The organism is Aeromonas sp. ASNIH1, assembly GCF_002934285.1.
GTDB lineage: Bacteria > Pseudomonadota > Gammaproteobacteria > Enterobacterales > Aeromonadaceae > Aeromonas > Aeromonas caviae.
Genome location: NZ_CP026228.1, coordinates 1499144 through 1556616 on the forward strand (window position 1 = coordinate 1499144; position 57473 = coordinate 1556616).

Genomic DNA, 57473 nt, shown 5'->3' on the forward strand with positions numbered 1-57473 from the left:
GGCCCTGGGACAAGCCGGAAGCAGAGCAAACCTGCACACTGGCATTATTGAAAGAAGAGCTGGCGCAAGCGCCGCGGGAATCCTGGCAGTTGCCGCTGCCGTCAGACGGGCGTCTGATCGGCTGGCTGCAGGAGATAAAGCGGGGTGACACCCTGCCCGATCGGCTCAACCGGCTGGCCGAGCGGGTGGGTGCCAGCGACAAGACCATAGGCCGCATCTTCATGCGGGAGACCGGTATGAGCTACCAGGCCTGGCGCCAGCAGTGGCGACTGCTTCGGGCCATGGAACTGCTGGCCGAAGCCGAGCCCATCAGCCGGGTGGCCGCTGCGCTGGAGTTCGCCAGCGACAGCGCCTTCATCGCCTTCTTCAGGCAGCACACGGGGCAGACCCCCTTGCGCTACCTCAACTCTCGGGGTGAGTCGCATCGGCCGAACTCGCCTCCACCACCAGGGTCTCCAGGGCCAGCGGCTTGAGGTTGTGGATGGCCTCTGCCACCACGTCATGGGAGGCCTGCTGCTGCAAGGCCAGCATCTCCTGTTGCAGGGCGGCGCTGTCCAGCTCGGGTCTGGGGTTCTCGGCGGCCATGGCATTCAGGCTCAGGCTGCTGGCAATCAGGGTAGCGATCAGGATCTTCATCTGGCGTGCTCCGGTGTGGTTGAGATGACCAGATAGCTATTCCAATAGTTGTGCCAGATTTATAACAGCATGATTTTATTGATATAAATAATTTTTTGATGCTGCCACCCCCCTTCCTGAATCGAATATTGGTTATTTTAAAACCTATAAATGGTTTTTTTTACCACCTCCATCATGGCAACCCTGTTCCACGTGAAACGCCCCGTTTTTTTGATCGACACCCGCTTTTGAAGTGAGCTATGGTGCTAGCTCCCCCCTTAACTGACTCTGGATTTGCCACCGAATGGAATTCTCCTTGTTCGGCGAGAAGTTCACTCGCCACGCCGGTATTACCCAACTCATGGACGACCTCAATCAAGGGCTGCTGAATCCCGACGCCATCATGCTGGGAGGCGGCAATCCGGCCCCCATCCCCGCCATGCTGGAACGCTTTCAGGCCGAGGCCAATACCCTGCTCGGCAACGGCGAACTGATCAAGGCCATGGCCAACTACGATGGCCCCCAAGGCAAGGACAGGTTTACCAGGGCGCTGGCCGCCCTGCTCAGCAAGGAGCTGGGCTGGGAGATCTCCGCCCGCAACATCGCCCTGACCAACGGCAGCCAGAACGCCTTCTTCTATCTGTTCAACCTGCTGGCCGGCGAGTTCGCCGACGGTCGCAAGAAGAAGGTGCTGTTCCCCCTGGCCCCCGAATACATCGGCTATGCCGACTCGGCCCTCTCGGACGATCATTTCGTCGCCTACAAGCCCACCATCGAGAAGCTGCCCGACGGCCAGTTCAAATACCACGTGGATTTCGAGAGCCTGCAGGTGGGCGACGACATCGGGGTGATCTGTGTCTCCCGGCCGACCAACCCCACCGGCAACGTGCTCACCGACGAGGAGATCGAGCACCTCGATCAGATCGCCCGTGACAAAGGGATCCCGCTGCTCATCGACAATGCCTACGGCGTGCCCTTCCCCGGCATCATCTTCAGCGACGCCAAGCCGTTCTGGAACGCCAACACCATCCTCTGCATGAGCCTCTCCAAGCTCGGCCTGCCGGGCACCCGTTGCGGCATCGTCATCGCCGACGAGAAGATCATCCGGGCCATCACCAACCTGAGCGGCATCATCAATCTGGCGCCGGGCAGCCTGGGTCCGGCCATCACCATTCCGATGATCGAGAGCGGAGATATCATCACCCTGAGCGAACAGGTGGTGAAACCCTTCTACCAGCAGAAAGCCACCTTCGCGGTCCAGCTGCTGCGCGAGGCCATTCCGGATCCGCGCTTCCACATCCACAAGCCGGAGGGTGCCCTCTTCCTCTGGCTCTGGTTCGAAGACCTGCCGATCCACTGCCAGGAGCTGTATGAGCGACTGAAGGCGAAGAACCTGCTGATCGTGCCCGGCCACTACTTCTTCCCCGGCATCGACGACCCCGAGTGGCGCCACAGCCAGGAGTGCATCCGCCTCAACTATGCCCAGAGCGAAGATCTGGTGCGTCGTGGCATCGCCATCCTGGCCGACGAGATCAACGCCCTCTACGCCGGTTGATTCCCCCTTCGGCATGAAAAAAAGAGGCCTGCAGATGCAGGCCTCTTTTCTATCAGGTGGTCAGCGATGTTGTTTAACCGGGCAGTGCCAGCTGATCGGGTTTGCCGATGGGGATGGCACGGGGCTTGAGCGCTTCCGGCAGCTCCCGGGCCAGCTCTATGGTCAGCAGACCGTGCTCCAGCCTGGCCCCCTGCACTTCCACGTGCTGGCTCAGCTTGAAGGCGAGCTCGAAGTCCCGCTCGGCGATCCCCTGATGGAGGAATTGGCGCTCGCCCATGGTGGCGACCTTGCGCCCCTTCACCTTGAGGGTACCGTTTTCGGTCTCCAGCTCCAGCTCATTGCGATCGAAACCGGCCACGGCAACCGTGATGAGGTAGCTGTCGTGATCCCGCTTTTCGATGTTGTACGGGGGGTAGGCCGAGGTCTTCTGATCGAACAGGCCTTCCAGCTCGCGGGCCATCCGCTCGAAGCCGACGGCATTGGAATAGAGATGAGAAAAATCGAGGTTACGCATGATCCTATCCTTCTATAAAGCAACAGGGTTTACTCTCCACGGGCCCGCCATCGGCACCCGGGAAACATCAGCAATGCAACGAGGTCAGGCTGTCAGCCGTTGATCTCGATCTTGCGGGGCTTCATCGCCTCGGGCACTTCGCGCACCAGGTCGATGTGCAGCAGACCGTTCTTCAGGTCGGCCCCCTTCACCCGCACATAGTCGGCCAGCTGGAAGCGACGCTCGAAGCCGCGTTCGGCAATGCCTTGGTAGAGGTAGTTGCGCTCGGTGTCGGCCTGCTTGCTGCCCTTCACCGTCAGCAGATTTTCCTGGAAGCTCAGCTCCAGCTCTTCCTGGGTAAAGCCCGCCACCGCCATGCTGATGCGGTAGTCGCTGTCACCCAGCTGCTCGATGTTGTAGGGGGGATAGCCGGCATTGCCATTGCTGGCGGCAGATTCGATGAGAGTGGCCAGACGATCGAAACCGATGGCAGAACGATAGAGCGGAGAAAAGTCGATAGAACGCATAGTATTACCCTCTTGTGAGCGATAACGGATTGTTTGCCCTCCTGATGGACGGGCGCCTGGTCGAAACCTCTGTCGAGCGTTCCGGCCTTGTTATCTATATAGGGGCCAGCATTTGGCTTTCAAGGGGTAAAAACAAAAGAAATGCAGGCCATCAAGAATGGCCCGATTAGATCGATAATAGGCCTGCGGGCCACTCATGATCCGTCCCTCATCCCTCCATACTGGCCGTGTCCCCAACGAGAAACTGGAGCACGCCATGAAGATTACCCAGGTTCGCAACGCCACCCTGCTCATCCACTACGCAGGAACCCGCTTCCTCATCGACCCCATGCTGGCCCCCAAGGGGAGCTATCCCGGCTTCGAAGGCATGGCCAACAGCCATCTTCGCAACCCCCTGGTCGAGCTGCCGCTGCCCATGGCGACCCTGCTGGAGGTGGATGCGGTGATTGTCACCCATGACCATCTGGATCACTGGGACGATGTCGCGAAAGCGAAGATCCCCAGGCACCTTCCCCTGTTTGTGCAGCATCAGAAAGATGCCGACACCATGAGGAGATGCGGCTTCGAGGATGTGCGCCTGCTGGGCGAGGTCGGCGAGTTCGCCGGCATCCGCCTGCAACAGACGGCAGGCCGGCACGGCAGCGATACCATCATGGCCCTGCTGGGGGATCGCCTTGGCGAGGTCAGCGGAGTGGTCTTCTCCCATCCCGCCGAAAAGACCCTCTATCTGGCTGGCGACACCGTCTGGAATGCCCAGGTTGAACAAGCGCTGCACCGGCACCAACCCGAGGTTGTCGTCCTCAACTGCGGTGATGCCCAGGTGACGGGTCTGGGCGCCATCATCATGGGCAAGGAGGATGTGGCCGCCGTCTATCAGGCCGCCCCGCAGGCCACCCTGATCGCCAGCCACATGGAGGCGGTCAATCATGCCCTGCTGTCCCGGCGGGAGCTGCGCGACTACCTGGACAGCCAGGGGATGGCCGCCCGGGTAAGGGTGCCCGAGGATGGCGACACCATGGTGCTCTGAGCGAGGGGCCGGGCACCACATGGCTCTTCGGCTTTCTGTTGCTGCCCCGTATGATGAGGATCCGAGTGCAAAGGAGTTTGCCACCATGCCCCGTCCCCTCATCGTCGCCGTCATCACCTTCGATCGCTTCAGCCCCTTTCACTGCTCGGTGCCCTGCCTCATCTTTGGCGACAAGATGATGCCGGGCCAGTCGTTGTTCGAGCTGAGACTCTGCGCCGGGGATGACACGCGGCAACCCGCCTCCTCCCAGGGCTTTCGCATGGAGGCCGACTATGGCCTGGAGGGTCTGCTGGAGGCGGATATCATCATCATCCCCTTCTGGCGCGATCCGGCCGAGCGCCCCGCCCAACCCTTGCTCGATGCCCTGGTTGCCGCCCGGATCAGGGGAGCCCAGATCGTGGGGCTCTGTCTCGGTACCTATGTGCTGGCCTATGCCGGCCTGCTGGACGGGCGCGGTGCCGCCACCCACTGGGAATTTGAACAGGAGTTCGTCCAGCGCTTCCCCCGGGTGCGGCTCGATACCAATGCCCTCTACGTCGACGACGACGGGCTCATCACCTCGGCTGGCACCGCCGCCAGCCTGGACTGCTGCCTCTATCTGGTTCGCCAGCATCACGGCAGCCAGATTGCCAACAAGCTGGCCAGGCGGCTGGTGGTACCTCCCCACCGGGAGGGTGGCCAGGCCCAGTTCATCGAGCAGCCGGTACCCGCCACCACCCGGGATGCCAGGATCAACCAGCTGTTCGATCACCTTCGCCTGCACCTGGCCGCGCCCCACACCCTGGACAGCCTGGCGGAACATTGCATGATGAGCCGACGCACCTTTAGCCGCCGCTTCCAGCTCGCCACCGGTCTCTCCCTCGGGGAGTGGCTGATGTCGGAGCGCCTGCGCCGCAGCCAGACGCTGCTGGAGTCCAGCTCCCACACCGTGGAACGCATCGCCGAACTGGTGGGGCTCGGGTCTGCCACCATCTTGCGCAAGCACTTTCGCACCCGCTTCGGGGTGTCGCCGCGGGAGTGGCGCCGCACCTTTCGCGGTGACAGAGTCTAGGTCTCACATGTTTCACGTGGAACGCGCCCTTTTCCTTGCCCCAGAAAACAAAAAGCCGCTCACGAGGAGCGGCTTTTGATGGTTGTCGGACCGTCTGTTAGACGTCGAGGTTGGCAACCCGCAGGGCGTTGGTCTCAATGAAGTCGCGACGGGGCTCTACGGCGTCACCCATCAGGGTGGAGAAGAGCTGGTCGGCGCCGACTGCGTCGTCGATGGTGACGCGCAGCATGCGACGGGCTTCCGGATCCATGGTGGTTTCCCACAGCTGCTCCGGGTTCATCTCCCCCAGCCCTTTATAGCGCTGGATGTAGATGCCACGCTTGCCTTCGCCCATCAGCCACTCGACCGCTTCAACGAAGCTGGCGACCGGCTTCACCTTCTCGCCACGCTTGATGTAACCGCCTTCCTCGATCAGGTTGGCGATCTCCTTGCCCAGGGAGACCAGCTGACGGTACTCGGAGGATTGCAGGAAGTCATAGCTCAGCGGATATTCACGGTCGACCCCGTGCTGGCGTACCACGGCGTGGGGCACGAACAGGCTGCGCTCCTCGTCGCGGCGTACCTGCATCTGGTACTGGATACCGTGGTTGCTCTCGTTGAGCACGGCTTCCATGCTCTGGCACCAGGTCTGCAGATCGCTCTCGCTGGCCAGCAGGGTTTCGTTCAACTCAGGCTGATAGATCAGCTGGGTCAGCACGGCTTCCGGGGCGCGGCGGGACATGCGGGTGATGAGGTGAGTCACGGAGCGATGCTGGTTGACCAGACGCTCCAGCGCCTCGCCACCGATGGCCGGGGCAGACTCGTTGACGTGCAGGGTCGCACCGTCCAGCGCCATGGCGGTCTGGTACTGCAACAATGCGTCTTCGTCTTTCAGGTACTGCTCCTGTTTGCCCTTCTTCACCTTGTAGAGCGGCGGCTGGGCGATGAAGACATAGCCACGCTCGATGATTTCCGGCATCTGACGATAGAAGAAGGTCAGCAGCAGGGTACGGATGTGCGCACCATCGACGTCCGCATCCGTCATGATGATGATGTTGTGATAGCGCAGCTTGTCCGGGTTGTACTCGTCGCGACCGATGCCACAGCCCAGAGCGGTGATCAGGGTGCCCACCTCCTGGGAGGAGATCATCTTGTCGAAACGGGCCTTCTCCACGTTCAGGATTTTACCCTTGAGGGGCAGGATGGCCTGGTTCTTCCGGTTGCGACCCTGCTTGGCGGAGCCGCCAGCAGAGTCCCCTTCCACGATGTAGAGTTCGGAGAGCGCCGGGTCTTTCTCCTGACAGTCCGCCAGCTTGCCGGGCAGACCGGCGATATCCAGCGCGCCCTTGCGGCGGGTCAGTTCGCGGGCCTTGCGGGCCGCTTCACGGGCACGGGCCGCATCGATGATCTTGTTGACCACGATCTTGGCGTCGCCCGGGTTTTCCAGCAGGAAGTCGGCCAGCTTCTCACCCATCGCCTGTTCCACGGCGGTCTTCACTTCGGACGAGACCAGCTTGTCCTTGGTCTGGGAGGAGAACTTAGGGTCAGGCACCTTGACGGAGATAACGGCAATCAGACCTTCACGGACGTCGTCACCACTGGCGGCGGACTTGGCCTTCTTGCTGTAGTCCTCCTTGTCCATGTAGTTGTTCAGCGTCCGGGTCAGCGCGGTACGGAAGCCCACCAGGTGGGTACCGCCATCCCGCTGCGGAATATTGTTGGTGAAGCAGTAGACCCCTTCCTGATAGGCGTCGTTCCACTGCATGGCGACTTCGACACCGATTCCGTCCTGCTCTGTGGTGAAGTGGAACACCTTGGGGTGGATCGGGGTCTTGTTCTGGTTCAGGTACTCGACGAAGGCCTTGATGCCCCCTTCGTAGCAGAAGTGCGCCTCGCGGCCATCACGCTCGTCCATCAGACGGATGGAGACGCCGGAGTTGAGGAAGGAGAGCTCGCGCAGACGCTTGGCCAGGATCTCGTAGTGGAACAGGGTGTCGCTGAAGATGGTCGGGCTCGGCCAGAAGCGAACTTCGGTCCCGGTGCCAGTGCTGTCACCAATCTGCTTGAGCGGTGCCTGCGGCTCGCCCAGGTGATAGGTCTGCTCGTAGACATGACCGTTGCGGCGGATGGTCAGCAGCAGCTTGTCGGAAAGCGCGTTCACCACGGAGACGCCCACACCGTGCAGACCGCCGGACACCTTGTAGGAGTTGTCATCGAATTTGCCGCCGGCGTGCAGCACGGTCATGATGACTTCAGCGGCCGAACGACCCTCTTCCGGGTGGATGTCCACCGGAATGCCGCGACCGTTGTCGCGCACGGAGACGGAGCCGTCGGAATGGATCTTGACCTGGATATCGGAGCAGTAGCCAGCCAGAGCCTCGTCGATGGAGTTGTCGACGACCTCGAACACCATGTGGTGCAGGCCCGATCCATCGTCCGTATCGCCGATATACATCCCCGGGCGCTTGCGGACCGCATCCAGACCCTTGAGCACCTTGATATTCGAGGAGTCGTAAGTATTTTCACTCATAGCTTACTCTCTGCCTTCTCTAACGTTTCGGAGATCTTGCCTTGTTCCACGTGGAACAGCTTGCAGTCACTCGCATCCATCATGTCTGCGAGCTGACCGGTATCGATGGCGGTGATGAACACCTGGGACGCGCACTGCTTCAGCCTTGCAGCCAGCAGACGACGTTTGTCGACATCCAGTTCAGAGGCAAAATCATCAATTAAAAAAATACAGCCGCGGCTGCTATGTTGATTCAAATAGAGCCCTTGGGCCAGCCGCATGGCACAGACCAGCAACTTCAGCTGACCCCTGGACAAAATATCCTGCGCGGGGACACCGTTCGCCTTGAGCCGCACGTCCGCCTTCTGCGGACCGACCCCAGTGTACCCCAGCGAACGATCCCGTTCGAACCCCGCCTCCAGCAATGCGTCGAGGGGAATGTCTTTTTCCCAGCCTCGATAGAATCCAAGACTGATATCGAACTCCGGCAGAAAATCTGCGGTCATCTCCTTGATCAGGGGCGTAATGGCCTGACAATAACTGGCGCGAAACCCCGCCAGCTCGCCGCCCAGTCGCACCAGCTCCTGATCCCAGAACGCCAGTTGACGATACTGGGTGCTCTGGCGCAGCAAGGCATTGCGCTGCTTCAACAGCCGACGCACCCGCCCCCAGAGGGAGAAGAAGGTCGGCTCCTGATGGAAAACACCCCAGTCGAGCCAGGCCCGGCGAGCCTGGGGCCCACCGGTCAGCAGGCTGAAACCATCGGGGTGGATCAACTGTACCGGCAACAGCTCCGCCAGATCGGCCAGGCGCTGGGCCTGGGCACCGGCGATCTTGAGCTGGGTTTCGCCCCCCTTGTCCTTGGCAAGCCCGATGGGCACCTGACGCCCCTCCAGCTCGCACTGGGCAAACAGGGTAAAGGCCCGCTCGCCCTGGCGGATGACCCGCCCGGTCAAATGGGTACGAAACGAGCGGCCGAGACCAAGGTAATGAATGGCTTCCAGCACGCTGGTCTTGCCGCTGCCGTTGCTCCCGACCAGGATATTGAGGCCGGGAGACAGCGCGAGATTGGCGTGCTGAATGTTGCGAAAGTCGCTGAGCTGGAGTTTGACCAGGGACACGACTAGATCCGCATCGGCATCACCACATACTGGGCATCTTGGTTCTCAAAATCCTCAATAATGGCGCTGCTGATGGAATCGCTCAGGCTGATCCGGATTTGGTCACATTTTAACGTATTCAACACGTCCAGCACATAGGAGACGTTGAAGCCGATCTCCATCTCGCCAGCGGCGTATTGTACGTCAAGCAGCTCTTCGGCTTCTTCCTGTTCCGGGTTGTTGGCGGTGATGCGCAGCAGGTTTTCCTGCAGATTGAGACGCACCCCACGGAATTTCTCGTTGGAGAGGATGGCGGCACGGGCAAAGGCCTGGCGCAGATCCTCGCGACCGGCGATCAGGGCCTTGTCGCTCCCCCTCGGGATGACGCGGCGCCAGTCCGGGAAACGGCCATCCACCAGCTTGGAGGTGAAGATGAAGCCATCCAGGGCGGCACGCAGGTTGCTGCGGCCCACTTGCAGCCGTACCGGCTTGTCTTCCGCTTCCAGCAGGCGCACCAGCTCCAGCACCCCTTTGCGGGGCAGGATGACCTGATGATCGGGCAGCGATTCCGTTACCACTTCGCGGCGGCAGGTGGCCAGCCGGTGACCGTCCGTCGCCACGGTACGCAGGCCGTGGCCCTCGCTCTCGAACAGCATGCCGTTCAGGTAGTAGCGCACGTCCTGGCTCGCCATGGAGAACTGGGTCGCGTCGATGAGTTTTTTCAGCTCCAGCTGGCTGATGTCGAACTCGAGCACGGATTCCCAATCCTCGATGTTCGGGTATTCGGTCGCCGGCAGGGTCGACAGGTTGAAGCGGGAGCGGCCGGAACGGATGATGAGGCGCTCTCCCTCGGTGCTGAGGCGGATCTCCGCCCCCTCCGGCAGACCGCGACAGATGTCCAGCAGCTTGCGCGCCGGCACTGTGGTGCGGCCATCCTGGCTGTCGCTGTTGAGATAGACCTGTCCGATCATCTCCACCTCGAGATCGGTCCCTGTCAGAGACAGCAGGCCATTGCTGACATCGAGCAGGACGTTGCCGAGGATGGGCAGGGTCGGCCGGCCACCCAGGGCACCGGACACCAGTTGCAGGGGACGTAACAGGGCCTCACGGCTAATTTCGAGCTGCATCTGTGCTCTCCGTTGTTATTGGGAGGAAAGGATTCGGATCAGGCTGGAACATGCAATCTGCATCTGTGCACTCCGTTCCGTTATCAGGAAGAAAGGGTACGGATCAGGTTGGAATAATCTTCCTTGATGTCGTGACTCTCTTCCTTCAGCTGCTCGATCTTGCGGCAGGCATGAAGAACCGTGGTGTGGTCACGGCCACCAAAGGCATCCCCTATCTCAGGCAAGCTGTGGTTGGTCAGCTCCTTGGCCAGCGCCATCGCCAGCTGGCGCGGGCGGGCAACGGAACGGGAGCGACGCTTGGAGAGCAGATCCGCCAGCTTGATCTTGTAGTACTCCGCCACCGTCTTCTGGATGTTGTCGATGGTGACCAGCTTCTCCTGCAAGGCCAGGAGATCGCGCAGCGCCTCGCGCACGAAGTCGATGTTGATGGCGCGGCCGGTGAAGTTGGCGTTGGCGATCACCCGGTTGAGGGCGCCTTCCAGTTCACGGACGTTGGAGCGAAGCCGCTTGGCGATGAAGAAGGCCACTTCGTCCGGCAGATGGATCTGGTTCTCGTCCGCCTTGCGCATCAGGATGGCAACCCGGGTCTCCAGCTCCGGCGGCTCGATCGCCACCGTGAGTCCCCAGCCGAAGCGGGACTTGAGACGATCTTCCACCCCGTTGATCTCTTTCGGATAGCGGTCCGAGGTCAGAATGATCTGCTGGTTTCCTTCAAGCAGGGCATTGAAGGTGTGGAAGAACTCCTCCTGGGAGCGTTCCTTGTTGGCGAAAAACTGGATGTCATCGATGAGCAGGGCATCGACGCTACGGTAATAACGCTTGAACTCTTCAATGGCGTTATTCTGCAGCGCCTTCACCATGTCCTGCACGAACCGTTCGGAGTGCATGTAGATGACTTTGGCGTCTTTCTTGCGATCCTTGATGGCATTGCCAACGGCGTGCAACAGGTGGGTCTTGCCAAGGCCGGTGCCGCCATAGAGGAACAGCGGGTTGTAGGCACCACCCGGATTGTCGGCCACCTGACGGGCGGCCGCACGGGCCAGCTGGTTGGACTTACCCTCAACGAAATTCTCGAAGGTATAGTTCACGTTGGTGTTGCTCTTGTGGTTTGGCTCGGGCTTGTTTTCAGCCTTGTTTTCCCAGCTCTTGGGAGAGTTATTCACAGGATCGACACCACGGGCCGGCGCCCTGGCGACCGCGACGGGATGAGGGCGATTGCCGATATCAAAACGCAGGGTGGGAGCGTCGGCTCCGCACAGCTCGTTGATGATGCCGTTGACCCGGAGCAGGTACTTGTCGCGTACCCAGTCCAGAACAAAGCGGTTCGGTGCATACAGGGTCAGAGTATTGTCACTCAACTCCGCTTGAAGCGGCCGGATCCACATGCTGAATTCTGCCGAGGGCAACTCATCTTGCAGCCGGTTAAGGCACTGCTGCCATAGCGAAGCAGTCACTCTAGACTCCCGTCAATTGATTAAGTAAAGACCGGCTATTCTACGTTTTTAGTGGCCGGATCTCCAGTTGCTGCCGCACGGATCCAGCAAATAAGATCCTTGACTTTCAAGGATCCAACGCCCCAGGATCCCATTTCATCCCCAAAGTTACCCACAGCCGGATATCGTCAATGTGGACAGAATGGCGCGCTGCGACCATAGTTATTTTATATAACCAAATATCATTTATTTTTTATATTTTATTCCAATAACATCAGCGCCAACCCGTGATTACAACTAAAAATACAGCACTACAGAGAGAGGAATCCCCATGAAAACCACCATCAAGCTGATTTCCGGCGCCGCCATTCTGCTGGCCAGCCTGTCCGGCCAGGCCATCGCCCAGGAAACCATCAAGGTCGGCATGTCCGGCAAATATTTCCCGTTCACCTTCGTCAAGCAGGACAAGCTGCAGGGCTTCGAGGTGGACATGTGGAACCAGATCGGTGAGCGCACCGGCTACAAGGTCGAGTTCGTGACCGCCAGCTTCTCCGGCCTGTTCGGCATGCTGGAAACCGGCCGCGTCGACACCATCTCCAACCAGATCACCATCACCGACGAGCGCAAGGCCAAGTACGCCTTCTCCCAGCCTTATGTCTATGACGGTGCCCAGATCGTGGTCCGCAAGGGCAACAACACCATCCACGGCATCAAGGACCTGGAAGGCAAGAAAGTCGCCGTCAACCTGGGCTCCAACTTCGAAGAGCTGCTGCGCAAGAACGACCCCAACAAGAAGATCGATATCCGTACCTATGACTCCGCCTTCGAGCAGGATGTCGCCCTGGGCCGCATCGACGCCTTCGTGATGGACCGTGTCTCCACCGCCCAGCTGATCAAGGAATCCAAGCTGCCGCTGCAACAGGCTGGTGCACCGTTCGAAACCATCGAGAACGCCCTGCCCTTCCTGAAGACCCCGGAAAAGCAGGCCGTGCTGAAGAAGGTTGACGATGCCCTCACCGCCATGCGCAAAGACGGCACCCTGACCAAAATCTCCGAAAAATGGTTCGCAGCGGACATCACCAGCAAATAAATGATGGAATTTGACCTCGATTACACGCTAGGGCTGTTTCCCATCCTGCTCAAATACCTGGGCACCACGATGGAAATGGCCCTGTGGGGATTCGTATTGGCACTCGTACTGTCGCTGATCCTGGCGATAGTACGGGTGTTTCGCGTTCCCGCACTTCACTGGCTGGCGATGCTGTATATCTCGTTCTTCCGGGGTACACCGCTGCTCGTCCAGCTGTTCCTGCTCTATTACGGGCTGCCGCAGCTCTTCCCCATCTTCGTGGGGATGGATGCCTTTACCGCCGCCATCATCGGCCTGACCCTGCACTTTGCCGCCTACATGGCCGAGTCGATCCGGGCAGCCATTCTCGGCATCCACAAGAGCCAGATGGAAGCCGCCCTCAGCATCGGCATGAGCCGGCTGCAGGCGATGCAGCGGATCATCCTGCCCCAGGCGGCCCGCATCGCGACACCATCGCTGATGAACTACTTCATCGACATGATCAAGAGCACCTCCCTGGCGTTTACCCTGGGAGTGGCGGAGATCATGGGCAAGGCCCAGATGGAAGCGGCCTCCTCCTTCAAGTTCTTCGAGAGCTTCATGGCGGTGGCGCTGATCTACTGGGTGGTGGTCATCTTCTTCACCCGCTTGCAGCATCTGTTGGAAGTGCGGCTGAACCGTGCTTATTAAAGGAGGCCTGTCATGATCAACCTAACGGGTCTCTCCAAGGCCTATGACGGAAATCAGGTGCTCAACGGCATCGATCTTGAGGTAAAGAAGGGGGAGATTGTCGTCATCATCGGCCCCTCCGGTACCGGCAAGTCGACTCTGCTGCGCTGCCTCAACCTGCTGGAAACCCCGGATGCAGGGCGGCTCGTCATCGATGACCTCGCCGTGGATCTGGCCAAGGCCAGCGACCAGCAGGCCATCGAACTGCGCAAACGCGCCTCTTTCGTGTTCCAGAACTACGCCCTGTTCGCCAACAAAACGGCGCTGGACAACATCGCCGAGGGGCTGATCACCGTCTGGAAGCAGCCGAAGGCGGAGGCTCGTGCCACTGCCCTGGGCATCCTCAAGGACATCGGCCTCGCCGAGAAACAGGATGCCTACCCGGCCTCCCTCTCCGGCGGCCAGCAACAGCGCGTCGGCATCGGCCGGGCCATGGCGGCCCACTCCAAGGTGATCCTGTTTGACGAGCCCACCTCCGCCCTCGATCCCGAGTGGGTCGACGAGGTGCTGGGCCTGATGAAGCAGCTCGCCCGCCAGCACCAGACCATGGTGGTGGTGACCCACGAGATCGAGTTTGCCCGTGATGTCGCCGATCGGGTGATCTTCATGGAAGGAGGCCGGATCGTGGAGCAGGGCCCGCCGGATCAGATATTGGTCGATCCGCAGGATCCCCGTACCCGGGAGTTCCTGCGCAAAGTACTTAAATAGCTCTCTCTTTGGCGGCCTGGCCGCCTTTTTTCTTGAGGGATCCTTGTTTAACCCCGGGTTGCCAGTATAATTCGGGGCCCTTGATCCTCCGGATCCTGCCAGATTATCCCGCTCGGTCGACGAACGGGGCGAGATGGAAAGGAACGGCGGATTGACGAGAAGCTGAACTCTGTTTAGAATTCGGCCTCTTTTGCTAGTCGTCACACGCTATAGCTGGCGCGTCGGCTAAGTGTGACAATCAAAACTGTACAGAAATACGGAATCGAATCATGAAACGTACTTTTCAACCGTCCAACCTGAAGCGCAAGCGCTCTCACGGTTTCCGCGCTCGCATGGCTACTGCCAACGGCCGCAAAGTTCTGGCCGCTCGTCGTGCCAAGGGTCGTGCCCGCCTGGTAGTCTAATGCCTACCCAGCACACCTTCTCTCGGGAGTTACGTCTGTTAACTCCCGAACACTTCAAACGCGTTTTCGCCGAGCCTGTCCGGGCCGCTTCTCCGCAAATTACGCTTCTTGCTTGCCCCAACTCCCTCGAACACCCCCGTCTTGGCCTCGCCGTGCCCAAAAAGGCGCTCAAGCGTGCCGTCTGGCGCAACCGTGTAAAACGAGTGGTTCGGGAAAGTTTTCGCCTCAATCAAGCCAATCTGCCCGCTATCGACATCGTCGTGATCGCCAAGGGTGGCGTGAAGGAGATGGACAACGAAGCGCTGTTCAAGTTACTGGAAAAGCTATGGCGCACTCTGTCACGCCGTTGCAATGGGTAGCAATCAAACTGATACGCCTGTATCAGCTAATCATTAGTCCCCTGCTCGGGCCGCGCTGCCGTTTCACCCCGACTTGTTCCCAATTTGCGATAGAAGCAATCCGACTTCACGGTTTCATAAAAGGCGTTTGGTTAGCCAGCAAACGTCTATTAAAATGCCATCCCTTATCCGAGGGTGGTTATGACCCGGTTCCGCAACCAAAGCGAAGAAACTGAAGACTATGGAATCACAACGCAATTTACTCCTGATCGGTTTGCTGTTCGTGAGCTTCTTGCTCTGGCAACAGTGGGAGTCCGACAAGGCTCCGAAGCCGGCCCCGACTACCGTGGCCCAAACCGAACATTTCGTACCTGAAGCCGGTCAGACCGGTGATATTCCTCAGGTTTCCGAGCAAGCAAATGGTAACGCCGCGCGCAAGCTGATCACCGTCTCCTCCGACGTGCTCAAATTGACCCTGGACACCCAGGGCGGTGACATCGTCTCTGCCGAACTGCTGGCCCACAAGCTGGAAGAAGGCAAGGAACAGCCGTTCACCCTGCTGACCAGCCAGCCTGCCCACCTCTATGTGGCCCAGAGCGGTCTGGTCGGTCGCGATGGTCCGGACAGCCAGGCCCAGGGTCGTCCCACCTATGAAGCCGCCCAGACCAGCTATCAGCTGGCCGATGGTCAGGATCAAGTCGTCGTTCCGATGACCTGGACCGACAGCAAGGGCGTGGTCTTCACCAAGGAGTTCGTGCTCAAGCGCGGTGATTACGCCGTGGGCGTCGACTACAAGATCGACAACAAGTCTGCCGAGCCGGTCCAGGTACAGTTCTACGGTCAGCTGAAGCAGACCATGACCACGCCGAAGGATCAGGAAGGTCATGCCATGGTGGCCAGTGCCTACCGTGGTGGTGCCTTCTCCAGCGAAGACTCCCGCTACAAGAAGTACACCTTTGACGAGATGAAGGATGCCGACCTGAACAAGACCACCCAGGGTGGTTGGGTCGCCATGCTGCAGCACTACTTCGTCTCTGCCTGGGCCCCGAATGCCAACGACACCAACAGCTTCTACAGCCGCGTGATCCCGGGCAAGGACCAGGCCATCATCGGCTACAAGGCGCCGCTGGTTGACGTCGCTGCCGGCCAGCAGGCCGAAGTGAGCGGCAAGCTGTGGATCGGTCCCAAGCTGCAGGATCAGATGGCCAAGGTGGCAAACCACCTGGATCTGACTGTCGACTACGGCTGGCTCTGGTTCATCGCCCAACCGCTGCACTGGCTGCTGACCGTGTTCCACGGTTTCGTCCAGAACTGGGGTCTGGCCATCATCATGCTGACCCTGCTGGTGCGCGGCATCATGTTCCCGCTGACCAAGGCCCAGTACACCTCCATGGCCAAGATGCGCATGCTCCAGCCCAAGCTGGCTGCGCTCAAGGAACGCTTCGGTGACGATCGCCAGAAGATGTCCCAGGGCATGATGGAGCTGTACAAAAAGGAGAAGGTCAACCCGCTGGGCGGCTGCCTGCCCATCCTGGTACAGATGCCCATCTTCATCGCCCTCTACTGGGCACTGATGGAGTCTGTCGAGCTGCGCCACGCGCCGTTCGCCCTGTGGATCACCGACCTGTCGGTGAAGGACCCCTTCTTCGTGCTGCCGATCCTCATGGGTGCCTCCATGTGGTATCTGCAGAAGATGAGCCCGACCACCATCACGGACCCGATGCAGCAGAAGGTGATGCAGTTCATGCCGATCATCTTCACCTTCATGTTCCTCTGGTTCCCGGCAGGTCTGACTCTGTACTGGCTGGTGAGCAACGTCATCTCCATCATCCAGCAGACCATCATCTATCGTCAGCTGGAGAAGAAAGGCCTGCACTCACGCAACTGATGCGCAGCCCATCTTTCCTGATGACAAAAGAGGCGGCCTTCGGGCCGCCTTTTTTATTACAATGTCCCCCACCCTCTTACTCATTCAGCCAACCAGCGAGTCAAGCAAGATGACAACAGATACCATCGTGGCCCAGGCCACCGCCCCCGGCCGTGGCGGCGTCGGCATAGTCCGCGTCTCCGGCCCTGCCGCCGAGCGGGTCGCCGAGATAGTGCTCGGCAAGCTCCCAAGGGTGCGTTATGCCGAATATCTGCCGTTCAGGGACGAGCAGGGCCAGGCGCTGGATCAGGGCATCGCCCTGCTGTTCAAGGCCCCCAACAGCTTCACCGGCGAAGACGTGCTGGAGCTGCAGGGCCATGGCGGCCCCGTCATTCTCGACATGCTGATCCGCCGCATCCTGCAGATCGACGGCATCCGCCCCGCCCGCCCGGGCGAGTTCAGCGAGCGCGCCTTCCTCAACGACAAGCTGGATCTGGCCCAGGCCGAGGCCATCGCCGATCTCATCGAAGCCTCCAGCGAGCAGGCCGCCCGCAGCGCCATGCACTCCCTACAGGGGCAGTTCTCCGGCAAGGTGCAACAGCTGGTGGAGAGCCTCACCCGGCTGCGCATCTATGTGGAAGCGGCCATCGACTTCCCGGATGAAGAGATCGACTTTCTCTCCGACGGCAAGGTGGCGGGTGACCTCTACGCCATCATGTCCGAGCTGGATGACGTACGCGGCGAGGCCAAGCAGGGTGCCCTGCTGCGAGAGGGGATGAAGGTGGTGATCGCCGGTCGTCCCAACGCCGGCAAATCGAGCCTGCTCAACGCCCTTGCAGGCCGCGAGTCCGCCATCGTCACCGAGATCGCCGGCACCACCCGCGACGTGCTGCGCGAGCACATCCATCTGGATGGCATGCCGCTGCACATCATCGACACCGCGGGCCTGCGCGATACCCAGGACAAGGTGGAACAGATCGGCATCGAGCGCGCCTGGGCCGAGATCGAACAGGCCGACCGGGTGCTGTTTATGGTGGACGGCACCACCACGGACGCCGTCGACCCCCACGATATCTGGCCGGAATTCGTTGATCGGTTGCCAAAAAACATCGGCCTCACCGTGGTGCGCAACAAGGCGGACCTGACCGGCGAGGATCTGGCACCGAGCCAGGAGCAGGGCCACGCCGTCTATCGCATCTCCGCCAAGACCGAGCTGGGGCTGCCCGCCCTGCGCGAGCACCTCAAGGCCTGCATGGGCTTCCAGGGCAATACAGAGGGGGGCTTCATGGCCCGCCGCCGCCACCTGGACGCACTGGAGCGCGCCGCCGAGCGGCTGCTGGTAGCCAGGGAGCAGCTTGAGGTCTATGTGGCTGGCGAACTGGTGGCCGAGGAGCTTCGCCTGGCCCAGGAGTCCCTGTCCGAGATCACCGGCGAGTTCAGCTCCGACGATCTGCTGGGCCGCATCTTCTCCAGCTTCTGCATCGGCAAGTAAGTCCGCAGGGCAGGCAATGAAAAGCCCGGGTTCATCCCGGGCTTTTTTGTGCGCTTTTCATCCACCGACCTAGAGGCGGCGCAGGCACCACATGAAGTAAGCACCCCCTAACAGGGTGGAGACCAGACCGACGGGCACCTCCTGGGGAAAGAGGATCTGCTGGCCGATCCAGTCCGCCGACACCATCAGCAAAGCACCACAGCCTGCGGCGCCGAGCAGGTGCCAGCGCGCCCTCACCAGCCCCATCAATCTGGCCAGGTGCGGCGCCAGCAGACCGGCAAAGGAGAGCGGGCCTATCACCATGGTGGCACTGGCGGTGAGCACGGCCACCAGCAGCAGGATGGTGAGCTGGGCACGGCCGAGATGGATCCCCAGAGCCGTCGCTACCGCCGGCCCCATGGGCATGAGATCGAGCCAGCGGCTCACCAGCAGGCAGGCTGCCAGCATCAGCAGCGCCAACACCACCAGGGCAAGGGCCACCGGCTGGGTGACGTAATAGGTGGAGCCGGACATCCAGGAGAGCAGTTGCTGCACCCGCAGGTCGCCGTTGGCCAGGGCGATGGCCTGCAACGGCTCGAACAGCGCCGTGATGGCGATGCCAGACAGCAGTATCCGCTCCGGCTGGAAGCCGTTGCGCCGGTTGATAAGCACCAGCAGCAACAGGCAGGCGAAGGCGCCCACCAGCCCCCCTAGCAGCATCATGGGCAGCGGCAAGGCGGGCAGCAACAGGGCCGCCGCAATCACCCCCATGAAGGTGCCACCGCTCACCCCCAGCAGCTCGGGGCTCGCCATGGGGTTGTTGCTGACTCGCTGCAACAGGGTGCCAGCCAGCGCCAGCAACACGCCTGCGGCACCCGCAGCCAGCGTGCGCGGCAAGCGCCACTCCAGTTGGGCCTGCCACCGCAGCCAGCTCGGCCAACCCCAGCCGTCCATCCCCTGCCCAAACAACAGGGAGGCGATCACCGCCGCAGCCAGCCCCAACACCATCAGGCCAACAAGGCGAGTCGGCGCCGGATGGCGGGCCAACTGCAGGGAGGAGTTCGCCTTAGGCGCACTCTGCTTGATGCCAAGACGCGGGATCAGCCAGAGCAGCAGCGGCGCCCCCAACAGGGCCGTCATGGCGCCGGTCGGGATCAGCACAGGCCAGAACCGGCTCAGGGTCTGCAGCAGCAGATCGGTGGCCGCCAGCAACAGGGCGCCGAGGATGGGTGCCCACAGCAGCCGCTGGGCCAGTTTTCTGACCCCCAGCAGCCGCACCATGGCGGGCGCCGCCAGCCCGATAAAACCGATCAGCCCCACCACGCTCACCACGCAGGCGGTGATGAAGACCGCGAGGCCGAGGCCGGCGAATCTCAGGTGCTTGAGAGAGACCCCCAGGCTGCGAGCGCTGGCATCGTCCAGCTCCAGCACTGCCAGCGGGCGCACCAGCACCACCGCCAGCATCGCGGCCAGCAGCAACCGTGGCAGCAGATAGCCGACGCCGCTCCAGCTGTTCTGTGCCAGAGATCCGCTCCCCCACACCAGCAGCCCTTTGAGCTCCTCCTGGAAGAACAGCAGCAATCCCATGCTGATGGCGGCCAGATAGAGGTTGATCACCAGCCCTGCAAAGACGATGACCACGGGATTGAGCTGGCGGCGCCAGGCCAGGGCGAAGACCAGCCCCATGGCCAGGCTTCCCCCGGCCATGGCGACCCACTCCCGCCCGATCAGCAGCCAGGAGGGGGCGAGCAGGGTCACCATCATCAGTGCCAGCTGGGCGCCGGAGGCCACCCCCAAGGTGGTGGGCGAGGCCAGGGGATTGCGCAGCACCTGCTGCATCAGGGTACCGGCGAGCCCGAGGGCGGCACCGGCCAGCAGACAGATGGCAAGGCGCGGCAGCCAGCTGAAATGGACCACCGCCTGGCGGGCATCGTCCAGCTCGGGGGAGAACAGGGCCTGCCACCAGAGCGCCCCCGGCAGTTGACGCGCCAGCTCGGCGCAAGCCAGCCCCAGTGTCAGCACCAACAGGCAGAGACCCGGGCGCAGCAGGGGCGAAGAAAGAGAAGAGCTCATTGATTTGATCCCCCGGTTGCTCTGTGGACAGCCTGCTCCCGCAAGGCACCGTCCAGCAGGGTGGCGAAGCGGCGGGCCGCCAATATGCCACCAAAACTCCATGTCGCAGGCAGATGGATCACCGGATTGTTCTGTACCAGCGGGAGATGCTGCCACAATCCAGGCTCCTGAAGTTTTTCACCAACTCCTACGGGCACGGGGTCCACCACCACCAGCCTGGCATCCGGCATCCCGAGAAACTGCTCCAGGCTCGCGACCGAGAATCCCCAGGCATTGGTCTCTCCCTGCCAGGCGTTGCGAAGGCCGAGGCGCTGCATCACTGCCTCGAACAGGCTGCCACGGCCAAACACCCGCACATGGCGCTCATCGATGAATTGCACCACCAGCAAAGGGGGCAGATCGGCGGGCTGCGCCGCCTGCATCTGTTCCAGATCCAGCTCCAGCGCGGCGAGCTGGCGTTCGGCCTCGGTCTCTTTGTTGACCAGGGCGGCTATGGTCAGGGTCGCTTCCCGCAGTCGCAGCCACAGATCGGTGCCCGGTTCATACAGGGCGATGGAGTGCACCGGCGCGATGCGGGAGAGGGTCGGCGCCAGGGGGGCCGCCAGCGGCGAGATGAGAATAAGATCCGGTTTGAGCTCCGCCAACAGTTCCCGGTTGGGCTGGGCACGCAGCCCGATATCGATCACCCCGGCAGGAAGCTGGGGTTCACCGACCCAGGCGCGATAGGGGGCCACATCCCCCACCGCCATCGGGGTGACCCCCAGAGCCAGCAGGGTCTCGGCTATGGTCCAGTCCACTGTGGCGATGCGGGGCGTGGCGCTGGTGGCGGTGACAAGCTGCCCGGCCTCCCCTGCCAGGGGCAGCAGCAGACTGAGCAGACAGGGCGCCATCTTCAATAAACGGTTCAAGAGCGGCCCCCGGTCAGACGATGGCGATGGCGTGGTCATGGGCCGGATGGCGAATGACCTCCATGGGGATGCCATAGATGGCGTTCAGGGTCTCCCCTGTCATGATCTGTTCGGGCTCGCCGTGGGTCAGCAGACGGCCGGAGTGCAGCGCCACCAGCCGATCGCAGAAGCGGGAGGCCATGTTGATGTCGTGAATGACGATGATGACCCCGAGGTTGAGCTGGCGGCTGAGCTGCTTGACGAGCGTGAGCACCTCCACCTGATGGGCCACGTCCAGGGCGGCCAGTGGCTCGTCCAACAGGATGAAACGGCTCTCCTGAGCCAGCAGCATGGCGAGCCAGACTCGTCCCCGCTCACCGCCGGAGAGGGTATCCACCAGCCGATCGGCAAAGCGTTCGGTGTGGGTCAGGGCGATGGCCCGCTCTACCTGACGGTGATCTTCCGCTCCCATCCGGCCCAGCAGGCCGCGCCAGGGGTAGCGCCCCATCTCCACCAGCTCGCGGCCGAGCAGGTTTTCGGCACTCGGCAGGTGCTGGGGCAGATAGGCCACCTGACGGGCAAACTCCCGGTTGCCCCAGGCAGACAACGGCTGGTCATCGAACAGGATCTCCCCGCCGCTGTGGGGTTGCTGGCGCGCCAGCAGCTTGATCAGGGTCGATTTTCCCGACCCGTTGTGGCCGATGAGGCCATAGACCCGACCTTGCTCGAAGCGAAGGCTGGTGGGGTGCAGCAGCGTGCGGTCATTGACCGCGAAGCTGGCGGATTTCATCTCGAACATAAGCAATTCCTGTGCTGGCTTGCTGCCAGTCTCATCGGTGCCAGCATCAGGCCGGCACCTTGCCATCCAGATGGGCGACCGCATCCCGGCTCACCTGCTCGCGCTGCTCGCCGGTCAGTTCGGTGAGGCGGCCCTGGCGCATCTCCAGCAGGCGATCGGCCAGAGAGAAGTAGTGATCGTCGTGGCTGATGGCGATCACCGTCTTGCCCATCTCCTTGAGACGCGGCAACAGCACCTGATAGAAGATGCGGCGGAACTGGGGATCCTGATCCGCGGCCCACTCGTCGAACAGCATCACCTCCCGCTGCTCTGCCAGGGCCAGCAGCAGGGCGACCCGCTTGCGCTGGCCCTGGGAGAGGTCGATATCGGCGATGAAGCCATCCTCGATGGCAAGCTTGCTGCCCATCTGCAACCGCTCAAGCCACTCGGCGACCAGCGCCTCTTTCGGCTCGGGCCCCAGCAAATGCTGGAACAGGTGGTAGTCTGTGAAGATGGCGGAGAAGAGCCCCAGATAGCCGTTGCGATCGGTGACCGGCTCCCCATCCAGCAGGATCCGGCCAGAGACCGGTTGATAGAGCCCGGTCAGCAGCATGGCCAGGGTCGACTTGCCGGAGCCATTGCCACCGATGAGGAATATCTGCTCCCCCCGCTCGATCACCAGATTGATGGGGCCCACGGAGAAACCGCCCTCCCCCTGGTAGTGAAAGCTCACCTGCTCCAGCTCGATGCGCTGCCAGGGGCGAGACGCAGGCGGCAACGGGAACGCCTCGTCCGGCTCCGCCAGATTGAGGGCAGCTATCTTGTCGAATGCCACCTGGGCGGCGATCAGGGTCGGCAAGGCTCCGATCCCTTGTAGCAAGGGAGTGCGCAGGAACAACAGGGTCAGGGCGAAGGTGGCGGCCACATTGGTGTTGGCCCAGCCCAGCCCGTTGGCCAGGAAGAAGACCAGGCCGATGGCACCCAGCATCATGATATTCGACCAGTTCACCGCGCTCAGGTGGTAGGTATCGGCGCGGATGATCTGCTCCCGGTAGTCCCGGGCATTCTGCTCATAGAGCTGGTGGTAGACGAAGTGGGCACGCTCGCGGTTGAGCGCCAGCTCCTTGCTCCCGGCGATGATGGACTGGTAGTTCTGGTAGAGCCTGTCTTCGGCCTGGCGCATGTGCGCCAGGTGGCGATAGACCCGATTCACCAGCAGCCAGCCCACCACCATGGTCACGGTGACCCAGAGGGCGGTAACACCGAGCAAGGCGGGAGAGAGCAGGCCAAGGTAGATGATGGAGCCCAGGGTGAGCACCAGACCCTGTACCAGTTCCGGCAGGCGCACGAAGGCGATGGTGATCTGACCGATGTCGCTGGAAAGGGAGGCCAGGAGCGGCCCCTGCCCTATTTGACGCAGACGGGCGACGTCGGTATCCAGCAGTTGCTTGAGCAGGCGGCCACGCAACCGGTAGACGAAATGGTGACCCAGGGTGGTCAGGGCCAGCTGGGATCCGAGCGTGATCACCAGCAGCAGCAAGACAAGGCCGACAAGCTGACCCAGGATCGGCAGCGGATCCCCGACTGATTCGATAAGTGATTGATTGATGAAGGCAATGACGCCTATCCCGCTGACAGCACTCAGCAGGCTGAGCAGGGTAATGGCGATGAAGGGCCAACGGTATTGGCGATAAACCAGTGACAAGAGTTCCATGACAGGCCTGTAGATGAATGGAAGGAGGGCGGGAGCCTTCGCCCCCGCCCAGCCTGTCGCTTACCAGCGGTAGTTGACGGTGCCGACTATGCTGCGCGGCTCGCCGTAGTAGCAGTAGTAGTCGCAGCTCGCCACATAGGTGTCGTTCAGCAGGTTGTTGACGTTGATCTGGGCACGCCAGTTCTTGGCAAAGTCATACCCGATCATCGCATCCCATACGGTGTGTGCCGGTACCTGGGCGGAACCATAGATGGGGGTGTAGTCCGCATTCACCGCGCCGATGCCGACGCTGGAACCCACATAGCGCACGCCGGAACCCAGCTCAAGACCGGATACCGGGCCCTGCTGCACCTTGTAGTTGCCCCAGAAGGAGGCCTGGTGGCGCGGGATCAGGCTCGCACGACGATCGCCGTTACCGGTGTCGTTGGTCTTGGCATCGGTATAGGTATAGGCAGCGGTCAGGCGCAACGCCTCGGTGGCCTGCACGCTCCCCTCCAGTTCGACCCCCTGGGAGGTCACTTCACCGGCCTGGGTCTGCTGGCCGGAGCCGGTAGAGACCAGGGAGTTGGTCTGCTCCAGATCGAACAGCGCCAGGTTGATGTAGCCATCGAGGAAGCTGGGTGCGTACTTGACCCCGGTCTCGTAGAGCTTGCCTTCCAGCGGCTTGTAGGAATTGCCGGTGTTGGGGTCTATCCCCGGCAGCACTTCGAAGGATTCCGCATAGGCGAAGTAAGGGGAGAGACCGTTATCGGCCAGGTACATCAGGCTGCCGGAGAGAGAGAGGTTGTCGTCGTACTGTTTCTCGTTCTTGCTCTTGGCTTCGCTGATGTTGTGGGTTTCCACGTAGTCGAAACGACCGCCCGCGGTCAGCAGCCAGCGATCATCCCAGCGGATCTGGTGCTGGGCATAGAGGCCGCTCTGGCCCTTGGTGCTCTTCTGGTGGGTCGCGGTGGATTCATCAAAACCGGGGAAACCGCTGTAATCCGGGTTCATGGTGTTGATGGCGCCCATGCCATAGTTGTCGGCTTCCTGGCCTTCATTCACATGGCGCTGCAGATCCACCCCCAGCAGCAGGGTCTGCTCCGTGCTGTCGGTGTTCCAGTAGCCCACCATCTGATTGTCCATGGTGGCGCTCTTGGTATCCCCATCCCGGTAGACCAGGCCGCGGTAGGCGGTGGTGCCTTCATAGGTCGGGAAGATGTAGGTCTGGCGCAGCAGCAGATCGTTGTAGTTGAAGCGAACGTTCTGCTTGAACTCCCAGGTCTGGTTGAGCTGGTGGGCCAGCTCGTACCCGGCGGAGATCTGGGTATTGCGATTGCGATCGTAATCCGGCTGGCTCAGGTTGGTGGAGGGATCGATCTGGCCTCCGGAGGTATTCAGGGTGCCGTAAACCGGGAAGAAGCCGTTGGTCGGCACCCCTTCATCGTGCTTGAAGCTGGAAAGCAGCGTCAGCGTGGTGCGATCAGAAATATCCAGGGTCACGCTCGGCGCCAGATAGGCGCGCTCGTTGTAGGTGCCATCCAGCACGCCGTCCCGCTCGTTGTAGAGGGCCACCAGACGATACCGGCTGTTGTCGGTAAGGGTGTCGGAGACATCCACCCCGACCTGGCGCAGATCCCGGTTGCCCAGTTGCAGGTTCACCAGTCCCTGCGGGGTAGCGGTCGGACGCTTGCTGATGGCGTTGATGACGCCTCCGGGAGGGGCTTCGCCATACAGAATGGAGGCCGGGCCTTTGAGCACTTCCACGCTCTCAAGGCCGAAGGGCTCCGGGGTCCAGACATAGTAACCGGTGCTGAAAAGACGGTTGCCATCCAGGTAAGAAGCCGCATCGAAGCCGCGCACCTTGAACCAGTCCGCATCCGTGTCCGAACCATAGGACTGGGACAGGACGCCGGAGCGATAGCGCAGGGACTCGTCTAGCTTGAGTACGGCATGCTGGTCCAGCTCTTCGCGATTGACCACGGAAACGGCACGGGGGGTCTCTGCCATGGGGACCTCGACCTTCATGGCGGTCCCGGTCACGACCATGGTTTCGCCCGCCTTGGGCAACTCTTTATCCGCCTGTTCCACCGCCAACACGGGCAGGGACGCCAGCAGACAGGAGAGCGGCAGCAGCTGTGCGCCTCTCTTTCGCATCACGGCATTCGGGGTATTTTTTTGCGCAATCATATAAGTGTCTCAAATATCAATAAGTTATGTTTGATTTCTTATTATGGGTGCCCAATTGGACCGGTCAGCCCGGCGCCTCAGGCGAATAAAGCAGCGCCATGCTACTACAGGTGCCGTGATCGAATCGATTCAATAATTGCTAATCATTTGCATCTGCATTGTTAATTGATATTTTAAAGTGTCGTTTGACAACGAAAGGTGCGATGAGGTCACAACAGGCGGAAAGAAGGCAGCATGACGGCCACGAGACCGGTTTTGGCTGCAAAAAAGTGGACAGGATCCTTATCCCCAAGCTTTATCCATATTTATCCACATGCTTTGGCGGTAAGATCCCCGCTCTTCACTTTTTCGATGACATCAGGATCCATTCCATGGCCAAACTCAACCTCGTCGTCGGCTCCATGCTGGGGGCCTCCGAATATGTCGCAGATCATGTGGTCGGCCTGCTTGAACAGGCGGGCCACCAGGCGGAGATCCACAACCCCGCCAGCCTGGCCAGGATCCTGACCGAGCCAGAAGCCATCGTGTTGGTGGTCACTTCCACCCATGGTGCGGGGGATGTACCCGACAATCTGCAGCCCTTTGCCCGGGATCTTGCCGAGCAGCAGCCGGATCTCGCCGCCTTCAAGTACGGAGTGATCGCCCTGGGGGATCGCAGTTATGACACCTTCTGCCAGGGCGGCAAGACGCTGGATCGGCTGCTGGCCGGGTGCGGTGCCAGCCGACTGGGGGATCTCCTGGAAATAGACGTGACCCAGCACGAGATCCCCGAAGATGCCGCAGAAACCTGGATCCACGACTGGATGACCTTGATCGGCTGATCAGGGCCAGGGAGATCCGGTCACGACCCCCGATCTCCCTGGTTATCCCCAGATCCCTATCCACCAGGTTATTAACAGAGGGATCCGGATAAGTTTTTCCCGAGAGCTCCCCACATGAGCTCGGATAATTGTGTATAACTTAGGTGCTAAGCTCTGCAAAACCTATAGTTATTCATGTATTAGATCTTACCGACCATGTGTCTGTGCATAAAAACCCATGTTATCCCCCCGCTCGCCCCCTCTGGATCCAAGCTTTTCCACAAGCAGCGATCGACCTTAACCGAATGATCTTTATGATCAAAAATGCCTTATCAACAGAAGTCGCGGATCCTAATAAAAGATCCAATAAAAGATCGATCTAAAGATCCTTAAGATCTATTTAACCGATCCCTGATCCATACTGATCCTGAAGTAGACGTTCCCCTCCGGATGCTAAACAGATAGAATGATCCGCCCTTCAGACCAGGCAAACAAAGATCTTCAGGCGTGCAGATCAAGGTGATCCCCAATGCAATACCATGAACAATTTGATGTGATCGTCGTCGGTGGCGGTCATGCAGGAACCGAAGCAGCAACAGCGGCAGCCCGCATGGGTCTCAATACCCTGTTGCTCACCCACAACATAGATACGCTGGGGCATATGTCCTGCAATCCGGCGATCGGCGGGATCGGCAAGGGACACCTGGTCAAGGAAGTCGACGCCCTTGGCGGGATCATGGCGCAGGCCATCGATCTCGGCGGGATCCAGTTCCGCACGCTCAACTCTTCCAAGGGCCCTGCGGTGCGGGCTACTCGTGCCCAGGCGGATCGCCTGCTGTACAAGGCTGTGGTGCGTCAGACCCTGGAGAACTACCCGAACCTGAAGATCTTCCAGCAGGCCTGCGACGATCTGGTCATGGACGGGGATCGCGTCGCCGGGGTCGTTACCCAGAGCGGGATCCGCATCAGCGGCAAGACGGTCGTACTGACCGTTGGCACCTTCCTCAATGGTCTGATCCACATCGGCATGGAGAACTACAAAGGGGGCCGCGCCGGGGATCCTCCCTCAATTGCCCTCGCCCAGCGCCTGCGTGAAATGCCGCTGCGCATCGATCGCCTCAAAACGGGCACGCCACCACGCATCGATGCACGCACCGTCGATTTTTCCGTGATGCAGCAGCAACATGGTGACGATCCTCGCCCGGTCTTCTCCTTCATTGGCAACGCCAGCCAGCATCCGCGCCAGATGCCTTGCTACGTGACCCATACCAATGAGCAGACCCACGAGGTGATCCGCAACAACCTGGATCGCAGCCCCATGTACGCCGGGGTGATCGAGGGGATAGGCCCGCGCTACTGTCCGTCGATCGAGGACAAGATCACCCGCTTTGCCGACAAGACGGCGCACCAGATCTTTGTGGAACCGGAAGGCCTGACCACCCACGAGCTCTACCCGAACGGGATCTCCACCAGCCTGCCGTTCGACGTGCAGGTGCAGATCGTCCGCTCGATCCGTGGCTTCGAGAATGCCCATATCACTCGCCCTGGCTACGCCATCGAGTACGATTTCTTCGATCCGCGGGATCTCAAGGCCAACATGGAGAGCAAGTGCATCGAGAACCTCTTCTTCGCCGGCCAGATCAACGGCACCACCGGCTATGAAGAGGCCGCTGCCCAGGGCCTGATGGCCGGTCTGAACGCGGGCTTGCGCGCCCAGGGCAAGGAAGCCTGGCACCCACGCCGGGATCAGGCCTACATGGGCGTGATGATGGACGATCTCTCCACACTGGGGACCCGCGAACCCTATCGCATGTTCACCAGCCGTGCCGAATATCGCCTGCTGCTGCGGGAAGACAATGCGGATCTGCGCCTGACCGCCATCGGCCGCGAGCTGGGTCTGGTGGATGATCATCGCTGGAGCCTGTTCAATGCCAAGGTGGAACAGGTGGAGCAGGAACGTCAGCGCATGCGCTCGACCTGGATCCACCCGCAGCATCCGTCTCTGGAGGCCGTCAACGCCCTGGTCAACACTCCCCTGACCCGGGAGCAGAGCCTGGAAGAGCTGCTGCGTCGCCCCGAGGTGACCTACGATGCCCTGATGGCCATCGAGGGTGTGGGGCCTGCATTGACCGATGCGGCTGCCGCGGATCAGGTGGAGATCCAGATCAAGTACGCCGGTTATATCGAGCGTCAGCACGACGAGGTGGAGAAACAGTTGCGCAACGAAAACACCCTGCTGCCGCTGGATATGAACTACCGCGACGTGAACGGTCTCTCCAACGAGGTGATCGCCAAGCTCAACGATGCCAAGCCAGAGACCATAGGTCAGGCGTCTCGCATCTCCGGCATCACCCCTGCCGCCATCTCCATCTTGCTGGTGCACCTGAAGAAACACGGCCTGCTGCGTAAAACCGCCTGAGGAATTCCCCGTTGGACAACATGCTGCAAAGATTGAACGGCCTGCTCATGCAGGCCGGAATTGTTATCACCGAAACCCAGAAGACCCAGTTGGTGCAGTTGGTCGAGTTGCTGCACAAGTGGAACAAGGCTTACAATCTCACCTCGGTGCGAGATCCGGACGCCATGTTGGTCAAGCATATCCTCGACAGCCTGGTGGTGAGTCCTCACCTGCACGGTGAACGCTTCATCGATGTGGGAACGGGTCCGGGTCTGCCCGGACTGCCGCTGGCCATCATCAATCCGGACAAACAGTTCGTGCTGCTCGACAGCCTGGGCAAGCGGATCAACTTCATCCGCCAGGTGATCCTGGAGCTGGGGTTGACCAATGTGACCCCCGTCAAATCCCGGGTGGAGGAGTATCAACCCGAGACCGGATTTGATGGTGTACTGAGCCGGGCTTTCGCCTCCCTGGAGGACATGCTGAGCTGGTGTCATCATCTGCCGTCACCCGAGGGCAGCTTCCTGGCGCTCAAGGGACAATACCCCGAGCAGGAGCTGGCACAGTTGCCTGACAGCATTCGTCTGGTTGCCACCCACAAGCTGGTGGTGCCGGAACTGGAAGGCGAACGCCATCTGCTGGAGTTTAAAGCCATCCAGCCCGAATAGGGCCGCCGCATTCATTTAGGGGACAGTGTGGGAAAAGTCATTGCCATAGCCAACCAGAAGGGTGGAGTGGGTAAAACCACCACCTGTGTGAATCTGGCCGCCTCCATGGCCGCTACCCGGCGCAAGGTGCTGGTGATCGATCTGGATCCGCAGGGCAATGCCACCATGGGCAGTGGCGTCGACAAGTACGATGTCGAACGCACTGCCTATGAACTGCTGATCGAAGATGCCCCCATCGGCGAGGTGATCATCCCCGAAACCTCGGGAGGCTATCACCTGATCGCCGCCAATGCCGACGTGACCGCGGCAGAAATCCGCCTGATGGAGTTTTTTGCCCGCGAGATCCGCCTGCGCAACGCCCTGGCCTCGGTCAGGGACAAGTACGACTACGTCTTCATCGACTGCCCGCCTTCTCTCAACATGCTGACGGTGAACGCCATGGCCGCCGCCGACTCCGTGCTGGTGCCCATGCAGTGCGAATACTATGCGCTGGAAGGGCTGACCGCCCTGGTGGACACCATCAGCAAGCTGGCAGCCGTGGTCAATCCGGAGCTGAAGATCGAAGGGGTGCTGCGCACCATGTTCGATCATCGCAACCGGCTGGCCAATGATGTGTCCGATCAGCTGAAACAGCATTTCGGGGACAAGGTCTATCGCACCATCATTCCCCGCAACGTAAGACTGGCGGAGGCGCCGAGCTTTGGCGCGCCAGCCATGCACTATGACAAATCATCGGTGGGGGCCAAGGCCTATCTGGCCCTGGCTGGCGAGATCCTGCGCCGCCAGGAGCAGGAGTCCCAGCCGCTCACCGCAGATCGAGAGAGCATATGACGCCGAAGAAACGTGGGCTGGGCAAGGGGCTGGACGCCCTGCTCAGCACCAGCACGGCCGCCCGCCAGAAACAGGTGATGAGCGACCAGCGCACCGAACAGGCCATGGCCCCGACCAATCAGGGGGAATTGCGCAAGCTGCCGGTGGAGTGGCTGCAGTCCGGCAAATACCAACCGCGCAAGGATATGTCCCAGGATGCGCTGGAGGAGCTGGCCAACTCCATCCGTGCACAAGGGGTGATCCAGCCCATCGTGGTTCGCTCCATCGGTGAAAACCGTTTCGAAATCATTGCTGGTGAACGCCGCTGGCGCGCCTCCCAGCTGGCCCGTCTCGAAGTGGTGCCCTGCCTGGTCAAGGATGTCGCCGACGAGGCGGCCGTCGCCATCGCACTCATCGAGAACATCCAGCGCGAAGACCTCAATGCCATCGAGGAGGCGGTGGCCCTGCAGCGGCTGCTGACCGAGTTCGAGCTGACCCACCAGCAAGTGGCCGAAGCGGTGGGCAAGTCCCGCACGACAGTCACCAACCTGCTGCGCCTGAACCAGCTCAACGAGGATGTGAAGCGCTTCGTGGAGCACGGCGATCTCGACATGGGCCACGCCCGTGCCCTGCTGGCCCTGAGCGGCCAGGCCCAGTCAGAGCTGGCCAAACTGGTGGCCCAGAAGGGGCTGACAGTGCGAGATACCGAGAAGCTGGTGCAAAAAGCACTGGAACCGGCAAAAACCAGGGTTGAACCCGTCCGCGATCCGCAGTTTGGTTATCTCGAGCGCCAGATTTCTGAAAAAATTGGCAATCAGGTGCAACTTCAGCCGGGCAAGAAAGATAGCGGCAAGTTAGTAATAAGTTACGATAACTTGGCAGATTTGGACCGGGTATTGGGCTATTTTGGCCTGTCAGAATCGTGATTTTTACGCTTTTTGTAGTAATAAAACATCCATTACTTTCGATATGAACATAACCTTAATTTCGCGCGGAAAGCCGCAAAAATTAAGGATTTTTGCCATGTTGCAATAGCCGTCTTCACGGGTATAATTTGACCGGCTTTTCGAGCTGTGAACCTGGGGTCTTCGGATCCCGATTTTTTACAGTTCTGTAATGTTCAGGGGTAGGTTGGTGAAGCAGAAAATAGCCTTGGAAGGTTTGACGCTGGCCTTGGCTATGCTCGTTTGTCAGCTGGTCCTGATCCTGGCGATCGCCACCGTCTGGTTTTATCAGGCGGGAGAGTTCGCCGGACAATCCTCTCTCTACGGAGGGGGGATGTACTGGGTTCCTCAAGCCCTGTTCACGCTCTGGGTTCTGCGCCGCAAGGTGACGAAAGAGAGCGTAGGCCTGGTTTTGCGGGACTTTTATGGTGGGGCAGGGATTAAGCTCATTACTACAACAGGACTTTTCGCCCTGCTGTTTGGCGCCGGGATTGAGGTCGACACCGCCTCGTTCTTCGCCACTTATATCCTCGCCCTCGTTGTACAGTGGATAGTTTCATTCACGCTTAACAACCACTATTAGGAAAACTCATGTCTGCAACCGGAGAAGTCCTGACTCCTCAGGGATATATCTCCCACCACCTGACCCACCTGCAGGTAGGGTCCGGGTTCTGGACGGTGAATATCGATTCCATGATATTTTCCGTCGTGCTAGGCGCCCTGTTTATCTGGTTGTTCCGCAAGGTTGCCGTCAAGGCCACCAGCGGTGTGCCCGGTAAGCTGCAGTGCTTTGTGGAGATGCTGGTCGAGTTTGTGAATGGTAACGTCAAGGACATCTTTCATGGTCGCAACAAGGTCATCGCACCTTTGGCCCTGACGGTGTTCGTGTGGATCTTCCTGATGAACTTCATGGACCTGATCCCCGTTGACTTTATCCCTCACGCTGCACAGTTGATGGGTGTTCCCTATCTGCGTGTGGTTCCCTCTGCTGACGTTAACATCACCATGTCCATGGCTTTGGGCGTGTTCTTCTTGATCCTGTACTACAGCATCAAGGTCAAGGGTATCAGCGGGTTCGTGAAGGAGCTGACGCTTCAGCCTTTCAATCACCCTGCTGCCATCCCGGTTAACTTCATCCTTGAAACCGTCACGTTGATTTCCAAGCCTGTTTCATTGGGTCTGCGACTGTTCGGCAACATGTATGCTGGCGAACTGATCTTCATCCTGATTGCGGGTTTGTTACCCTGGTGGTCACAGTGGATCCTGTCCGTGCCTTGGGCAATCTTCCACATCCTGATCATCACTTTGCAGGCGTTTATCTTCATGGTTCTGACCATCGTCTATCTGTCGATGGCGCAGGAAGACCATGGTTGATGCAACTCAAATAATCCTTTTTATACAATCAATTACATCTAAATAAATGGAGATCCTCATGGAAAACTTGAACATGGACCTGCTGTACATCGCTGCTGCAATGATGATGGGTCTGGCGGCTATCGGCGCCTCCATCGGTATCGGTATCCTGGGTGGCAAGTTCCTGGAAGGTGCAGCCCGTCAACCTGACCTGATCCCTGTTCTGCGTACCCAGTTCTTCATCGTGATGGGTCTGGTGGATGCGATCCCGATGATCGCCGTTGGTCTGGGTCTGTATGTGATGTTTGCGGTTGCCTAAGTCATTACGACTCACGCAGAACCCATTAACTAACTAAAGAGGACATCGGCTGTGAATATCAACGCCACCCTCCTCGGCCAAGCAGTTGCTTTTTTCATCTTCGTAGTGTTTTGCATGAAGTACGTATGGCCGCCGCTGATGGCTGCCATCGAAGCCCGTCAGAAAGAAATCGCTGACGGCCTCTCTTCTGCAGAGCGTGCCAAGAAAGATCTGGAGCTGGCCAAGGCCAACGCCACCGATCAGCTGAAAGAAGCCAAGCTTCAGGCTGCTGAAATCATCGATCAGGCCAACAAACGCAAGGCCCAGATCATTGATGAGGCCGCTGTCGGAGCCCAAGCTGAGCGGGAGAAAATCCTGGCTCAGGGCCGTGCAGAGATCGAAGCTGAACGTCATCGTGCCAAAGAAGAACTGCGCAAGCAGGTTGCTGCTCTTGCCATCGCGGGTGCAGAGAAGATCCTGGCACGCCAAATCGACCAGGCTGCCAACAGCGACATCGTCGACAAACTGGTAGCAGAACTGTAACGGGAACGGGGCTATGTCTGAACTGACTACAATCGCTCGCCCCTACGCCAAGGCTGCTTTCGAGTTTGCCGTTGAGCACAAGGCGGTTGACCAATGGCTGGAGATGCTCGATTTCGCCGCTCAGGTGGCAGAAAACGAGACCATGCACAGCCTGGTAAACGGCTCCGTTGCTGCCGAAGAACTGGCAAAGCTGTTTGTCGGTGTCTGCGGTGAGCAGCTCAACGAGCACGGTCAGAACCTGATCCGGGTGATGGCCGAGAATGGTCGCTTGGGTGTGCTGCCGGCGGTCGTTGCCGAATTCGTCGCGCTCAAGGCTGAACTGGACAAAGAAGTTCAGGCTGACGTGATTTCGGCGATCGAACTGACCGACCAGCAGAAAGCCAATATTCAGGCTTCTCTGGAACAACGTCTCGCGCGCAAAGTGAAGCTGAATTGCAGCACAGATGCGTCCTTGATGGCCGGGGTGCTCATCAAGGCCGGTGATCTCGTTATCGACGGCACGGTCCGCGGTAAGCTGGATCGCATGGCCGATGCGCTGCAATCTTGATTGGGGTATTAGAGCATGCAACTGAATTCCACTGAAATCGCCGAGCTGATCAAGCAGCGCATTGCGCAGTTTGATGTCAAAAGCGAAGCGCGTAACGAAGGTACCATCGTTTCTGTAAGCGACGGTATCATTCGTATCCACGGTCTGGCCGATGCCATGCAGGGTGAGATGATCGAGCTGCCGGGCAACCGCTTCGCTCTGGCATTGAACCTGGAGCGTGACTCCGTTGGTGCCGTAGTAATGGGTCCCTATGCCGATCTGGCCGAGGGGATGAAGGTAAAGGGTACCGGCCGCATTCTGGAAGTGCCGGTCGGTCGTGGTCTGTTGGGCCGGGTGGTCAACACCCTGGGTCAGCCGATCGACGGTAAGGGTCCGGTAGACAACGACGGCTTCTCGCCGATCGAAGTGATCGCCCCGGGCGTTATCGAGCGTAAGTCTGTTGACCAGCCAGTCCAGACCGGTCTGAAAGCCATCGATGCCATGATCCCTATCGGTCGTGGCCAGCGTGAGCTGATCATCGGTGACCGCCAGGTTGGTAAGACCGCCATCGCCATCGACACCATCATCAACCAGAAAGATTCCGGCATTAAGTGCGTCTACGTTGCGATCGGCCAGAAGGCCTCCACCATCGCCAACGTGGTGCGCAAGCTGGAAGAGCACGGCGCCCTGGCCAACACCATCGTGGTCGTGGCTTCTGCCTCCGAAGCGGCTGCTCTGCAGTACCTGGCTCCCTACGCCGGTTGCTCCATGGGCGAGTACTTCCGTGACCGCGGCGAAGACGCACTGATCATCTATGATGACCTGTCCAAGCAGGCCGTTGCCTATCGCCAGATCTCCCTGCTGCTGCGCCGTCCGCCTGGACGTGAAGCTTACCCGGGTGACGTCTTCTATCTGCACTCCCGTCTGCTGGAGCGTGCTGCTCGCGTCAACGCCGAGTACGTAGAGAAGTTCACCAATGGTGCCGTGAAAGGCCAGACCGGTTCCCTGACCGCCCTGCCGATCATCGAAACCCAGGCCGGTGACGTCTCCGCGTTCGTTCCGACCAACGTGATCTCCATCACCGACGGCCAGATCTTCCTGACCTCCCAGCTGTTCAACTCCGGTATTCGTCCGGCGGTTGACCCGGGTATCTCCGTATCCCGTGTGGGCGGTGCTGCTCAGACCAAGATCGTCAAGAAGCTGTCCGGTGGTATCCGTACCGCGCTGGCCCAGTACCGCGAACTGGCGGCATTTGCCCAGTTCTCTTCCGACCTGGACGATGCCACTCGCAAGCAGCTGGATCACGGTCAGAAAGTCACCGAGCTGATGAAGCAGAAGCAGTACTCTCCGATGAGCGTGGCCCAGCAATCCCTGGTGCTGTTCGCCGCCGAGAAGGGTTATCTCGCCGATGTCGAACTGAGCAAGATCGTCGACTTCGAAGCCGCTCTGCTCTCTTACGCCAATACCCAGCATGCCGAGCTGATGGCTGAAATCAATGCCAAGGCCGACTACAACGACACGATCGTTGGCAAGCTGACTGCGTTGCTGGATGACTTCAAGGCAACCCAGACCTGGTAAGCGTGTGTGGCAGCGCAAGCTGCCACCTGATGGAGAGAAGAGATGGCCGGCGCAAAAGAGATACGTAACAAGATCGGGAGTGTGAAGAACACTCAGAAGATCACCAGCGCTATGGAAATGGTGGCAGCGAGCAAGATGCGCCGTGCGCAGGAACGCATGTCTGCCAGCCGTCCGTACGCTGAAACCATGCGCAAGGTGATCGGCCATATCGCTCAGGGGAACTTGGAATACAAGCACCCCTACCTCATCGAACGTGAGGTGAAGCGAGTGGGTTACATCGTCGTCTCCACCGACCGTGGCCTGTGTGGTGGTCTGAACATCAACCTGTTCAAGGCTGCCCTCAATGATATGAAGCAATGGAGCGCGAAAGGTGCCAAGGTTGACCTGGCATTGATCGGTAACAAGGCCTCCAACTTCTTTGAACGGCACGGCGCCAAGGTGAAAGCCCACGTCTCCGGACTGGGTGACAACCCGAGCGTCAATGACCTGATCGGTTCAGTGAAGGTCATGCTGAAGGCTTACGACAACGGTGAGATTGACAGGCTGTATCTGGTGTACAACAAGTTCGTCAACACCATGGTTCAGCAACCAAAAGTCGATCAACTGCTGCCTTTGCCCGTAACAGAAGACAGCAAGCTCGCCAAGAAGCACCACTGGGACTACCTCTATGAGCCGGATCCCAAGCAACTGCTGGATACCCTGCTGATTCGCTACGTCGAATCCCAGGTCTACCAGGGTGTGGTAGAAAACTTGGCAAGTGAACAGGCAGCCCGAATGGTTGCCATGCAAGCCGCGACTGACAACGCCGGCAACCTGATTAACGATCTGCAACTGGTATACAACAAGGCCCGTCAGGCCAGTATTACCCAGGAGCTCACAGAGATCGTTTCCGGTGCTGCTGCGGTGTAAGGCAAGGGTTATCAAAGGTTTAGAGGATTTGACATGAGTAACGGTTTCATCGTCCAAATCATCGGCGCTGTGGTGGACATCGAGTTCCCGCAGAATGCCGTGCCCCAGGTGTACGATGCACTGAAGGTTGTCAGCGAAGGCCAAGGCCAGGGTCTGGTACTGGAAGTTCAGCAACAGATCGGCGGCGGCGTCGTGCGTTGCATCACCATGGGTTCCTCCGACGGTCTGCGTCGTGGGTTGGAAGTAGTTAACAGCGGCAAGGCCATCCAGGTACCGGTCGGTACCTCGACCCTGGGCCGTATCATGAACGTACTGGGCGACCCCATCGACGAGAAGGGTCCGATCGGCGAAGAAGAGCGTTGGTCCATCCACCGCGAAGCCCCCAGCTACGAAGATCAGTCCAACAGCACCGAGCTGCTGGAGACCGGCATCAAGGTTATCGACCTGGTATGTCCGTTCGCCAAGGGTGGTAAGGTTGGTCTGTTCGGCGGCGCCGGTGTAGGCAAGACCGTCAACATGATGGAGCTGATCCGTAACATCGCGATCGAGCACAGCGGTTACTCCGTGTTCGCCGGTGTAGGTGAGCGTACCCGTGAGGGTAACGACTTCTACCACGAGATGATGGAGTCCAACGTACTGGACAAAGTATCTCTGGTTTACGGTCAGATGAACGAGCCGCCCGGAAACCGTCTGCGCGTGGCGCTGACCGGCCTGACCATGGCCGAGAAGTTCCGTGACGAAGGTCGTGACGTGCTGTTCTTCGTGGACAACATCTACCGTTACACCCTGGCCGGTACCGAAGTATCCGCACTGCTGGGCCGTATGCCCTCCGCAGTAGGTTACCAGCCGACCCTGGCCGAGGAGATGGGTGTTCTGCAAGAGCGCATCACCTCCACCAAGACTGGTTCCATCACCTCCGTACAGGCCGTTTACGTGCCTGCGGATGACTTGACCGACCCGTCTCCGGCGACCACCTTCGCCCACCTGGATGCGACCGTCGTACTGTCCCGTCAGATCGCGGCTCTGGGTATCTACCCGGCCGTTGACCCGCTGGACTCCACCTCCCGTCAGCTGGATCCGCTGGTGGTTGGCAAGGAGCACTACGAGACCGCTCGTGGCGTTCAGACCGTACTGCAGCGCTACAAGGAGCTGAAGGACATCATCGCCATCCTGGGTATGGATGAACTGTCAGAAGAAGACAAACTGACCGTAGCCCGTGCCCGTAAGATCGAGCGTTTCCTGTCCCAGCCGTTCTTCGTGGCCGAAGTATTTACCGGTTCTCCGGGCAAATACGTGCCGCTGAAGGAAACCATCCGTGGCTTCCAGGGCATCCTGAAGGGCGAGTATGACGATCTGCCGGAGCAGGCGTTCTACATGGTTGGCGGCATCGACGAAGTCGTCGAGAAGTCCAAGAAACTGTAAGCCTCGATAGGAGGGCCCATGGCTGAGATGATCTCCTTTCACCTGGATGTGGTGAGCGCCGAAGGAAAACTGTTTTCCGGTCGCGTGCAATCTGCCCAGGTATCAGGCTCCGAAGGTGAGCTGGGTCTCCGCCACGGTCATGCTCCGTTGCTGACTGCCATCAAGCCGGGCCTGGTCCGCTTGATCAAGCAAAATGGTAGCGAAGAGGTGCTGTACATCTCCGGCGGTATGCTGGAAGTACAACCCGAAGCCGTGACCGTGCTGGCCGATACTGCCATTCGCGCCGACGATCTGGATGAGGCGAAAGCCCAGGAAGCCAAGCGTCGTGCCGAAGAGCGGATCAACAGCTCCCATGGTGATATCGACTATGCTCAGGCGTCTGCCGAGCTGGCCAAAGCGATGGCCCAGTTGCGGGTTATCGATATCGTCAAAAAGAATTACCGTTAATCACGGTGATGCAAAAAGCGACCTTCGGGTCGCTTTTTTTTTGCCCGTTGGATAGACTCCGCCCAGCATTTCCACCTGTTTCAAAGGTTAGCTATGTCTCTCAACGTCGTGATCCTGGCTGCGGGCAAAGGCACCCGCATGCGTTCCTCCCTGCCCAAGGTGCTGCACCCCGTTGCCAGCAAGCCCATGGTCTCCCATGTGATCGAGACCGCCCGCCAGATCGGTGCCGAACAGCTGCACCTGGTCTATGGCCACGGCGCCGAACTGCTGAAGGAGCGGATCCAGGCATCCGACCTGAACTGGGTGCTGCAGGCCCAGCAACTGGGGACCGGCCATGCCGTGGCCCAGGCCATTCCGTTCTGGCATGACGAAGACGACGTGCTGGTGCTCTACGGCGATACCCCGCTGATCCAGCCCGAGACCCTGCAACGGTTGCTGGCGGCCAAGGCCGACGATGGCATGGCGCTGCTGACCGTGGTACTGGACAACCCGACCGGCTATGGCCGCATCGTGCGGGAACACGGCCAGGTGGTCGGCATTGTCGAGCAGAAGGATGCCAACGCCGAGCAACTCGCCATCCGTGAAGTGAACACCGGCGTGCTGGTGGCCAACGGCGGCCAGCTGCGCAGCTGGCTCTCCCGCCTGGACAACAAGAATGCCCAGGGCGAGTTCTACCTGACCGACGTCATTGCCATGGCCCACGGTGACAACTGCCCCATCGCTGCAGTCCATCCGGACAGCGCCATGGAAGTGGAAGGGGCCAACAACCGGGTGCAGCTGGCGGCGCTCGAGCGCAGCTACCAGCAGATGCAGGCCGAGAAGCTGATGATCGCTGGCGCCACCCTGATCGATCCGGCCCGTTTCGATCTGCGGGGTTCCCTGGAAATCGGGGAGGAGGTGGTGATCGACGTCAACGTCATCATCGAAGGCAAGGTGGTGCTGGGCAATCACGTGCGCATCGGTGCCGGCAGCGTATTGAAGGATTGCGTGATCGGCGACCACTCCGAGGTGAAACCTTACTCCGTCATCGAAGGTGCGCAAATTGCCGACCAGTGCTCGGTCGGGCCCTTTACCCGCCTGCGCCCGGGTGCCGTGCTGGAGCAGGATGCCCATGTCGGCAACTTCGTCGAGATGAAGAAGGCCCGGCTGGGGGTTGGCTCGAAGTGCGGTCATCTGACCTATCTGGGCGATGCGGAGATCGGTGCCAAGGTGAACATCGGTGCTGGCACCATCACCTGCAATTACGACGGGGTGAACAAGTTCCAGACCATCATCGAGGACGATGTCTTCGTCGGCTCCGATACCCAGCTGGTGGCGCCGGTGAGGATCGGCAAGGGGGCGACTCTGGGGGCCGGCTCCACCATCACCAAGGATGTGGCGGAAAACGAGCTGGTGATCACCCGGGTGCCCCAGCGCCACATTCCGAACTGGCCCCGTCCGGTCAAGAAGAAGTGATGCCCGATCAATGAAATGCAAACCGGCGCCCGAGGGCGCCGGTTTTTTTGCTTATGGCTGATGGCTGGTGTTACTGGTCGATGGCTGGGGGGCCGCCCATGCGGTGGCGGAGGGACTGCTCTCCATCACCTGATACCAGTCGAGCTTGCGAGTCAGCCCCATGACAAGCGCCAGGGTGGCGAACAGCAGCAGGGCGCCGAGCAACAGGGCTGTCTCCTCGGCCTGCAGCAGCCCGAACAGGATGGCGTAGACCAGCCCCAGCAGGGCGGCGAATCCCATGCCCTGTTTCGGGCCGCCCAGCACATGGCTCAGGTAGAAGCCGTTGAGGGCCACACTGGCCAGGGCGGCAATGAGATAGGCCCAGATAAAGCCGAGATGCTCGGTCAGCGCCAGCAGCACCAGATAGAAGATGGCCAGCCCCATGCCCACCAGCGCGTACTGGATGGGGTGTACCCGCAGCCCCTTGAGCAGCTCGAACATGAAGAAGCTGATGAAGGTGAGGCCGATGAACAGCAGGGCATATTTGGCGGCCCGCTCGTTCAGCTGATAGTGATCCACCGGTTGCACCAGGCTGACGCTGAATGACGGCAGTTTGGTGCCCGCTCCCTTCATCATGCGGTTGAAGCGGCTCTCCATGTCGGTGGCGAACCAGCTGGTCTGCCAGCTTGCCTCGAACCCTTGATCCGCAAGGGTGCGTTCACCGGGCAGAAAGTCGCCGAGAAAATTGGGATGGGGCCAGTTGCCGCTCAGGTGAAACCGGCTGTCCTGTCCGAGCGGCACCACTTCCAGCGCGTTCATGCCCTGCAGATCCAGCTCGATGTGAAAGCGGCCATCTTCGTCTGGCAAGGCGTCGAGCGGAGCATGGATCCCCACTCGCCCGTCCCCCAGCTGGGCACCAGGGGCAAACGGGATGCGTTGCTCCCCCCATTGCAGTTCGGGTACGCGGCTGATGCCCCGGGCATCGGAGAGGATCAGGCTGATATAGGGTTTGCCCGGCACCAGGGCGGGATCTGCCGGGTCGAAGCTCAGGTTCGGGTTGCCGGCCACCAGCCCCTTGTCAGCCTGGCTGGTGGGCATCAGGCCGGAGAGGGAGAGGCGACTGTGATAAATCTGGGCCTGATAGATACCGAGCTTGCGCGGGGTCACCTCCATGCTGGCCCGCACGTCCAGCCTCTGGGGCAGCTGGTAGCGATAGACCTGCTCCTTGCGAACGAAATGTTTGCCATCCTGCTCGACGGTGACGGTCCGGGTATAGGGCTGTACCAGTACGGGCCCCATCAGGCGCTGGGGCCCGCTGTGGCTGGCCATGATGCTGTGAATGGCCTGACTGCGATAGGCCTGGCGCTCCCGATTCAGCTCCATGATGGCGTGAACCGGGATCATCATCAGCAGGCAGAGCAACAGCAGCAGGGCGATCTTGTGGGTGAAAATCTGTTTGACCATGACACGTCTCCTTGTTGTTGAACGGGAGTGTGCCGGGGTCGCGTGAAGGGAGGATGGGGCAGTGTGAAGTGGTGGTGAAGGGGGATAAAAAAACCGGCGCCAGGCGCCGGTGTTGCTGGCATCAGAGTGTCTTCAACCGGGCCGGCAGGGAGGCGAACACCTCCTCCCTGGCCCTGAGGGAAGCGAACTGCTTGCCCGGCTTCTGGATAACGGTGTGGACGAAGATGAGCGTCTTGTCCTGTTTGCTGGCCCAGCCGACGAACCAGCCGATCTGCTGCTCCCTGTCCAGGCTGCCATCCAGCAGCTTGGGGTAGCCCATGCCGGTCTTGCCGTGGATCTGCCAACCGTCGATGTCGGGCTGACGCATCAGGTTGGCGGTATGACGCAGGGTCTGGGCGGAGACCGGCAGCTTGCCGCTCACCATCTTGCCAAGGAAGCGGGCTTGCTCCTGGGGGCTGATGGCGAGGCTGGTGCTGAGCCAGGCCTGGGTCAGACCGTCGTGCTTGCCCGGGTTGCCTTCGAGATCCCGGTTGCCGTAGTCGAAGCTGTCCACGTAGTGCTGGAAGCGAGCTTCTCCCAGCCACTCGGTGAGGCGCTGCGAGTACCAGATGACCGAGAATTGCATCCAGCTGCTCGGGGTGGTGGTCTGTTTCCACTCCGGCAGGAAATCAGGATCACCGGCCTTGAACGGCAGGGCCGGCAGTTGTTCATCCACCAGGAAGCCGCTGTCATAGCCCATCAGTGCCAGCGGGATCTTGAAGGTGGAGGCCGGGGTCAACTGGGCGGCACAGTCCCCCTGGGTGCTGACGGGTTTGCCGGTTCCATCGGCAAACAGCATGCAGCCAGAAGCGGCGCTGGCAGGCAGTGCACAGAAGAGGCCGGCGGCAAGCAGACCGGACAACAGCATACGGGGCATATCTATCTCCTTGATTAATACGAATGCGCATCGACGGGGAAGGTCGTCATCGAGGAGGTGCAGCTTAGCCCGGCTCTGTGTGCTTGGTGTGAAGTGTCCTCAGTTGCCGGGCAGCCAGAGTGTGGCCAGCACCCCCCCGTCCGGCTGATTGGCAAGGGCAAGATGGCCGCCGTGCTGGCGTGCCACCTCCATGGCAAAACTGAGCCCGAGGCCGCTGCTCTTGCCCTTGTCTGGCCTTGGCAGGGAGTAGAAACGCTCGAAAATCCTGGGCAGCGCAAAGTCGGGAATGCCTGGCCCCTGATCCCGCACCCGGAAGCAATAACCCCCCTCCTCCATGGCGCCGCTCAGCACCAGGGTACTGCCGGCGGGGGCGAAATCGAGGGCGTTGTCCAGCAGGTTGCCAAGGGCCTGCTCCACCAGCAGGGGATCCCACTTCTGCTTCTGACCTTCCCCCAGCTCGGCGTGCAGGGCGATCTGGCGGCGCTGGGCCTGGATCTGGCGGGCATCGAGCACCCGTCTGCCCAGCCGGGCCGGCTCAACGGATTGTCTGTCCAGCCCCTGCCCTGATTCGAGGCGGGCGAGTTGCAGCATGCGTTCGATCAGCTGCTGCATGCGGGCCGTCTCCAGATTGATGTTGCCGATGAAGCGCTTTGCGATGTCCGGCGGCGGCGCCTCGGCCAGGATCTCCCCCGCCCCGCGAATGGCCGCCAGCGGGCTTTTGAGCTCGTGGGTCAGGCTGTGGACATAGGCCTCGATATAGGCCTTGCCGTCCAGTTGGCGGCGCATGGTCTCCAGGGAGTGGCCTAGCCTGTCCAGTTCGGGGCTGTAGAGGCGCGGCAGGCTGGCGGGCTGACCCTGGCTGATTGCATCCGCATAGTGCACCAGCTTGCCGATGGCGCGGTTGAGCCACCACACCAGCAAGGCGCCGATGAGCAGCGAGATGAACAGCAGCAGGGCCGCCCCTTTCAGCAACTGGTGTTCGCTGCGCTCTATCATGGGCTGCAGGGTGCTGTTGGGCTTGGCGACGGTGAGGGAGCCGATGATCTCGACCCCTTCCCGCAGCGGAGCTGCCACATACATGGTCGAGCTGGCAGCATCGTCGGGATCGGTGCGGGTGCTGCGGGCGCCATATTCGCCACGCAGGGTCAGGTAGACGTCGTTCCAGCGCGAGTAGTCCTTGCCCAGATCCACCCCGTCCGAGTCGTAGACCACCCTGCCTTTTGCGTCGGTCACATAGATGCGGTACTCCGCCTGCTGCTTGAGGTGGCCATCGATGAGGGCATTGATGGGACTCTGGTTGAGGCGGGCGAAGGCGCTGGCCAGCCGGCCATTCGCCATCTTTCCTTCCTGCATGTCGTCCAGGGCCAGGGGGGCCAGCATCTGCGCCATGTCCACCAGGGTATCTTCGGTGGCGCTGCGTACCCCGGGCTTGATCTCCTCGACGAAGATCTCCAGCACGAACCAGGCGGCCAGGGCGAAGATCAGCACCAGGCCGCACAGCAGTTGCAATCCGATTCTCATCTCATCCCCCTGCCGATGCCCGGCCACCCTGAGTTCATGCCAGCTCCAGACTGTAGCCCAGCCCGCGGTGGGTCAGGATCAGGTTGGCGTCAGGATCCCGCTCCCGCAGCTTGGCTCTCAGGGTCTTGATGTGGGTGTCGACGGTGCGATCCAGACTCTCTTCCGCATCCTGCCACACCAGGTCCATCAGCTGCTGGCGGGAGTAGACCCGACCCGGCGCCAGCATCAGGGTCTTGAGCAGCAGGTACTCATAGCGGGTGAGCGTCAGGGGCTGGCCCAGGAAGCAGATTCGTGCCCGCTCCTCGTCCAGGGCGAGTGGCTGTATCGGCTGGGAGGGGGCGGGCTGGCTGCGGCGCAGGATGACCCGCACCCGGGCACACACCTCACGAGGCGAGAAGGGTTTGGCCACATAGTCGTCTGCCCCTATCTCCAGCCCGATCAGCCTGTCTATCTCCTCGCTGCGAGCGGTGAGAAACATCAGGGGAATATCGGTCAGTGCCCGCACCCGCTTGCACAGTTCGAAACCGCTGATGTCCGGCAGCCCCACATCCAGGATCAAAAAATCCGGTCGCGTCTGTTCCAGTCGCGCCAGCAACGGCTGACCGAGGGGGAACCACTCCACCTCGAAACCATCGGTCTGCAGGGCATAGATCAGGGTATCGGCAATGCTGGCTTCATCTTCCACCAGCCAGATGAGTCGTTTTTGCATGGCATCCTCGTCGCAAATCAGCTGCCCCATTCTGGCATCGAACCAAATCGGATCCTATTTGCCGTTTGATTTTTCCCGAAAAGGCATTAATATTTCGTCATTCTTTCGAATCGAAACTTATAAATGACCAAACGCAACACACAGCAGCGCCGTCACACCATAGTGAGTCTGGTGCAGGAGCAGGGGGAAGTCAGCGTCGATGCCCTGGCCAAACACTTCGCCACTTCCGAGGTGACCATCCGCAAAGATCTGGCGGTGCTGGAGACCGGTGGCCTGTTGCTGCGTCGCTACGGCGGTGCCGTTCCCCTCCCCAGCGAGATGGTGGTGGACAGCAACCCGGAACAAGTTTCGAATCGAAAGCTTGCCATTGCCCGCGCCGCCGCCGAGCGGATCCGCGATCACAACCGCGTCATCATCGACAGCGGCAGCACCACCAGCGCCATGATCCCCATGCTGGGCAACAAGCGCGGCCTCATTGTCATGACCAACTCCCTCAATGTGGCCGGTGCCCTGCGCGAGCTGGAAAACGAACCCACCCTGCTGATGACTGGCGGGACCTGGGATCCCCACTCCGAATCTTTCCAGGGGAAGGTGGCGGAGCAGGTGCTGCGCTCCTATGACTTCGACCAGCTCTTCATCGGTGCCGATGGCATCGACCCGGAGCGGGGCACCACCACCTTCAACGAGCTGGTGGGCCTCTCCCGGGTCATGGCCGAAGTGTCGCGGGAGGTCATCGTCATGGTGGAGTCGGAGAAGATCGGCCGAAAAATCCCCAATCTCGAGCTGCCCTGGTCCGGCATCCATACCCTGGTGACCGACGAGGGGCTGAGCAATGCGGCCAGAGAACAGATTCAGGCCAGGGGGATCACGCTGATTTGCGCCCCCGTGGCCGTGTGATTTGAACAAACCATTATCCAACCGAATTAACGTCTTACGTTTCAAGGAGAAGTGTATGTGTGGCATCGTCGGGGCCGTCGCCCAACGTGATGTGGCTGAAATCCTGGTAGAGGGCCTGCGCCGTCTGGAATACCGTGGCTACGATTCGGCCGGTGTTGCCGTGTTCAGCGCCAACCAGCCGCTGCAGCGGGTGCGTCGCCTCGGAAAGGTGGCCGAACTGGCCAAGGCACTGGAAGAGCAGTCCGTCCACGGTGGTACCGGCATTGCCCACACCCGCTGGGCTACCCATGGCGAGCCGTCCGAGCGCAATGCTCACCCCCACGTCTCCGAGCATATCGTGGTGGTGCACAACGGCATCATCGAGAACCACGAAGAGCTGCGGGAAGAGTTGAAGGCGCTGGGCTATGTGTTCAGCTCCGACACCGACACCGAAGTGATTGCCCACCTGGTGCACCACGAGCTGAAATCCGCCCCCAGCCTGCTGGCGGCCATGCAGGTAGCGGTGAAGCAGCTGCGCGGCGCCTACGGCACCGTGGTGATGGACAGCCGTGACGACAGCCGCGTGGTGGTGGCCCGCTCCGGCTCCCCCCTGGTGATCGGCCGCGGCATCGGCGAGAACTTCATCGCCTCCGACCAGATGGCCCTGCTGCCGGTGACCCGCCGCTTCATCTTCCTAGAAGAGGGCGATGTGGCCGAAGTGACCCGCCGCGACGTGCATATCTTCGATACCGACGGCCATGCCGTGGTACGCGAGGAGCTGGAGTCCGAACTCTCCCACGACGCCGGTGACAAGGGCGAGTATCGCCACTACATGCTCAAAGAGATCCACGAGCAACCCAAGGCCATCACCAACACCCTGGAAGGGCGTCTGGGTGGTGATCACGTGGTGGTCGAGTCGTTCGGCAATGGTGCGCGCGCCATCTTCGACAAGGTCGATCACGTGCAGATCGTCGCTTGTGGCACCTCCTATCACTCCGGCATGGTGGCTCGCTACTGGTTCGAAGAGATCGCCGGCGTCTCCTGCGACGTGGAGATCGCCTCCGAGTTCCGCTATCGCAAGTCGGTGGTGCGCCCCAACAGCCTGCTGGTGACCCTCTCCCAGAGCGGCGAGACCGCCGATACCCTGGCGGCCCTGCGTCTGGCCAAGGAGTCCGGCTACATGAGCTCGCTGGCCATCTGCAACGTGCCGGGCTCCTCCCTGGTGCGTGAATCGGATCTGGCCTTTATGACCCGAGCCGGTGCCGAAATCGGCGTGGCCTCCACCAAAGCGTTCACCACCCAGCTGGCCGGTCTGCTGATGCTGGTGGCCTCCATCGGTCGTTGCCGTGGCCACCTGAGCACCGCCGCCGAAGCTGAGCTGGTCAAGGCGCTGCAGGCCCTGCCGCTGCGCATCAAGGAGAGCCTGGCGCTGGCCAAGGATATCGAGGCCCTGGCCGAAGAGTTTGCCGACAAGCACCACAGCCTGTTCCTGGGTCGCGGCAGCCAGTACCCCATCGCCATGGAAGGGGCACTCAAGCTCAAAGAGATCTCCTACATCCACGCCGAGGCCTATGCCGCCGGTGAGTTGAAGCACGGTCCGCTGGCGCTGATCGATGCCGAGATGCCCATCATAGTGGTGGCGCCGAACAACGATCTGCTGGAGAAGCTCAAGTCCAACGTGGAAGAGGTGCGTGCCCGTGGCGGTATCCTCTACGTCTTCGCCGATGCCGATACCGGCTTCAAGAGCGACGAGACCATGCGGGTGATGAGCCTGAACCACGTGGAAGAGGTGATCGCGCCGATCGTCTATACTGTGCCGCTGCAGCTGCTCTCCTACCATGTTGCCCTCATCAAGGGTACCGACGTGGATCAGCCGCGCAACCTGGCAAAATCCGTGACGGTGGAATAAGCCGTCGCCGGAAATGAAAAAAGAGTGTATGAGAGCAATAAAGATTCATACCAAGTAATAAAGTATCATATCAAGTAATAAAGTTGCATACCTTAGCCGCCCTAGCTAAGCTCAATCTATGAGCAATAGCGGGGCGGCTTTGTTATGGTGGGAAGAAAAAACGTTAACACGGAGTTACAGAGTCAGAAGTGGCTGCGTGAGGGCCGAGGAGGTGGTCATGGTTCCGACTACAAGCCATGGTTAACCGTCAGGGATTTACCATCTGAAGGTCGCTCGCACCGCGTTTTTGGTCATAATTCTCAACGCACCCACCACTTACTGTCGGATTTGGAACTGGCTGTATTCCTGTTATTGGAATGGAATATTTCGACTGTAGATATTCGCGAGCAATTCCCTCTTCGTTTGGAGGATACCAAGGCTCTTGCGCTGGAGTCCGAGATCGATCACCCTGCCGTTCGCGGTGTTCTGCAGGTTATGAGCTCAGACTTTCTCGTCAACACCTCTAACGCTAACCGGCCAAAATTTGCACTGCAAGCCAAGTACGCAGAGACACTGAGTAATGCGAGAACCATTGAGAAATTGGAGCTGGAACGCCGCTATTGGTTACAAAAAGGAGTGCCTTGGTGGTTGATCACAGAGAAGGACATTCCGAATGTGGTTACAAAAAACATCAGTTGGCTTTATCCGGCACAACGGGACGAGATAGCGGTTGATGTGCTGATAGAGCGCGCAGGGTTTTATCAGTACCACTTTCAGAGTGCGCCGGAGAGAAGCGTGATTGATGTAGCTAAACAGCTGGATACTGCTTATCATCAGCCGATGGGGCAATCCCTGCTGGAGATTAGGCAGCTACTGGCTCAACGCTGTTTTCTGTTCGACATATTGACGCCAATAACCAAGTTAAAAGCCGGTGATCTGCAACTGGAGAACATTGAGGCTATTTCGGAGGCGTTACATGTTTCAAATCAATGAGGTTATCAGCGTTGATGGTGTTGCCTACCGGATCTTGGCTGAGTTGCCGGATGAAATTATCTTGATAGCCTTGGACAATGAGTCTGCTTTCCCTTCGGTGGTTTCTCGTCAGGAATTGTTGGATGCCATCGATAACGAAGTGTTACAACGGATCGAAGATCCCTATGCCAGGCTTTATTACGCCAAACCGGATGATGGAACTAAGGCTAGGGAATTACGGGATAAAAATTATCAGCTTATTCAACCACTGATATCCAACCCAGAATGTATGTTCCCCCGCGCAAGAAATAGGGCTGTAAATCATATCATTGCAACACATGGATCAACCAAACAGACACTTTATCGGCTTATCCGCCGTTATTGGCAACGTGGGCAAACTCCCAATGCTCTTCTTCCTGACTATGAGAACTCCGGTGCTAAGGGAAAAAAGAGATTGTCAAAGGGCGGAAAGCTTGGTCGCCCCAGACAGACTGGCTCAGGAGTCGGCGCTGTTATTGATGAACAGATAGAGAGACTCTTTCGTAGAGCAATTGAAAAGCACTATCTTATAAAAAATGGTAAATCATTTATTGAGACTCATAACCGTTTCAAAGGGATGTATCATAACTATTATCCTGACGTTGCAGAGTCGGAGATCCCATCTATTTGGCAGATGAAGCACTTCTTCAAACGCGATTACTCTCAAGTTGAAAAACTAAAACAAAGGGTCAGCAAGATTAATTACAATAAGGATGTCAGGCCGTTGCAGGCAACAGCGAACACGCATGTTCTCGGTCCAGGCTCCCGGTTTGAGATTGATGCGACTATCGCTGATATCTACTTGGTTTCAGATAGTGATCGTAAAAATATAGTTGGCCGGCCAATAGTTTATATGGTCATTGATGTGTTTAGTCGAATGGTCGCTGGCTTTTATATAGGCTTTGAGAATCCTTCCTATGTGGCAGCTATGCAAGCCTTAGCGATTGCCATGACCGACAAGGTGAAATTATGTCAGCAACTCGATATTGATATTGACGAGTCTGATTGGCCTGTCATGGGCATCCCAGATGCTATATTGGCTGACCGTGGTGAATTGCTGGGGTGTCAGATCGAATCGTTAGAGCAGAGTTTTTCTGTTCGGATAGAAAATGCACCACCTTTTCGTGGTGATTGTAAAGGGATAGTTGAGCGTTTTTTCAGAACCATACAGGCGGTTTTCAAACCATTTGCTCCAGGTGTTGTATCTGATAATACGGTAAAAAAACGGGGAGGAAGTGATTACCGATTGGATGCGATGCTCAATATACACGAATTTACATCGATCATTCTGTCGGCCATCTTATTTCACAATCGATATCATGTGTTGGAAACCTATGATCGCGACATCGATATGCCTGCCGATTTGCCTATAACGCCATTATCGTTATGGAATTGGGGATTGCAGAATAGGTCAGGGCGGTTACGGACGGTTCCTGAAAATGCCCTGCAGGTTAGTTTGCTACCTCGAACGAAGGCTACCCTCTCCCCTCTGGGGCTCTGCGTATTTGGCGTGTATTACACTTGCCAAGAAATACTACAAATGGGGTGGTTGCACAGGGGCAAGAATGTTTCCAGGCCTGAATCATTAGAGGTTGCCTATGACCCAGCTGTTGCAGATGTTATCTATCTGCTGCCACAGCAAAACAGTGCGGAATATTGGACCTGTGGATTGACCGAGCGCTCTCGAGAGTTCCGTGGCTGTTCTTTCTGGGATGTCTGGTTGATTACGAGACAGCAAAAGGTTGTTGTGGCAGAGAGCAAGCTAGTTGCTGATCGTGAGAAGCGAAGAGTCGATGAGTTGATTAACTCAAAAATACGGCAAGCGGAAGCCCAAGTTCAAGCCGAAGATGCCCCAGTAGTGTCAGATCGCCAACGCATTGCAGGCATCAGGGGTAATCGAGCCAAGGAGAAGGACAAAGAGAGAAAACGCGCCAAATCTGTTGCGACATCTGAGCCATCAAGTGAGCCAGCAACTGTGGTACCGTTATCTAAAGGTGCGGATGACTATAAGTATCCGGATTATATCGACGAACTCTTCAAGGACGACTAGATGGTATTACCAGCTAACATGGCCAAGGCCGTCTACAACGACCCTGGCATTGAACAGTATCGTGGCAACCCCTTGATCGAGGCATTGCCACCTATCATGACTACTCAGCAGATAAAACAGGGGTTGAGCGGCGCCATCAAGTTTGATCCCAAGGATATCTATGTCGATGGCCCTTGGCGTGTTCATGTGATATCCCAGTTGCTGGATGACTTTTTTCAGCCGATAAGCCGTCATTTACAACTGGAATCAAAGTTATCCATCATGATCCGGCAGGGGTATGTTGGACGCAACCTGAGCGATGGATCTTTGAATGTGCAACTGCAAAATGGTTATGAGCGGGTTATGTCTGGTGAGTTGGATGTTTTTCGGTTCGAGCAGGTTAAATCGACAGCCCGTAGCCTGTCGTTGATTGGGTGCTCTGGGTCAGGAAAAAGTAGCACCATCAACCGGATCTTGGCAACTTATCCTCAAGTGCTCTACCACGAGCAATACAATTTTACCCAGATTGTCTACTTGAAGCTGGATTGCCCTCATGACGGCTCATTAAAAAGCCTGTGTCATCACTTTTTCAGGGCTATTGATGCCGTACTGCATACGGACTATGAACGCAAATATGCGCTTAAACGCCACAGTGTTGAGACCCTGATGGCATTGATGAGCCAAATCGCTAATGTCCACGCGATTGGCGTGCTGGTCATTGATGAGATTCAGCACCTGAGTATGAGCCGTTCCGGTGGCGTGGAGAAGATGCTAAATTTCTTCGTGACATTGGTAAATGTGATCGGCTTGCCTGTTGTCATGGTGGGGACCCCCAAGGCCAGACCCATCTTTGAGATGGACTTGAGATCGGCAAGGCGTGGAGCCGGTTTTGGCGCATTGCTTTGGGAGCCTATGCAGGCTACCAAGCCTAGCGTGGATCCTGCCACCAACCAGCCCAGGCCTACAGAGTGGATGGCCTTCACCGATAAGCTGTGGCAATACCAGTGGCTACAACAACGGGATGAAAATTTGTCCGATGAGGTTCGGGATTGCTGGTTCGAGCTGTCCCAAGGGGTGCTGGACATAGTGGTAAAACTCTTTGTTCTGGCCCAGTTGAGAGCTATTGCCACCCGCATCGAACGGATCACTCCACAGCTGTTGCGGCAGGTTTATGAGGATGAACTCAAACCGGTACACGCCATGTTGGCCGCGTTACGCTCCAAAGATCCTGAGTTAATCGCCAGATATTCGGATCTGAGCATCCCGGATATAGACAAAAAGATCCTAGTTCTCAGCACCAAGATTGATGAAGCCAGAGTTGCTCTGGATTCTCATCATAACCGATATGGTGGCAATGAGCAGGCCATCCGCTTGCATAACCTGCTCGTTGGCATGGATTGCCATTCTGAGCTGATTGTGCCGTTAATTGATCGCGCCTTCAGTACATATCCGGATCTGTCCGTCAGAGAGCTGATGCCTATCGTTCTTGATTGGTACAACTCGGACTCAAAGCCACAAGATAACGCAAAACCCAGGCCCGCTCGTCTCAAGCCAAAAGAGTGGCACACGCTGCACACCGACGATCTGCGTTTCCAGTTTTCCCAATGTGGCAAGGACAACCCTCACTATCCTGCATTCAAGAAAGCCGGGGTCACCTTCGATGTGGATACCTGGCTGAGAAGGATGGGCTAGCCATGTTGAACTTTCCGGTTCCTTATCCAGATGAGCTGATTTACAGCTTGGTGGCCAGAGCCGGAATACATTTGGGACTAACCAGCCCAAAGCAGTTGTTGGATGAGGTTTTTGCCAACCGGCATGTCATTGCAACGGTTGATCTCCCTAATCATCTGGCACCTTTGGCTCGGTTATTGCCGGATAGTATGGGCCTTGATGTTGAACGACTTGCCTATATGCATACGCTATTTCCTGTCTATGCCCCTTTTACACCAGAGGATCGCCGGAAGTTCTGCCTTGAGAAGATGGCAGGAGAATCTCAAGGAGCAATTCACCTTATCCTCGGGATAGTGGCATCCAGAGTTAAACAGTCGCTTTCATTACGCTATTGCCCGCAATGCCTGCAAAATCAGCGTTTTCATCAAGGTGAATACTACTGGCTGCGCTCATGGCAAGTGATAGGGGCTGATTGTTGCTTGTTTCATGGCACCCTAGCCGAGGCTAATCTTGAGCGGCATGCTTATCATCGCCATGAGTTTATTGCTCCCAATCCCTTGTTGTGCCCACCTGTGCCCCAGTCTGCCGGACGCGATCACGTCATCCGGGTTACTCGTCAAGTAAATGCACTGTTGCAACGTCAGGCTAAAACATCACCGTCCTTTTCCCAGTGGAGTTCATTTTACAACCAGCTAGCGAGCATGTCCGGGTGTGCCAAGGTGAAGCAGGTAAAACAGGGCGATATTCATGAGCGTGTATTATCCCGTTGGCCGGCTGATTGGTTAGTGCAACAAGGATTGGCTATTCATAACGAATCAGGTTGTTGGCTGCAGGCTATCTTCCGTAAGCACCGAAAATCCTTCAGCTATCTGGAACATATCGTTGCCCTGGATAGCCTGTTGCCTGAGTCTTGGAACATAGCGACGGTGCTGGACGAAGTGCAGAGTATTCCAACAGGAATTTACGGTCTCCATCCTGTTCCTCAGGAGGAAAAGAGCGACCAGTTGGTAGAATATCGAGCTAGCTGGCAGCAGTTGCTGGAATGTCATGGTGTTAAGCTGGCCCGCCTCTCTCATCAGGCGTTATATGCCTGGTTGTATCGGCATGATCGACGCTGGCTTCTGGAGTTTAACCGGCAACACTATCAAAGTCGTGCCAGAGAAAATCACCGGGTCGATTGGCCAAAGAGGGATCGTGTGACTTGCCGTCAGTTACTCAAGATCCTGAGTGAACAGACGTGGCGTCTTGACTCCCCTCGGCTATCGATGCGCTGGTATCTGTCGAGGTTGCCTACCGGCGCCATGGTGGAGAAAAAATTGAGCAAAATGCCGCTTACGCGCTTGTTTTTTAAACGATATTGTGAAGATATTACGGACTACCAAGTGCGTCGCTTGGCTTTTGCCTCTGGATTGTTAGTACAAAAAGAAGGCACCTTGCGACGATGGCGACTTTTGCGTGTAGCCGGCTTAAGCGATGAGCGGTTAACCTCGATGTCAGAACGGCTGTTAAGTGATGTTTTGGAGGACTAATGCAGGATATCCGCTTTGACAAGGTGTCTGATGATACAACAATCTTGGCAATCGGCTCGCTGTTCAGGCGGATTGATAATTCCCAGTGGGGCGTCAATCTTGATCTGGTGCCCAAAGCGGAAGCTGGGTCACTACGGGTGTCAAATATCCCCGTCTTGGCTCGCAAACGTGTGTTGAATCCGACCCAAGAGCACAGGCCTGCTGGTTTTCGTCTCTCTTTAACTATCGACAGCACTGAGACTTGGCAAAGAAAGAGGTTGGGAGATTACCCGGTTTCCTCTGCCATTCGCGCAATGGACAAACGCCAACACTGCTTTTGTTTTCTTGCAAATGACATACAGATATATCTTCCCCAGTTGGAGCTCGCTCGTGTACTTTTCTTGCACGACGGTTATCTATCTCGCTCAGCACTTGAGCCTGATTATCTGAAAAGTGAGTTTTCGATTGAACACGTCAGCGCCGAGGTTGTCCGGGTGAATGTATTGCCTTCCTCCAGCTACCCGCTCAAGTCTCTAGATGACTTCGAGTCGCGACGTTTGTTGAGCTGGATTTTGATCGATCCTGATGCCCGTGCTTCTTACGAAAGCATAGGCCGCAGTCAAAAGCTGAATGGCTATGAGAAGGGAGGATATCGGCAATGGGAGTTTGAGTTTACTCCTCCACCTTTACCATCGGTCTCTTTTGAAATCCGAGGGCGATTCGATAAAGAAGCCAAAAGCATGCTGGTTTACGAGGTGGCCAGTCTGCGAAATATACAGGCAGATATCCCAAGTGAAGTGGAATTTTTCCATCCCAAGTTGCGGGAGTATGTGCGAGGTGAAGGGGACGGTGCAGTACGCTTGGTCGCTGAACGCCCACCAATTCACTCGGTGCATGATGGGGCGGATGCCAATGCGGATACCACGCCTGTTTTATTGCGGGCTCCATCTGTCGTGTTTGAGTTTTCTAAGGCATTCAATACGCGTAAGGTAGCCGAGAAGAAGCAAGAAGGTGCCAATGGCAAGGCCGATGATGAGGTGGGCTCCCAAGCATCAGAGGATGTCAGCACTGAAGAGTCAGTTGCAGGAGGGATTCTGCCCAGCGCAGAGTGGACAGCTGAATCGGACGAAACCGATGATCTGCATCTCTACGCCAATAAGTTTGATTGCTTTCAATCGATGCTGGATGAGTTGGTGGCGGCCCATGGTTGCGTGATTAGATCCAAGCAACTGCGCAAGCTACCTAAGCTCTACCGTTGTAATCGCCACCTGCTTCTGGATGGCAATCCCAGATGCTTGGCCGTCGTTGAGGTTGAGTCGCACAATCGCATCTTTCATATCCTCGAAGTCGATACCTCCGATGGGATTTGCTCCCTCTCAACCCTGCTATTAAGGCTGACGTCGCAGCAGGGGTGGCAGGAGCAGCTTAAGTTATTGGAAGAAGAGTTAACCCAGAAATCATTGCATTGGCCAAGTAAGCGGCTGAAAGCGCTTTGTGGCAAGGATGGTTATTCCGGCATCCCTCATCCACAGACCAAATCTGTGGATAAGGGCAAGCTGCCTGAGAAGTCGATAGAGCACTGGGCGACAAGGTTTCATAGTTGGATGACGTCAATCTAAACCTATAGAAAGAGCTCACAACAAGATGATCTATGTCTACATTTGAGACCTGAATATCTTGATGTTGTACAAATTTCGGCACACCATGTCATCAATTTGATTATATTTATGGTGCCGTATGAGATACACAGCTAAACCTTCTTCTCTCTTGGTCGGAGCGCATGGTTAGCTCGCCCTCTCAGCGTGTCGAGGATTTGAGCCTTGCCCTGTGCTTGCTATCTGCTCTGGGCTTCGGCGATTGGGTGAACGGCGTTGCGAATCGCCCACCGCGCTAAGCAACCCCAAGATGAATGTGCTTGCCCCGATCTGCCGTGCAATCCACGCCAAAAAACCAGTTGCCATTCGCTACCACTCGATGAGCGGGGGTGAGTCCGAACGGATCATCGTGCCCTTCGTCCTGGTAGACACCGGCTTACGGTGGCATATCCGAGCCTTTGATCGGAAGAGCAGCGAGTTCCGCGACTTCGTAGTCACACGCATAGAAGCGCCAACCTTGCTCGGCGAAAGAACCCAAGGCCAACGAGAGCCAGGTCAACGACATTCAGTGGACGCGTATGGTCGAGCTGGAACTCGTTCCCCATCCACGTCTGGCTCGACCCGAGATCATCCGGATGGACTATGGGATGAATGATGGCTCAATCCGGATGCGCGTACGCGCGGCGGTGGCGGGCTATATGTTGCTGCGCTGGAGCGTGGACTGCTCGCCCGATCACAGCCTCAAAGAAGAACAGTTCCGCTTGTGGCTCAGCGAACCGCTGGCGCTGTACGGAGTAGAGAATGCGAAGCTCGCTCCGGGGTATCAAGCCCCATTAGCGAAGGTATCACCCAAAGGATAAGAACAAGATGGCACACAACGTCACCAGCAAGAACGGCAACGGTGGGAACCTCGGCTTCGAGGCTGAACTTTTCAATGTTGCGTCGATCAAAGGTGGCGACTAATGAACAACGAACGCTATCCGCTGGAATTGGCTATTTCAGTTCAGGACTTTACGGCGTCAGGCTGGAAGGATGCGATTGCCCAAGCTACCCGCGAAGGATATTCGTCGATGTGGCAGGCACTGTCGGCTGCTGCGCGCAGTACCATTGAGCAAGGGCGAATTGAACACGGCAAGGTCTTATGGCTGCTTGCAGATGCCTGTTCTATGATGCTTTCACCGTCGAGCCCGAATGAACCCTTTAAGCCTTTTGCTGTTTTCCATGACCGCCGGTCGGTCATCCCGGATGACATGCCTGATTCCGACATTCTGTTCTTTGCCGCGATCGTCGATCTGGTGAACGACGACTGGCTGAAGGCGCGACTCAGCGATTTGGTCTGGTTGAAGGGCAAGCCTCGTAACACTTCATTCGCTCTAAAGGCCATCGACGCCTACCGCTGCCTTCCACTAGACACAGATACCTGGATACATGGAGGGCGTGACTGTTGGCCACGTGCCATCAGTCTGGCGCGGATGCTCAAAAGTGGTGCTGGAGATAGGCTCCAGCAAATGGAGGCGTCAATTGTCACTGCTTTTAACGCAGCGACCCGGGACGACGGTTTCCTTGGGCTTTGGCTTGCCGACCTTCTGAAGTCGAATGGTTTGGGGCGGGCGAACCGAGCCGATGTGGCAAGGAAGCTAGAAGTTTTGGCCCGCGAATTTGATTGTGAAGGTGATCTGCATAGGGCGCGGGAGTATTTTTCTGTTGCTACCGAATGGCATAAGGCCATTCCTGACGAGGTCAAAGCGGCAGAAATGACGGTGGCGGTCGCCGAAGGTTGGGTAAAAGAAGCCGTTGCACGCTCCACATCGGAAAGCCTGAGTCACATGGTGGCCGCGAGCTTTTACGAGAATGCCATCCAGACGTACCGAACGGTTCCCAGAGCCGAGCGCTCTACGCATCAGGTTGATGAGCGAATTGCCGAGTTGCGAGCCCACTTGAACGATTCTGGAGAGAGAGCTCTGGGAGAGATGAGACTCATTCAAACGTCCGGTGTCGATATCACCCAGCTCGTCGAAAACGCGAGGAAGTCCGTCACCGGAAAATCTGCACAACATGCATTGCTCGCATTTGCGAATCTGCATCGTGGTGTCAACGCAGAAGAACTGCGCAATAGAGCGCAGGAAAGAATGCGTCAGTATCCCTTGCAATCACTGTTTTCTGCGACCGTGATGAGTCGTGATGGGCGGGTCATTGCCAAGCGCCCTGCGATGAGCCTTGGCGGAGAAGAACTGACGGCAGACGACGAAATTGCGATCCGCGCTGAGATGATCCGTGACTACGGCATCCTGGTTAGTATTGTGGTGCAAGGCGACATCTGGCCAGCCTTGGAAGTGCTTTTGCTTGAACATCGGTTGCGGGAGGCCGATTTCATCGAATTGGCCCGCCACTCACCCATCGTGCCCAAAGAGCGGGCTGGTCTTTTCGGTAAGGCACTGTTTGCCGGTTACGAGCGTGATTTCGTTACAGCGCTGCATTTGCTGATTCCGCAGATCGAGCACTTGGTGCGCGAGCATCTCAAGCAGGCAGGAG

General features: G+C 58.7%; 53 protein-coding genes (2 of these 53 running past the window's edge). 37 read left to right on the forward strand and 16 right to left on the reverse strand.

Annotation, left to right across the window (positions count from 1 at the left end; translation table 11 throughout):
- On the forward strand, positions 1-473 hold the 3' portion of the coding sequence (locus tag C2U37_RS07310) for an AraC family transcriptional regulator (protein ID WP_103858069.1). The gene continues 352 nt to the left of window position 1, outside the view; 473 of the gene's 825 nt are visible here — the last part of the coding sequence; the start codon falls outside the window, past its left edge; the stop codon is at positions 471-473.
- Here C2U37_RS07310 and C2U37_RS07315 read toward each other — a convergent pair.
- Positions 403-636, reverse strand: a complete 234-nt coding sequence (locus C2U37_RS07315) for a hypothetical protein (protein ID WP_041214189.1) — start codon at positions 634-636, stop codon at positions 403-405. The two genes, C2U37_RS07310 and C2U37_RS07315, sit on opposite strands and share 71 nt — an antisense overlap.
- 283 nt (positions 637-919) lie before the next feature.
- Here C2U37_RS07315 and C2U37_RS07320 point away from each other — a divergent pair, with 283 nt between their 5' ends.
- Positions 920-2170, forward strand: a complete 1251-nt coding sequence (locus C2U37_RS07320) for a valine--pyruvate transaminase (protein WP_103858070.1) — start codon at positions 920-922, stop codon at positions 2168-2170.
- 73 nt (positions 2171-2243) lie between these two features.
- Here the strand turns inward: C2U37_RS07320 and C2U37_RS07325 are convergent, their stop codons facing one another.
- Together C2U37_RS07325 and C2U37_RS07330 are read right to left on the reverse strand one after the other, a co-directional pair.
- Positions 2244-2684 carry an Hsp20 family protein gene (locus tag C2U37_RS07325; protein ID WP_010672292.1) on the reverse strand — a complete coding sequence of 147 codons (441 nt, stop codon included), beginning with the start codon at positions 2682-2684 and terminating at the stop codon, positions 2244-2246.
- A 92-nt stretch (positions 2685-2776) separates the two neighbouring features.
- Entirely contained in the window at positions 2777-3190 is a 414-nt protein-coding gene (locus tag C2U37_RS07330) for an Hsp20 family protein (protein ID WP_010672291.1), read from the reverse strand.
- Positions 3191-3446: 256 nt separating this feature from the next.
- On the opposite strand from C2U37_RS07330, the gene C2U37_RS07335 reads away from it, so the two are divergent.
- Together C2U37_RS07335 and C2U37_RS07340 are read left to right on the forward strand one after the other, a co-directional pair.
- On the forward strand, positions 3447-4217 hold the full coding sequence (locus C2U37_RS07335; RefSeq protein ID WP_103858071.1) for an MBL fold metallo-hydrolase: 771 nt from the start codon (positions 3447-3449) through the stop codon (positions 4215-4217).
- A gap of 85 nt (positions 4218-4302) precedes the next feature.
- Entirely contained in the window at positions 4303-5268 is a 966-nt protein-coding gene (locus tag C2U37_RS07340) for a GlxA family transcriptional regulator (protein ID WP_103858072.1), read from the forward strand.
- A gap of 97 nt (positions 5269-5365) precedes the next feature.
- On the opposite strand, the gene gyrB is transcribed toward C2U37_RS07340, so the two are convergent.
- The 4 genes from gyrB to dnaA all read right to left on the reverse strand — a co-directional run bounded on the left by gyrB (position 5366) and on the right by dnaA (position 11437).
- Positions 5366-7777: a DNA topoisomerase (ATP-hydrolyzing) subunit B gene (gene gyrB, locus C2U37_RS07345; RefSeq protein WP_010672288.1), complete on the reverse strand. Its 2412-nt coding sequence runs from the start codon at positions 7775-7777 to the stop codon at positions 5366-5368.
- Entirely contained in the window at positions 7774-8877 is a 1104-nt protein-coding gene (recF, locus tag C2U37_RS07350) for a DNA replication/repair protein RecF (RefSeq protein WP_104452067.1), read from the reverse strand. Before recF ends, gyrB begins: the two co-directional genes overlap by 4 nt.
- Positions 8878-8879: 2 nt before the next feature.
- On the reverse strand, positions 8880-9983 hold the full coding sequence (gene dnaN / locus C2U37_RS07355) for a DNA polymerase III subunit beta (RefSeq protein ID WP_041212068.1): 1104 nt from the start codon (positions 9981-9983) through the stop codon (positions 8880-8882).
- Positions 9984-10066: 83 nt separating this feature from the next.
- Positions 10067-11437, reverse strand: coding sequence for a chromosomal replication initiator protein DnaA (dnaA, locus tag C2U37_RS07360; protein ID WP_039040645.1), 1371 nt, complete (start codon positions 11435-11437; stop codon positions 10067-10069).
- A 310-nt stretch (positions 11438-11747) separates the two neighbouring features.
- On the opposite strand from dnaA, the gene C2U37_RS07365 reads away from it, so the two are divergent.
- The 8 genes from C2U37_RS07365 to mnmE all read left to right on the forward strand — a co-directional run bounded on the left by C2U37_RS07365 (position 11748) and on the right by mnmE (position 18023).
- Positions 11748-12506, forward strand: a complete 759-nt coding sequence (locus tag C2U37_RS07365; protein WP_010672284.1) for an amino acid ABC transporter substrate-binding protein — start codon at positions 11748-11750, stop codon at positions 12504-12506.
- Entirely contained in the window at positions 12507-13175 is a 669-nt protein-coding gene (locus tag C2U37_RS07370) for an amino acid ABC transporter permease (RefSeq protein WP_103858074.1), read from the forward strand.
- Between the two features lie 12 nt (positions 13176-13187).
- Positions 13188-13922 carry an amino acid ABC transporter ATP-binding protein gene (locus C2U37_RS07375; protein WP_010672282.1) on the forward strand — a complete coding sequence of 245 codons (735 nt, stop codon included), beginning with the start codon at positions 13188-13190 and terminating at the stop codon, positions 13920-13922.
- A 269-nt stretch (positions 13923-14191) separates the two neighbouring features.
- Positions 14192-14326 carry a 50S ribosomal protein L34 gene (gene rpmH / locus C2U37_RS07380; RefSeq protein ID WP_005307156.1) on the forward strand — a complete coding sequence of 45 codons (135 nt, stop codon included), beginning with the start codon at positions 14192-14194 and terminating at the stop codon, positions 14324-14326.
- Positions 14326-14685, forward strand: a complete 360-nt coding sequence (gene rnpA, locus C2U37_RS07385; RefSeq protein WP_010672281.1) for a ribonuclease P protein component — start codon at positions 14326-14328, stop codon at positions 14683-14685. Before rpmH ends, rnpA begins: the two co-directional genes overlap by 1 nt.
- Entirely contained in the window at positions 14652-14900 is a 249-nt protein-coding gene (yidD, locus tag C2U37_RS07390) for a membrane protein insertion efficiency factor YidD (RefSeq protein WP_010672280.1), read from the forward strand. The genes rnpA and yidD overlap by 34 nt, the downstream gene beginning before the upstream one ends.
- Before the next feature lie 5 nt (positions 14901-14905).
- Positions 14906-16552: a membrane protein insertase YidC gene (yidC, locus tag C2U37_RS07395; protein WP_041214180.1), complete on the forward strand. Its 1647-nt coding sequence runs from the start codon at positions 14906-14908 to the stop codon at positions 16550-16552.
- A gap of 109 nt (positions 16553-16661) precedes the next feature.
- Entirely contained in the window at positions 16662-18023 is a 1362-nt protein-coding gene (gene mnmE, locus C2U37_RS07400; RefSeq protein WP_010672278.1) for a tRNA uridine-5-carboxymethylaminomethyl(34) synthesis GTPase MnmE, read from the forward strand.
- Positions 18024-18092: 69 nt separating this feature from the next.
- Here mnmE and fhuB read toward each other — a convergent pair whose 3' ends face one another.
- From fhuB to C2U37_RS07425, 5 genes are read right to left on the reverse strand one after another with little or no spacing between them, the layout of a single operon-like run.
- Complete coding sequence (gene fhuB / locus C2U37_RS07405) at positions 18093-20075, reverse strand: Fe(3+)-hydroxamate ABC transporter permease FhuB (protein ID WP_103858075.1); 1983 nt, start codon at positions 20073-20075, stop codon at positions 18093-18095.
- Entirely contained in the window at positions 20072-20965 is an 894-nt protein-coding gene (locus tag C2U37_RS07410; protein WP_181023066.1) for an ABC transporter substrate-binding protein, read from the reverse strand. The genes fhuB and C2U37_RS07410 overlap by 4 nt, the downstream gene beginning before the upstream one ends.
- Before the next feature lie 31 nt (positions 20966-20996).
- On the reverse strand, positions 20997-21761 hold the full coding sequence (locus C2U37_RS07415; RefSeq protein ID WP_010672275.1) for an ATP-binding cassette domain-containing protein: 765 nt from the start codon (positions 21759-21761) through the stop codon (positions 20997-20999).
- A gap of 46 nt (positions 21762-21807) precedes the next feature.
- Positions 21808-23454, reverse strand: a complete 1647-nt coding sequence (locus C2U37_RS07420; protein ID WP_103858077.1) for a multidrug ABC transporter permease/ATP-binding protein — start codon at positions 23452-23454, stop codon at positions 21808-21810.
- Positions 23455-23514: 60 nt separating this feature from the next.
- Positions 23515-25623: a TonB-dependent siderophore receptor gene (locus tag C2U37_RS07425; RefSeq protein ID WP_103858078.1), complete on the reverse strand. Its 2109-nt coding sequence runs from the start codon at positions 25621-25623 to the stop codon at positions 23515-23517.
- Between the two features lie 371 nt (positions 25624-25994).
- Here C2U37_RS07425 and mioC point away from each other — a divergent pair, with 371 nt between their 5' ends.
- The 15 genes from mioC (at position 25995) to glmU (ending at position 39774) form a co-directional block, all read left to right on the forward strand.
- Positions 25995-26444: an FMN-binding protein MioC gene (gene mioC / locus C2U37_RS07430; RefSeq protein WP_039040628.1), complete on the forward strand. Its 450-nt coding sequence runs from the start codon at positions 25995-25997 to the stop codon at positions 26442-26444.
- A 508-nt stretch (positions 26445-26952) separates the two neighbouring features.
- The gene (gene mnmG, locus C2U37_RS07435; RefSeq protein ID WP_010672271.1) at positions 26953-28842 is read left to right on the forward strand and encodes a tRNA uridine-5-carboxymethylaminomethyl(34) synthesis enzyme MnmG; all 1890 of its coding nucleotides are present in this window, start codon (positions 26953-26955) and stop codon (positions 28840-28842) included.
- A 20-nt stretch (positions 28843-28862) separates the two neighbouring features.
- Positions 28863-29489 carry a 16S rRNA (guanine(527)-N(7))-methyltransferase RsmG gene (gene rsmG, locus C2U37_RS07440; protein ID WP_010672270.1) on the forward strand — a complete coding sequence of 209 codons (627 nt, stop codon included), beginning with the start codon at positions 28863-28865 and terminating at the stop codon, positions 29487-29489.
- Positions 29490-29516: 27 nt separating this feature from the next.
- On the forward strand, positions 29517-30320 hold the full coding sequence (locus tag C2U37_RS07445; RefSeq protein ID WP_029313362.1) for a ParA family protein: 804 nt from the start codon (positions 29517-29519) through the stop codon (positions 30318-30320).
- Entirely contained in the window at positions 30317-31225 is a 909-nt protein-coding gene (locus tag C2U37_RS07450; RefSeq protein WP_010672268.1) for a ParB/RepB/Spo0J family partition protein, read from the forward strand. Before C2U37_RS07445 ends, C2U37_RS07450 begins: the two co-directional genes overlap by 4 nt.
- 190 nt (positions 31226-31415) lie before the next feature.
- Positions 31416-31826, forward strand: coding sequence for an ATP synthase subunit I (locus C2U37_RS07455; RefSeq protein WP_010672267.1), 411 nt, complete (start codon positions 31416-31418; stop codon positions 31824-31826).
- 8 nt (positions 31827-31834) lie between these two features.
- Complete coding sequence (gene atpB, locus C2U37_RS07460; RefSeq protein WP_010672266.1) at positions 31835-32617, forward strand: F0F1 ATP synthase subunit A; 783 nt, start codon at positions 31835-31837, stop codon at positions 32615-32617.
- A gap of 58 nt (positions 32618-32675) precedes the next feature.
- A complete protein-coding gene (gene atpE, locus C2U37_RS07465) occupies positions 32676-32915 on the forward strand; it encodes a F0F1 ATP synthase subunit C (RefSeq protein WP_010672265.1) in 240 nt (79 codons plus the stop codon).
- Between the two features lie 51 nt (positions 32916-32966).
- Entirely contained in the window at positions 32967-33437 is a 471-nt protein-coding gene (atpF, locus tag C2U37_RS07470) for a F0F1 ATP synthase subunit B (protein WP_010672264.1), read from the forward strand.
- Positions 33438-33450: 13 nt separating this feature from the next.
- Positions 33451-33984, forward strand: coding sequence for a F0F1 ATP synthase subunit delta (atpH, locus tag C2U37_RS07475; RefSeq protein WP_010672263.1), 534 nt, complete (start codon positions 33451-33453; stop codon positions 33982-33984).
- Positions 33985-33999: 15 nt separating this feature from the next.
- Entirely contained in the window at positions 34000-35541 is a 1542-nt protein-coding gene (atpA, locus tag C2U37_RS07480) for a F0F1 ATP synthase subunit alpha (protein ID WP_041214174.1), read from the forward strand.
- Between the two features lie 42 nt (positions 35542-35583).
- A complete protein-coding gene (atpG, locus tag C2U37_RS07485) occupies positions 35584-36450 on the forward strand; it encodes a F0F1 ATP synthase subunit gamma (RefSeq protein ID WP_010672261.1) in 867 nt (288 codons plus the stop codon).
- Between the two features lie 33 nt (positions 36451-36483).
- Complete coding sequence (gene atpD, locus C2U37_RS07490) at positions 36484-37872, forward strand: F0F1 ATP synthase subunit beta (protein ID WP_010672260.1); 1389 nt, start codon at positions 36484-36486, stop codon at positions 37870-37872.
- A gap of 18 nt (positions 37873-37890) precedes the next feature.
- A complete protein-coding gene (locus C2U37_RS07495) occupies positions 37891-38319 on the forward strand; it encodes a F0F1 ATP synthase subunit epsilon (protein WP_010672259.1) in 429 nt (142 codons plus the stop codon).
- Positions 38320-38412: 93 nt separating this feature from the next.
- Positions 38413-39774 carry a bifunctional UDP-N-acetylglucosamine diphosphorylase/glucosamine-1-phosphate N-acetyltransferase GlmU gene (gene glmU, locus C2U37_RS07500; protein ID WP_103858079.1) on the forward strand — a complete coding sequence of 454 codons (1362 nt, stop codon included), beginning with the start codon at positions 38413-38415 and terminating at the stop codon, positions 39772-39774.
- A 51-nt stretch (positions 39775-39825) separates the two neighbouring features.
- Here the strand turns inward: glmU and creD are convergent, their stop codons facing one another.
- The 4 genes from creD to blrA form a co-directional block, all read right to left on the reverse strand.
- Positions 39826-41217, reverse strand: coding sequence for a cell envelope integrity protein CreD (gene creD, locus C2U37_RS07505; RefSeq protein WP_103858080.1), 1392 nt, complete (start codon positions 41215-41217; stop codon positions 39826-39828).
- Positions 41218-41338: 121 nt separating this feature from the next.
- The gene (gene blaOXA, locus C2U37_RS07510) at positions 41339-42133 is read right to left on the reverse strand and encodes a class D beta-lactamase (protein WP_103858081.1); all 795 of its coding nucleotides are present in this window, start codon (positions 42131-42133) and stop codon (positions 41339-41341) included.
- Positions 42134-42232: 99 nt separating this feature from the next.
- On the reverse strand, positions 42233-43654 hold the full coding sequence (gene blrB, locus C2U37_RS07515) for a beta-lactam sensor histidine kinase BlrB (RefSeq protein ID WP_103858086.1): 1422 nt from the start codon (positions 43652-43654) through the stop codon (positions 42233-42235).
- A gap of 34 nt (positions 43655-43688) precedes the next feature.
- Positions 43689-44363, reverse strand: coding sequence for a beta-lactam response regulator transcription factor BlrA (blrA, locus tag C2U37_RS07520; protein WP_010672254.1), 675 nt, complete (start codon positions 44361-44363; stop codon positions 43689-43691).
- Positions 44364-44486: 123 nt separating this feature from the next.
- Here blrA and C2U37_RS07525 point away from each other — a divergent pair, with 123 nt between their 5' ends.
- The 10 genes from C2U37_RS07525 to C2U37_RS07570 all read left to right on the forward strand — a co-directional run.
- Positions 44487-45260, forward strand: coding sequence for a DeoR/GlpR family DNA-binding transcription regulator (locus C2U37_RS07525; RefSeq protein WP_103858082.1), 774 nt, complete (start codon positions 44487-44489; stop codon positions 45258-45260).
- Between the two features lie 55 nt (positions 45261-45315).
- A complete protein-coding gene (glmS, locus tag C2U37_RS07530; protein ID WP_103858083.1) occupies positions 45316-47148 on the forward strand; it encodes a glutamine--fructose-6-phosphate transaminase (isomerizing) in 1833 nt (610 codons plus the stop codon).
- 144 nt (positions 47149-47292) lie between these two features.
- Positions 47293-48120: a TnsA endonuclease C-terminal domain-containing protein gene (locus C2U37_RS07535; RefSeq protein WP_162847502.1), complete on the forward strand. Its 828-nt coding sequence runs from the start codon at positions 47293-47295 to the stop codon at positions 48118-48120.
- Positions 48104-50188: a DDE-type integrase/transposase/recombinase gene (locus C2U37_RS07540; RefSeq protein WP_104452068.1), complete on the forward strand. Its 2085-nt coding sequence runs from the start codon at positions 48104-48106 to the stop codon at positions 50186-50188. The genes C2U37_RS07535 and C2U37_RS07540 overlap by 17 nt, the downstream gene beginning before the upstream one ends.
- A complete protein-coding gene (locus C2U37_RS07545; protein ID WP_104452069.1) occupies positions 50189-51859 on the forward strand; it encodes an AAA family ATPase in 1671 nt (556 codons plus the stop codon).
- Between the two features lie 2 nt (positions 51860-51861).
- The gene (locus C2U37_RS24585; protein WP_158656236.1) at positions 51862-53367 is read left to right on the forward strand and encodes a TnsD family Tn7-like transposition protein; all 1506 of its coding nucleotides are present in this window, start codon (positions 51862-51864) and stop codon (positions 53365-53367) included.
- Entirely contained in the window at positions 53367-54965 is a 1599-nt protein-coding gene (locus C2U37_RS07560; protein ID WP_104452070.1) for a Tn7-like element transposition protein TnsE, read from the forward strand. Before C2U37_RS24585 ends, C2U37_RS07560 begins: the two co-directional genes overlap by 1 nt.
- A 286-nt stretch (positions 54966-55251) precedes the next feature.
- Positions 55252-55596: a helix-turn-helix transcriptional regulator gene (locus C2U37_RS25345; protein WP_223915250.1), complete on the forward strand. Its 345-nt coding sequence runs from the start codon at positions 55252-55254 to the stop codon at positions 55594-55596.
- Positions 55520-55801, forward strand: coding sequence for a hypothetical protein (locus C2U37_RS25030; RefSeq protein ID WP_223915294.1), 282 nt, complete (start codon positions 55520-55522; stop codon positions 55799-55801). Before C2U37_RS25345 ends, C2U37_RS25030 begins: the two co-directional genes overlap by 77 nt.
- Positions 55802-55903: 102 nt before the next feature.
- On the forward strand, positions 55904-57473 hold the 5' portion of the coding sequence (locus C2U37_RS07570) for a DUF4209 domain-containing protein (RefSeq protein ID WP_104452071.1). Its footprint extends 338 nt past the window's final position; the window shows 1570 of its 1908 coding nt (coding positions 1-1570); its start codon is at positions 55904-55906; the stop codon falls past the right edge of the window.

What these genes read in the sequence shown, in the direction of transcription:
- C2U37_RS07315 (WP_041214189.1), bottom strand. Translation starts at nt 636, where the DNA reads ATGAAGATCCTGATCGCTACCCTGATTGCCAGCAGCCTGAGCCTGAAT.
- C2U37_RS07320 (WP_103858070.1), top strand. Translation starts at nt 920, where the DNA reads ATGGAATTCTCCTTGTTCGGCGAGAAGTTCACTCGCCACGCCGGTATT.
- C2U37_RS07325 (WP_010672292.1), bottom strand. Translation starts at nt 2,684, where the DNA reads ATGCGTAACCTCGATTTTTCTCATCTCTATTCCAATGCCGTCGGCTTC.
- C2U37_RS07330 (WP_010672291.1), bottom strand. Translation starts at nt 3,190, where the DNA reads ATGCGTTCTATCGACTTTTCTCCGCTCTATCGTTCTGCCATCGGTTTC.
- C2U37_RS07335 (WP_103858071.1), top strand. Translation starts at nt 3,447, where the DNA reads ATGAAGATTACCCAGGTTCGCAACGCCACCCTGCTCATCCACTACGCA.
- C2U37_RS07340 (WP_103858072.1), top strand. Translation starts at nt 4,303, where the DNA reads ATGCCCCGTCCCCTCATCGTCGCCGTCATCACCTTCGATCGCTTCAGC.
- gyrB (WP_010672288.1), bottom strand. Translation starts at nt 7,777, where the DNA reads ATGAGTGAAAATACTTACGACTCCTCGAATATCAAGGTGCTCAAGGGT.
- dnaN (WP_041212068.1), bottom strand. Translation starts at nt 9,983, where the DNA reads ATGCAGCTCGAAATTAGCCGTGAGGCCCTGTTACGTCCCCTGCAACTG.
- C2U37_RS07365 (WP_010672284.1), top strand. Translation starts at nt 11,748, where the DNA reads ATGAAAACCACCATCAAGCTGATTTCCGGCGCCGCCATTCTGCTGGCC.
- C2U37_RS07370 (WP_103858074.1), top strand. Translation starts at nt 12,507, where the DNA reads ATGATGGAATTTGACCTCGATTACACGCTAGGGCTGTTTCCCATCCTG.
- C2U37_RS07375 (WP_010672282.1), top strand. Translation starts at nt 13,188, where the DNA reads ATGATCAACCTAACGGGTCTCTCCAAGGCCTATGACGGAAATCAGGTG.
- rpmH (WP_005307156.1), top strand. Translation starts at nt 14,192, where the DNA reads ATGAAACGTACTTTTCAACCGTCCAACCTGAAGCGCAAGCGCTCTCAC.
- rnpA (WP_010672281.1), top strand. Translation starts at nt 14,326, where the DNA reads ATGCCTACCCAGCACACCTTCTCTCGGGAGTTACGTCTGTTAACTCCC.
- yidD (WP_010672280.1), top strand. Translation starts at nt 14,652, where the DNA reads ATGGCGCACTCTGTCACGCCGTTGCAATGGGTAGCAATCAAACTGATA.
- yidC (WP_041214180.1), top strand. Translation starts at nt 14,906, where the DNA reads ATGGAATCACAACGCAATTTACTCCTGATCGGTTTGCTGTTCGTGAGC.
- mnmE (WP_010672278.1), top strand. Translation starts at nt 16,662, where the DNA reads ATGACAACAGATACCATCGTGGCCCAGGCCACCGCCCCCGGCCGTGGC.
- fhuB (WP_103858075.1), bottom strand. Translation starts at nt 20,075, where the DNA reads ATGAGCTCTTCTCTTTCTTCGCCCCTGCTGCGCCCGGGTCTCTGCCTG.
- C2U37_RS07410 (WP_181023066.1), bottom strand. Translation starts at nt 20,965, where the DNA reads ATGGCGCCCTGTCTGCTCAGTCTGCTGCTGCCCCTGGCAGGGGAGGCC.
- C2U37_RS07415 (WP_010672275.1), bottom strand. Translation starts at nt 21,761, where the DNA reads ATGTTCGAGATGAAATCCGCCAGCTTCGCGGTCAATGACCGCACGCTG.
- C2U37_RS07420 (WP_103858077.1), bottom strand. Translation starts at nt 23,454, where the DNA reads ATGGAACTCTTGTCACTGGTTTATCGCCAATACCGTTGGCCCTTCATC.
- C2U37_RS07425 (WP_103858078.1), bottom strand. Translation starts at nt 25,623, where the DNA reads ATGATTGCGCAAAAAAATACCCCGAATGCCGTGATGCGAAAGAGAGGC.
- mioC (WP_039040628.1), top strand. Translation starts at nt 25,995, where the DNA reads ATGGCCAAACTCAACCTCGTCGTCGGCTCCATGCTGGGGGCCTCCGAA.
- mnmG (WP_010672271.1), top strand. Translation starts at nt 26,953, where the DNA reads ATGCAATACCATGAACAATTTGATGTGATCGTCGTCGGTGGCGGTCAT.
- rsmG (WP_010672270.1), top strand. Translation starts at nt 28,863, where the DNA reads ATGCTGCAAAGATTGAACGGCCTGCTCATGCAGGCCGGAATTGTTATC.
- C2U37_RS07450 (WP_010672268.1), top strand. Translation starts at nt 30,317, where the DNA reads ATGACGCCGAAGAAACGTGGGCTGGGCAAGGGGCTGGACGCCCTGCTC.
- C2U37_RS07455 (WP_010672267.1), top strand. Translation starts at nt 31,416, where the DNA reads ATGTTCAGGGGTAGGTTGGTGAAGCAGAAAATAGCCTTGGAAGGTTTG.
- atpB (WP_010672266.1), top strand. Translation starts at nt 31,835, where the DNA reads ATGTCTGCAACCGGAGAAGTCCTGACTCCTCAGGGATATATCTCCCAC.
- atpE (WP_010672265.1), top strand. Translation starts at nt 32,676, where the DNA reads ATGGAAAACTTGAACATGGACCTGCTGTACATCGCTGCTGCAATGATG.
- atpH (WP_010672263.1), top strand. Translation starts at nt 33,451, where the DNA reads ATGTCTGAACTGACTACAATCGCTCGCCCCTACGCCAAGGCTGCTTTC.
- atpA (WP_041214174.1), top strand. Translation starts at nt 34,000, where the DNA reads ATGCAACTGAATTCCACTGAAATCGCCGAGCTGATCAAGCAGCGCATT.
- atpG (WP_010672261.1), top strand. Translation starts at nt 35,584, where the DNA reads ATGGCCGGCGCAAAAGAGATACGTAACAAGATCGGGAGTGTGAAGAAC.
- atpD (WP_010672260.1), top strand. Translation starts at nt 36,484, where the DNA reads ATGAGTAACGGTTTCATCGTCCAAATCATCGGCGCTGTGGTGGACATC.
- C2U37_RS07495 (WP_010672259.1), top strand. Translation starts at nt 37,891, where the DNA reads ATGGCTGAGATGATCTCCTTTCACCTGGATGTGGTGAGCGCCGAAGGA.
- glmU (WP_103858079.1), top strand. Translation starts at nt 38,413, where the DNA reads ATGTCTCTCAACGTCGTGATCCTGGCTGCGGGCAAAGGCACCCGCATG.
- creD (WP_103858080.1), bottom strand. Translation starts at nt 41,217, where the DNA reads ATGGTCAAACAGATTTTCACCCACAAGATCGCCCTGCTGCTGTTGCTC.
- blaOXA (WP_103858081.1), bottom strand. Translation starts at nt 42,133, where the DNA reads ATGCCCCGTATGCTGTTGTCCGGTCTGCTTGCCGCCGGCCTCTTCTGT.
- blrB (WP_103858086.1), bottom strand. Translation starts at nt 43,654, where the DNA reads ATGAGAATCGGATTGCAACTGCTGTGCGGCCTGGTGCTGATCTTCGCC.
- blrA (WP_010672254.1), bottom strand. Translation starts at nt 44,363, where the DNA reads ATGCAAAAACGACTCATCTGGCTGGTGGAAGATGAAGCCAGCATTGCC.
- C2U37_RS07525 (WP_103858082.1), top strand. Translation starts at nt 44,487, where the DNA reads ATGACCAAACGCAACACACAGCAGCGCCGTCACACCATAGTGAGTCTG.
- glmS (WP_103858083.1), top strand. Translation starts at nt 45,316, where the DNA reads ATGTGTGGCATCGTCGGGGCCGTCGCCCAACGTGATGTGGCTGAAATC.
- C2U37_RS07535 (WP_162847502.1), top strand. Translation starts at nt 47,293, where the DNA reads ATGGTGGGAAGAAAAAACGTTAACACGGAGTTACAGAGTCAGAAGTGG.
- C2U37_RS07540 (WP_104452068.1), top strand. Translation starts at nt 48,104, where the DNA reads ATGTTTCAAATCAATGAGGTTATCAGCGTTGATGGTGTTGCCTACCGG.
- C2U37_RS07545 (WP_104452069.1), top strand. Translation starts at nt 50,189, where the DNA reads ATGGTATTACCAGCTAACATGGCCAAGGCCGTCTACAACGACCCTGGC.
- C2U37_RS24585 (WP_158656236.1), top strand. Translation starts at nt 51,862, where the DNA reads ATGTTGAACTTTCCGGTTCCTTATCCAGATGAGCTGATTTACAGCTTG.
- C2U37_RS07560 (WP_104452070.1), top strand. Translation starts at nt 53,367, where the DNA reads ATGCAGGATATCCGCTTTGACAAGGTGTCTGATGATACAACAATCTTG.
- C2U37_RS25345 (WP_223915250.1), top strand. Translation starts at nt 55,252, where the DNA reads ATGAATGTGCTTGCCCCGATCTGCCGTGCAATCCACGCCAAAAAACCA.
- C2U37_RS25030 (WP_223915294.1), top strand. Translation starts at nt 55,520, where the DNA reads ATGGTCGAGCTGGAACTCGTTCCCCATCCACGTCTGGCTCGACCCGAG.